Origin of the sequence: Kitasatospora sp. NPDC005748, assembly GCF_040630735.1 — a bacterium.
Taxonomy (GTDB): Bacteria; Actinomycetota; Actinomycetes; order Streptomycetales; family Streptomycetaceae; genus Kitasatospora.
The window spans coordinates 1-56,864 of the sequence record NZ_JBEXYD010000002.1; the positions used below are offsets into that span (position 1 = coordinate 1).

The 56,864-nt window shown below is 74.1% G+C and carries 47 protein-coding genes, 1 tRNA gene and 1 pseudogene (1 of these 49 running past the window's edge); 23 read left to right on the top strand and 26 right to left on the bottom strand.

What is annotated here, in order from left to right; all coding sequences use genetic code 11:
• Positions 1–169: 169 nt before the first annotated feature.
• The 8 genes from pyrE to ABZ495_RS01470 form a co-directional block, all read right to left on the bottom strand.
• Positions 170–706, bottom strand: a complete 537-nt coding sequence (gene pyrE / locus ABZ495_RS01435; RefSeq protein ID WP_329488728.1) for an orotate phosphoribosyltransferase — start codon at positions 704–706, stop codon at positions 170–172.
• 30 nt (positions 707–736) lie between these two features.
• On the bottom strand, positions 737–1,951 hold the full coding sequence (locus ABZ495_RS01440) for an SRPBCC domain-containing protein (protein WP_359833899.1): 1,215 nt from the start codon (positions 1,949–1,951) through the stop codon (positions 737–739).
• 174 nt (positions 1,952–2,125) lie between these two features.
• Entirely contained in the window at positions 2,126–3,646 is a 1,521-nt protein-coding gene (locus ABZ495_RS01445) for a polyamine aminopropyltransferase (RefSeq protein ID WP_359804174.1), read from the bottom strand.
• 256 nt (positions 3,647–3,902) lie between these two features.
• Complete coding sequence (locus tag ABZ495_RS01450; protein WP_359804036.1) at positions 3,903–4,430, bottom strand: DUF2617 family protein; 528 nt, start codon at positions 4,428–4,430, stop codon at positions 3,903–3,905.
• Between the two features lie 464 nt (positions 4,431–4,894).
• Positions 4,895–6,055: a pyridoxal phosphate-dependent aminotransferase gene (locus tag ABZ495_RS01455; RefSeq protein WP_359804037.1), complete on the bottom strand. Its 1,161-nt coding sequence runs from the start codon at positions 6,053–6,055 to the stop codon at positions 4,895–4,897.
• 118 nt (positions 6,056–6,173) lie between these two features.
• Positions 6,174–6,737 carry a YbjN domain-containing protein gene (locus ABZ495_RS01460; protein ID WP_329488724.1) on the bottom strand — a complete coding sequence of 188 codons (564 nt, stop codon included), beginning with the start codon at positions 6,735–6,737 and terminating at the stop codon, positions 6,174–6,176.
• A gap of 226 nt (positions 6,738–6,963) precedes the next feature.
• Positions 6,964–9,570: an ATP-dependent chaperone ClpB gene (clpB, locus tag ABZ495_RS01465; RefSeq protein ID WP_359834184.1), complete on the bottom strand. Its 2,607-nt coding sequence runs from the start codon at positions 9,568–9,570 to the stop codon at positions 6,964–6,966.
• A gap of 106 nt (positions 9,571–9,676) precedes the next feature.
• Positions 9,677–10,669 carry a LysR family transcriptional regulator gene (locus tag ABZ495_RS01470; protein WP_359804038.1) on the bottom strand — a complete coding sequence of 331 codons (993 nt, stop codon included), beginning with the start codon at positions 10,667–10,669 and terminating at the stop codon, positions 9,677–9,679.
• Positions 10,670–10,739: 70 nt separating this feature from the next.
• Here ABZ495_RS01470 and ABZ495_RS01475 point away from each other — a divergent pair, with 70 nt between their 5' ends.
• The 3 genes from ABZ495_RS01475 to ABZ495_RS01485 all read left to right on the top strand — a co-directional run bounded on the left by ABZ495_RS01475 (position 10,740) and on the right by ABZ495_RS01485 (position 14,521).
• Positions 10,740–11,840 carry a TDT family transporter gene (locus ABZ495_RS01475; protein ID WP_352288451.1) on the top strand — a complete coding sequence of 367 codons (1,101 nt, stop codon included), beginning with the start codon at positions 10,740–10,742 and terminating at the stop codon, positions 11,838–11,840.
• A 682-nt stretch (positions 11,841–12,522) separates the two neighbouring features.
• Entirely contained in the window at positions 12,523–13,512 is a 990-nt protein-coding gene (locus ABZ495_RS01480) for a LuxR C-terminal-related transcriptional regulator (RefSeq protein WP_329488720.1), read from the top strand.
• On the top strand, positions 13,505–14,521 hold the full coding sequence (locus tag ABZ495_RS01485; protein WP_359833900.1) for a LuxR family transcriptional regulator: 1,017 nt from the start codon (positions 13,505–13,507) through the stop codon (positions 14,519–14,521). The genes ABZ495_RS01480 and ABZ495_RS01485 overlap by 8 nt, the downstream gene beginning before the upstream one ends.
• 7 nt (positions 14,522–14,528) lie before the next feature.
• Here ABZ495_RS01485 and ABZ495_RS01490 read toward each other — a convergent pair whose 3' ends face one another.
• Positions 14,529–15,155, bottom strand: coding sequence for a hypothetical protein (locus ABZ495_RS01490; protein WP_329488718.1), 627 nt, complete (start codon positions 15,153–15,155; stop codon positions 14,529–14,531).
• A 357-nt stretch (positions 15,156–15,512) separates the two neighbouring features.
• On the opposite strand from ABZ495_RS01490, the gene ABZ495_RS01495 reads away from it, so the two are divergent.
• The gene (locus tag ABZ495_RS01495) at positions 15,513–15,671 is read left to right on the top strand and encodes a hypothetical protein (RefSeq protein ID WP_352288445.1); all 159 of its coding nucleotides are present in this window, start codon (positions 15,513–15,515) and stop codon (positions 15,669–15,671) included.
• A 73-nt stretch (positions 15,672–15,744) separates the two neighbouring features.
• Here ABZ495_RS01495 and ABZ495_RS01500 read toward each other — a convergent pair whose 3' ends face one another.
• The 5 genes from ABZ495_RS01500 to dnaK all read right to left on the bottom strand — a co-directional run bounded on the left by ABZ495_RS01500 (position 15,745) and on the right by dnaK (position 21,227).
• The gene (locus tag ABZ495_RS01500) at positions 15,745–16,734 is read right to left on the bottom strand and encodes a helix-turn-helix domain-containing protein (protein ID WP_359804040.1); all 990 of its coding nucleotides are present in this window, start codon (positions 16,732–16,734) and stop codon (positions 15,745–15,747) included.
• Positions 16,735–16,946: 212 nt separating this feature from the next.
• Positions 16,947–17,453, bottom strand: coding sequence for a helix-turn-helix domain-containing protein (locus tag ABZ495_RS01505; RefSeq protein ID WP_329488715.1), 507 nt, complete (start codon positions 17,451–17,453; stop codon positions 16,947–16,949).
• A 7-nt stretch (positions 17,454–17,460) separates the two neighbouring features.
• A complete protein-coding gene (gene dnaJ / locus ABZ495_RS01510; RefSeq protein WP_329488714.1) occupies positions 17,461–18,609 on the bottom strand; it encodes a molecular chaperone DnaJ in 1,149 nt (382 codons plus the stop codon).
• A 165-nt stretch (positions 18,610–18,774) separates the two neighbouring features.
• Positions 18,775–19,392, bottom strand: a complete 618-nt coding sequence (gene grpE / locus ABZ495_RS01515) for a nucleotide exchange factor GrpE (RefSeq protein ID WP_359833902.1) — start codon at positions 19,390–19,392, stop codon at positions 18,775–18,777.
• Positions 19,389–21,227, bottom strand: coding sequence for a molecular chaperone DnaK (gene dnaK / locus ABZ495_RS01520; RefSeq protein ID WP_329488712.1), 1,839 nt, complete (start codon positions 21,225–21,227; stop codon positions 19,389–19,391). Before dnaK ends, grpE begins: the two co-directional genes overlap by 4 nt.
• 292 nt (positions 21,228–21,519) lie before the next feature.
• Here dnaK and ABZ495_RS01525 point away from each other — a divergent pair, with 292 nt between their 5' ends.
• The 4 genes and pseudogenes from ABZ495_RS01525 to ABZ495_RS01540 all read left to right on the top strand — a co-directional run bounded on the left by ABZ495_RS01525 (position 21,520) and on the right by ABZ495_RS01540 (position 27,550).
• Positions 21,520–23,745, top strand: coding sequence for a heterodisulfide reductase-related iron-sulfur binding cluster (locus ABZ495_RS01525; RefSeq protein WP_359833904.1), 2,226 nt, complete (start codon positions 21,520–21,522; stop codon positions 23,743–23,745).
• A 403-nt stretch (positions 23,746–24,148) separates the two neighbouring features.
• A pseudogene (locus ABZ495_RS01530) lies at positions 24,149–25,222 on the top strand (NDP-sugar synthase); the annotation flags it as partial.
• A gap of 196 nt (positions 25,223–25,418) precedes the next feature.
• Positions 25,419–26,432, top strand: a complete 1,014-nt coding sequence (locus ABZ495_RS01535) for a YIP1 family protein (RefSeq protein ID WP_359833906.1) — start codon at positions 25,419–25,421, stop codon at positions 26,430–26,432.
• A gap of 227 nt (positions 26,433–26,659) precedes the next feature.
• Complete coding sequence (locus ABZ495_RS01540; protein ID WP_359833909.1) at positions 26,660–27,550, top strand: metal-dependent hydrolase; 891 nt, start codon at positions 26,660–26,662, stop codon at positions 27,548–27,550.
• 93 nt (positions 27,551–27,643) lie between these two features.
• Here the strand turns inward: ABZ495_RS01540 and dcd are convergent, their stop codons facing one another.
• The gene (dcd, locus tag ABZ495_RS01545) at positions 27,644–28,219 is read right to left on the bottom strand and encodes a dCTP deaminase (RefSeq protein ID WP_329488708.1); all 576 of its coding nucleotides are present in this window, start codon (positions 28,217–28,219) and stop codon (positions 27,644–27,646) included.
• 71 nt (positions 28,220–28,290) lie between these two features.
• Positions 28,291–28,512 (bottom strand): hypothetical protein, encoded by a 222-nt coding sequence (locus ABZ495_RS01550; protein ID WP_329488707.1) that lies wholly within the window; start codon positions 28,510–28,512, stop codon positions 28,291–28,293.
• A 279-nt stretch (positions 28,513–28,791) separates the two neighbouring features.
• On the opposite strand from ABZ495_RS01550, the gene ABZ495_RS01555 reads away from it, so the two are divergent.
• Both ABZ495_RS01555 and ABZ495_RS01560 read left to right on the top strand, forming a co-directional pair.
• Positions 28,792–28,862, top strand: a tRNA-Gly gene (locus tag ABZ495_RS01555).
• 193 nt (positions 28,863–29,055) lie between these two features.
• Positions 29,056–31,101, top strand: a complete 2,046-nt coding sequence (locus ABZ495_RS01560) for a histidine kinase (protein WP_359833911.1) — start codon at positions 29,056–29,058, stop codon at positions 31,099–31,101.
• A 69-nt stretch (positions 31,102–31,170) separates the two neighbouring features.
• On the opposite strand, the gene ABZ495_RS01565 is transcribed toward ABZ495_RS01560, so the two are convergent.
• Complete coding sequence (locus tag ABZ495_RS01565; protein WP_359833913.1) at positions 31,171–31,779, bottom strand: response regulator transcription factor; 609 nt, start codon at positions 31,777–31,779, stop codon at positions 31,171–31,173.
• 85 nt (positions 31,780–31,864) lie between these two features.
• Between ABZ495_RS01565 and ABZ495_RS01570 the strand changes: the two genes are divergently transcribed.
• Together ABZ495_RS01570 and ABZ495_RS01575 are read left to right on the top strand one after the other, a co-directional pair.
• Positions 31,865–32,599 carry an ABC transporter ATP-binding protein gene (locus ABZ495_RS01570; RefSeq protein WP_352288389.1) on the top strand — a complete coding sequence of 245 codons (735 nt, stop codon included), beginning with the start codon at positions 31,865–31,867 and terminating at the stop codon, positions 32,597–32,599.
• On the top strand, positions 32,596–35,106 hold the full coding sequence (locus tag ABZ495_RS01575) for an FtsX-like permease family protein (RefSeq protein ID WP_359833914.1): 2,511 nt from the start codon (positions 32,596–32,598) through the stop codon (positions 35,104–35,106). The genes ABZ495_RS01570 and ABZ495_RS01575 overlap by 4 nt, the downstream gene beginning before the upstream one ends.
• Before the next feature lie 128 nt (positions 35,107–35,234).
• Here ABZ495_RS01575 and ABZ495_RS01580 read toward each other — a convergent pair whose 3' ends face one another.
• From ABZ495_RS01580 to ABZ495_RS01590, 3 genes are all read right to left on the bottom strand, one after another.
• The gene (locus ABZ495_RS01580) at positions 35,235–36,362 is read right to left on the bottom strand and encodes a nucleotide disphospho-sugar-binding domain-containing protein (protein WP_359804047.1); all 1,128 of its coding nucleotides are present in this window, start codon (positions 36,360–36,362) and stop codon (positions 35,235–35,237) included.
• Between the two features lie 207 nt (positions 36,363–36,569).
• The gene (sigJ, locus tag ABZ495_RS01585; protein WP_359833916.1) at positions 36,570–37,457 is read right to left on the bottom strand and encodes an RNA polymerase sigma factor SigJ; all 888 of its coding nucleotides are present in this window, start codon (positions 37,455–37,457) and stop codon (positions 36,570–36,572) included.
• Positions 37,458–37,560: 103 nt separating this feature from the next.
• Positions 37,561–38,253, bottom strand: a complete 693-nt coding sequence (locus ABZ495_RS01590) for an NAD(P)-binding oxidoreductase (RefSeq protein WP_359804048.1) — start codon at positions 38,251–38,253, stop codon at positions 37,561–37,563.
• A gap of 358 nt (positions 38,254–38,611) precedes the next feature.
• Between ABZ495_RS01590 and ABZ495_RS01595 the strand changes: the two genes are divergently transcribed.
• Positions 38,612–39,184, top strand: a complete 573-nt coding sequence (locus ABZ495_RS01595) for a hypothetical protein (protein WP_359804049.1) — start codon at positions 38,612–38,614, stop codon at positions 39,182–39,184.
• 566 nt (positions 39,185–39,750) lie between these two features.
• Here the strand turns inward: ABZ495_RS01595 and ABZ495_RS01600 are convergent.
• Together ABZ495_RS01600 and ABZ495_RS01605 are read right to left on the bottom strand one after the other, a co-directional pair.
• Positions 39,751–40,395: a response regulator transcription factor gene (locus ABZ495_RS01600; RefSeq protein ID WP_359833918.1), complete on the bottom strand. Its 645-nt coding sequence runs from the start codon at positions 40,393–40,395 to the stop codon at positions 39,751–39,753.
• Positions 40,392–41,591 (bottom strand): sensor histidine kinase, encoded by a 1,200-nt coding sequence (locus ABZ495_RS01605; RefSeq protein ID WP_359834186.1) that lies wholly within the window; start codon positions 41,589–41,591, stop codon positions 40,392–40,394. The genes ABZ495_RS01600 and ABZ495_RS01605 overlap by 4 nt, the downstream gene beginning before the upstream one ends.
• A 476-nt stretch (positions 41,592–42,067) precedes the next feature.
• Here ABZ495_RS01605 and ABZ495_RS01610 point away from each other — a divergent pair, with 476 nt between their 5' ends.
• The 7 genes from ABZ495_RS01610 (at position 42,068) to ABZ495_RS01640 (ending at position 48,437) form a co-directional block, all read left to right on the top strand.
• Entirely contained in the window at positions 42,068–42,628 is a 561-nt protein-coding gene (locus tag ABZ495_RS01610) for a heme-binding protein (protein ID WP_329488688.1), read from the top strand.
• Between the two features lie 233 nt (positions 42,629–42,861).
• Positions 42,862–43,278, top strand: a complete 417-nt coding sequence (locus ABZ495_RS01615) for a PPOX class F420-dependent oxidoreductase (protein ID WP_329492168.1) — start codon at positions 42,862–42,864, stop codon at positions 43,276–43,278.
• A gap of 43 nt (positions 43,279–43,321) precedes the next feature.
• Positions 43,322–43,735, top strand: a complete 414-nt coding sequence (locus ABZ495_RS01620; protein WP_329488687.1) for a hypothetical protein — start codon at positions 43,322–43,324, stop codon at positions 43,733–43,735.
• Between the two features lie 168 nt (positions 43,736–43,903).
• Complete coding sequence (locus ABZ495_RS01625) at positions 43,904–44,788, top strand: NAD(P)-dependent oxidoreductase (RefSeq protein WP_359804051.1); 885 nt, start codon at positions 43,904–43,906, stop codon at positions 44,786–44,788.
• A 69-nt stretch (positions 44,789–44,857) separates the two neighbouring features.
• On the top strand, positions 44,858–45,436 hold the full coding sequence (locus ABZ495_RS01630) for an NAD(P)H-dependent oxidoreductase (RefSeq protein ID WP_329488685.1): 579 nt from the start codon (positions 44,858–44,860) through the stop codon (positions 45,434–45,436).
• Between the two features lie 386 nt (positions 45,437–45,822).
• Complete coding sequence (locus ABZ495_RS01635; RefSeq protein ID WP_359833920.1) at positions 45,823–47,031, top strand: LPXTG cell wall anchor domain-containing protein; 1,209 nt, start codon at positions 45,823–45,825, stop codon at positions 47,029–47,031.
• A 242-nt stretch (positions 47,032–47,273) separates the two neighbouring features.
• Entirely contained in the window at positions 47,274–48,437 is a 1,164-nt protein-coding gene (locus tag ABZ495_RS01640; protein WP_359834188.1) for a hypothetical protein, read from the top strand.
• A 33-nt stretch (positions 48,438–48,470) separates the two neighbouring features.
• On the opposite strand, the gene ABZ495_RS01645 is transcribed toward ABZ495_RS01640, so the two are convergent.
• Positions 48,471–49,229: an aquaporin gene (locus ABZ495_RS01645; RefSeq protein ID WP_359833922.1), complete on the bottom strand. Its 759-nt coding sequence runs from the start codon at positions 49,227–49,229 to the stop codon at positions 48,471–48,473.
• A 288-nt stretch (positions 49,230–49,517) separates the two neighbouring features.
• Here ABZ495_RS01645 and ABZ495_RS01650 point away from each other — a divergent pair, with 288 nt between their 5' ends.
• Entirely contained in the window at positions 49,518–50,294 is a 777-nt protein-coding gene (locus ABZ495_RS01650; RefSeq protein ID WP_352290416.1) for a MerR family transcriptional regulator, read from the top strand.
• A gap of 61 nt (positions 50,295–50,355) precedes the next feature.
• Here the strand turns inward: ABZ495_RS01650 and ABZ495_RS01655 are convergent, their stop codons facing one another.
• A complete protein-coding gene (locus ABZ495_RS01655) occupies positions 50,356–51,393 on the bottom strand; it encodes a helix-turn-helix domain-containing protein (protein ID WP_359804055.1) in 1,038 nt (345 codons plus the stop codon).
• Between the two features lie 248 nt (positions 51,394–51,641).
• On the opposite strand from ABZ495_RS01655, the gene ABZ495_RS01660 reads away from it, so the two are divergent.
• On the top strand, positions 51,642–52,343 hold the full coding sequence (locus ABZ495_RS01660) for a SigE family RNA polymerase sigma factor (protein ID WP_359833924.1): 702 nt from the start codon (positions 51,642–51,644) through the stop codon (positions 52,341–52,343).
• Positions 52,340–53,791, top strand: a complete 1,452-nt coding sequence (locus tag ABZ495_RS01665; protein WP_359833925.1) for a hypothetical protein — start codon at positions 52,340–52,342, stop codon at positions 53,789–53,791. The genes ABZ495_RS01660 and ABZ495_RS01665 overlap by 4 nt, the downstream gene beginning before the upstream one ends.
• Before the next feature lie 60 nt (positions 53,792–53,851).
• On the opposite strand, the gene ABZ495_RS01670 is transcribed toward ABZ495_RS01665, so the two are convergent.
• Both ABZ495_RS01670 and ABZ495_RS01675 read right to left on the bottom strand, forming a co-directional pair.
• Positions 53,852–55,351, bottom strand: a complete 1,500-nt coding sequence (locus tag ABZ495_RS01670; RefSeq protein ID WP_329488678.1) for an aminopeptidase P family protein — start codon at positions 55,349–55,351, stop codon at positions 53,852–53,854.
• A gap of 182 nt (positions 55,352–55,533) precedes the next feature.
• Positions 55,534–56,864, bottom strand: the 3' portion of a protein-coding gene (locus tag ABZ495_RS01675) for a PP2C family protein-serine/threonine phosphatase (protein ID WP_359833927.1). It continues 172 nt past the right edge of the window; 1,331 of the gene's 1,503 nt are visible here — the last part of the coding sequence; its start codon lies beyond the right edge, outside the window — the gene reads right to left on this strand; the stop codon is at positions 55,534–55,536.

Below are 56,864 nucleotides of genomic sequence, written 5' to 3' on the forward strand. Positions count from 1 at the left end.
TCCGGATCTTCGGCGGCGCCCTGGGCGAGGCCCACGCGCAGAAGATCCACAAGATCATGGACATGGCCATCGCGGCCGGTGCCCCGCTGGTCTCGTTCACGTGAAACAGGACCCGGCCCCGGCCGTTTCCGCTGTGCTGCCGTTCCGCCGGGCTACCGGCGCGCGCGGGTCAGAGGCCCAGGTCGGCCAGGTCGTACGCGGTCACGTACGGCAGGCCGGTGGCCTCGACCGCGGCGGCGCCGCCCCGCTCCACGATCACCGCGACGCCGACCACCTCGGCACCCGCCTCGCGCAGCGCCTCGACGGCGGTCAGCACCGACCCGCCGGTGGTGGAGGTGTCCTCGACGGCCAGCACCCGGCGGCCCTTGACCTCGGGGCCCTCGATCCGGCGCTGCAGACCGTGCGCCTTGCCCGCCTTGCGGACCACGAACGCGTCCAGCTCGCGGCCGCGTGCGGCGGCGGCGTGCAGCATCGCGGCGGCCACCGGGTCGGCGCCGAGCGTCAGGCCGCCGACGGCGTCGTACTCCAGGTGCTCGGTCGCGTCCAGCATCACCCGGCCCACCAGCGGGGCGGCCTGGGCGTCCAGCGTGATCCGGCGCAGGTCGACGTAGTAGTCGGCCTCCTTGCCGGAGGAAAGGGTGACCTTGCCGTGCACGACGGCCTTGTCCTTGATCTGTGCCAGCAGGGCGTCGCGGTCGTTGCTCATGAGCGTTCAGTCTAGGGCTTGTCCGGCCTTCTAGCGTCGGCGCAGGGCCCTGGCCAGGACCACGGCGCCGCCGATCAGGGCCACGCCGCCGCCGATCATCCACGGCACCGCGCTGCGGCCGCCCGGTCCCGGCACCACGATGCCGCCGGCCTCGCCGCCCCAGCGGGACGCCGCCCGGGCCCGCGCGCTGCGGGCCGGCAGGGCGGGGGCGTACGGGCCGCGCGGCGGGGCGTGGTCGACCTCCTCGGCGGAGCGGCCGACGATGCTGCGGCGGACCGGGCCGCCGAGCACCGGCTCCTGCTCGTAGCCGAAGGGCAGGTCGGCGGGGAGCTCGGTGCCGGTGCCGTCCCCGGCCTCGGCGGCGGGGCCGTCGACGTCGGCGGCCTCCTCACGGTCGTCCTCCTCGCGGTCGCCGCCGATCGGGAGGCCGAAGCGCTCGGCGTCGGCGTCGGAGAAGGCGATGAGGTCGGAGAGGTCGTCGTCGAGGTCGTCGCCGGGGTTGTCCTGGTGGTCGTCCAGGAAGAGCACGGTGGCGGTGGGCTCCTCGTCGTCCTCCGCCACGTCCTCGTCCTCGACGTCGGTGTCCGCCTCGTCCTCGGCCTCTGCCTCGACGTCGGTGTCCTCGGCGGTGGCCGCCTCCCCGGCGTCCTCGGCTTCCGCCTCGACGTCCGTCTCGACCTCGGCGTCCGCCGCCTCCACGGCGGTTTCCACCTCGGCTTCCGCCTCCACCTCGACGTCCCGCGCCTCGACCTCGGCGTCTGCCGCCTCCGCGTCGACGTCCGCCTCCGCCGCCGCCTCCGCGTCGGGGGAGGCGAGGGCGGCGGCGAAGCGGTCGAGCAGGCGGCGGCCGGCGCCGGCGAGGGTCTCGCCGTCGAACTCGGTGAGCCGGCCGGTGGCGCTCAGGTCGCCGACGAAGCGGACCAGCGTGGTCCCGGCCGCGGTGCCGTCGGCGGTGGCGACCCGGAGGGTGGCGGTGGCCTCGCCGCTGCCGCGCACCTCCTCGCCCTCGGCGAACACGGTGAGGACGCCCTCGCGGCCCTCGATCAGTGACAGCACGCCCTTGTAGGTGATGGTGGAGGTGCCGATCCGCAGCTTCAGCCGGCCGCCGATCTCATCGGCGGACCCGCTGCCGACGGCGGCCGGCTCGGTGCTCAGCCCGGGGACGCAACGGGCCAGCAGAGCCGGATCCTGCAGGGCCTGCCGGACCAGTTCGGCCGGCATCGGGACGACAACCTCATGCTCCATGTCACGGAGCCTACCGACCGAACCCGCGGTGGTCCGCGCAGTGGCCCCTACCTGCCGTCGGGACGTCCCCGACCGGCCGCACCCGGCCCTCCGCCGACCGCTCGTGGCCGCCCTCCGCCCGATTCCGTCCGCTCCGCCCCGCCCGGTTCCGCCCGCTTCACCCCGGGCGGTCCGTCAGCGCGGCCCCAGCAGGGTCAGCGCGGCCGGCGGGCGGGCCGGGCGGAGGGCGGTCAGGTCGGCGGCGGCGGCCCGCAGGGCGTCCGCGGTGAACGCGCGCGGCGGCGGGGCGTCCGGGGCGAGGGTGAGCGGGGGCTGGGCGGCGGCGGCCAGCAGGAAGGCCTGGCTGTCCGGCGAGCCGGGCCGGCAGCTCGCGGCGGGGCCGCCCCGGACGGCGTACGGGACGGTCCGCAGCCCGGCGGCCCGCAGGCCGGACTCGACCTGCCAGAGGCCGTTCGGCTCGTCGTCCGCCCGGACGGCGAGCCGCCCGCCGGGCGCGAGCAGCCGGGTGGCGAGGCCGTAGAACTCCTGCGAGTGGAACTTCACCGTCCCGCTGTCGGCGGGGCCGGGCAGATCGGCGAGCACCACGTCGAAGGACGCCTCGCCCGGGTGCACGCCGCGCAGCCACTCCAGCGGGTCCGCGGTGGCGGTCCGCACCCGGGGGTCGTCCAGGGAGTGGCCGGAGAGCGCGGCCAGGCCCGGGTCGGTCCTGGCCAGCCGGGCGAGGGCCGGGTCGGCGTCGACCACCAGCACCGAGCGGACGCCGCCGTGCCGCAGCACCTCCCGCGCGGCGAGGCCGTCACCGCCGCCGAGCAGCAGCACCCGGGCGTCCGGCCCGGCCGCCATCGCGGGGTGGACCAGGGCCTCGCTGCCCCGGTACTCGTCCGGACCGCAGACCGCGAGCCGCCCGTCCAGGTACAGCCGCAGCGGGCCCTCGGCGGGGCCGGTGAGCACGATCTCCTGGGACCGGGTGTGGGCGGCGTACCGGACCTGCCCGCCGTACAGGGCCTGCCGGGCGGCGCGTTCGATCGCGCCGGACCAGACGGCGGCCGCGGCGAGCAGGGCGAGCACGAGGGCGCAGCCGCCCCAGAGCAGCAGCCGGGTGCGGGGCGGGGGCTCCTCGCGGAACAGCCAGAGCACCACCGCGGCCCCGGCGACGGCGTTGACGGCGCCGGTGACCAGGGCGCCGGTGCCGGGGCCGAAGAGCGGCAGGATCAGGAACGGGAAGGCGAGGCCGCCGATCAGCGCGCCCACGTAGTCGGCGGCGAAGAGGTCGGCCGCGGCCCGCCCGGCGTCCTCCCGGCGGATCCGCTGGACGAGCGTCATCAGCAGCGGGATCTCGGCGCCGATCAGGACCCCGATCAGACAGGTCAGGGCGATCATCGCGGCCTGGTACCGGCCGATCCAGGCCCAGCAGGAGTACAGGGCGAGGACGGAGAGCCCGCCGGTGAGCGCGAGCGCGCACTCGACCAGCGCGAAGGCCGTGGCCGGGCGGCGGGTGAACCGTTTGGCGAGCAGCGAGCCCAGCCCCATCGCGAACACCATGACGGAGAGCACGACGGAGGTTTGGGTGACCGAGTCCCCGAGCAGATAGCTGCCCAGCGCGACGAGTTCGAGCTCGTAGACGAGTCCGCAGGCGGCGCAGACGAACGCCGCCAGCAGGACGGTGAGCCGGGAGAGCGAGGGGTGGGCGCGCAGCCGGGCCCTGCGGCGGGCGGGCAGAGGGGTCAGGCTCCGCCCGGGCCGGGGTGGGCTGCCGTTGTCGAGGTCGAGTCCCGGCTGTGCGGGTGGACCGGCCGGATGGTTGATCACGAACAAACGCTAGGCGACGTCCGGTACGGATGGCTGCGTCCATTCGACGGACAGTGCGATACGACAGGTTGACGAATCGTTCCTGCGTGCGAATGGAGGCCGAGGTGCGGACCTATGACCCCATCGGGATCGGCGGCCGTGCTCACCGGGTCACCACCAGGGAGGACCGCGTACAGACCAGCTGGCCCTCCTGCGGGTAGGCGTGCCAGGTGCGCCAGAGCAGCCGGTCCGCGGCGCCCTGGGTGACCAGTGCGGTGAACGCGCTCGGGTCGCCCGGGAAGACGCCGGCCAGGCCGCGGGGGTGGCCCTCGACCAGGGCCAGCAACTCCTGGGCGCGAGCGGCGAAGTCGTGCGGCGGCAGCGCCTCGATCCGGGCCGCGAACTCGTACTCCCAGCCGTCCACCTGTTTGGCCACCCGGGCCGGCAGTGGGGTCCGGCGGCCGGGTAGGCAGGCGACGGTCTCCAGGCATCTGCCGGGCCCGGCGGCGATCACCACCTGGTGCGAGGCGCCCAGCAGCCGCAGCTGGAGGGTGCCGGGCGGCCCGGGGCGCCCGGCGTTGGCGAGTCTCAGGTCGCGGACTGCGAGAGCGGGCAGCGGGTCGCCGCCCAGGCACCAGGCCAGGTCACCGGCGCGGGTGTCCGTGTAGGAGGTCTGCAGTGTGGTGAGCATGCTCGGCTCCGCGTTTCAGCTCCGTGCGCGCCCGCCGTGCAGCAGCGAGTAGGCCTGGGCAAAGGCGAGGCTGTTCGTGGCTGTGCGGTCCAGGGCGCGGCCGACCGTGGAAGGAAGGATTCCGGCTGGAGATTCAGCAGCAGAGAAGCATGAATACGCCGGGTCCGTCGGTGATTTACCCAACTTTGTCAAGCATTCACCGCTTCGAGCACCCCGGCTTCCCCGCTCTGATCGAGCCGGTGTGCGACTGTGCACAGCGCGCGCTCCTCAGCCCCGGTTCGCGCGCCGTGCGCGCTGCTCGCACGCCACTCACGACGCGCGCACGCCCCGGTCCCCACCGCGCCCGGCGCACGGGGCACACGAAGGACCGGGGCGGGCCCGGCAAACCTCGGACGGGGTCAATCGTCGCCCCCGGCGGATCAATTGACTATTCGTCAGGACGTGCGACGCGTCCCATCCGATGGTCAGAGCCGACCGAGTCGACTGACCGCCTCCTCCAGGACCTCGTCCTGCTTGCAGAAGGTGAAGCGGACCAGCGAGCGGCCGGCCTCGGTGTCGTCGTAGAAGACGACGTTGGGGATCGCGACGACGCCGCAGCGCTCGGGCAGGGCACGGCAGAACTCGATGCCGTCCTTCTCGCCCAGCGGGGTGATGTCGGTGGTGATGAAGTAGGTGCCCTCCGGTCGGAACACCCGGAACCCGGCCGCGCTCAGCCCGTCGGCGAGCAGGTCCCGCTTGCGCAGCAGATCGGCGCGGAACCCGTCGAAGTAGTCGTCGGGCAGCCGCAGGGCGTCGGCGACGGCGTACTGGAAGGGACCGGCACTGACGTAGGTCAGGTACTGCTTCGCGGTGCGGACGGCGGCGACCAGGGGCGCCGAGCCGGTGACCCAGCCGACCTTCCAGCCGGTGAAGGAGAAGGTCTTGCCGGCCGAGGAGATCGACACGGTGCGCTCGCGCATGCCCGGGAGCGCGGCGATCGGGTGGTGGGCGCCGCTGAACACCAGGTGCTCGTAGACCTCGTCGGTGACCACCAGCAGGTCGTGCTCGACGGCGAGGGCGGCGATCGCGGCCAGTTCGTCGGTGGAGAGCACCAGGCCGGTGGGGTTGTGCGGGGAGTTGAGCAGCAGCAGCCGGGTGCGCGGGGTGACCAGCGCGCGCAGTCGCTCCAGGTCGGGGCGGAAGTCCGGGGCACGCAGGGTGAGCGGGACGCGGACGGCGCCGGCCATGGCGATGCAGGCGGCGTAGGAGTCGTAGAAGGGTTCGAGGGCGATCACCTCGTCGCCCGGCTCCAGCAGCGCCAGCAGGGCGGCGGCGATCGCCTCGGTGGCCCCGGCGGTGACGAGCACCTCGGTGTCCGGGTCGTAGGCGAGGCCGCGGAAGCGCTGCTGGTGCTCGGCGATCGCGCTCCGCAGCTCGGGGATGCCGGGGCCGGGCGGGTACTGGTTGCCCCGGCCCGCGAGGACGGCGTCGGCGGCGGCCCGGGCGATCTCGGCCGGTCCGTCGGTGTCCGGGAACCCCTGGCCGAGGTTGATGGAGCCGGTGGCGGTGGCGAGGGCGGACATCTCGGCGAAGATCGTCGTGCCCATCCCGGCCAGCCGTCGGTTCAGCAGCGGCCTCGTACCCATTGCGGCTCCTCACGCCTCGTCGTCGGCCCCATCCTGGGGCAGCGGGTGGCCGGGGACAAGAACGGCCCGCCACCGGGGGTACCGGAGCGGGCCGTGCCGCGGAGCGGTGGCGGGAGGATCAGGCCTCGTTGGTGCCCTCGGGGGCCTCGCCCTCGCCCTCCTCGCCCTCGATCTCCTTCTGCAGGCCGAGGCGCTCGACGATCCACTGCTCGAAGCCGACGGCGGCCTGGGTCCAGTTGGCGGTGGTGGTGACGAAGTAGTCCAGGTTCACGCCGGTGCCGACGATCATCTGGGCCTCGCCGATCAGGCGGACCACGCCGTCCTCGTGCGTGTGGGTGTAGACCTTGGGCCAGAGGGTCTCGCGGTTCCACTCGTCGATGAGGTCGAGGATCTCGGCCTTGTCCTCCAGCGGGTAGGCGCGGTCGTAGAACGCGCGGACCGCGAAGAGCTCCTTCTGCTCGCCGCGGAACATGTAGTAGACGCGGAAGCCCTCCCAGGGGGCGGTGAGGTCGCCCTCCTCGTCCACGACGTGCTTGAGCTGCATCTGGTCCAGCAGCTGGGTCACCAGGGCCTGGTCCGGGACGACGATCGGCGGCGGGCCGGCCGGCCGACCTCCCTGGCCGCCGGGCTGGCCGCCCTGCGGCACGCCGAACGACGGGATGGACGACGGGTCGATGCTCATGGGGGTCCTCTTCCTCAGTGCACGTGGTGGCCGGCGATGAGAGGCCGCCCTTCCACCTCCCATCCTGCCTCATCCCGGGCCTGCCTCACAGGGGCGCCCGGGCGGCGGGCGGGCACCTGTGGATCTTGCCGGGGCCCCCGGTCGGGGCCGTGGCCACCGAGGGTGAGTGCGGCGCCGGGCCGCCCCCTCGGGGAGAGGGGCGGCCCGGTCCGGGGGCTGCGCAGCGCTACTTCTCCAGCGGGCCGCGGGCCCGGACGGCGAGGTGGTCGCCCTCCTCGGCCCGTTCGACCAGGACGGTGTCGCCGTCGTGCACCTGGCCCGACAGGATGGCCCGGGCGAGCTGGTCGCCGATCGCGGACTGCACCAGGCGGCGCAGCGGCCGGGCGCCGTACGCGGGGTCGTAGCCGGTGAGCGCCAGCCAGTCCCGGGCCGCCTCGTCGACGTGGAGGGTGAGCCGGCGCTCGCCCAGCCGGGCGGCCAGCCGGGCGACCTGGAGGTCGACGATCCGGCTCAGCTCGGCGGTGCCCAGCGGCTCGAAGACCACGATGTCGTCGAGGCGGTTGAGGAACTCGGGCTTGAACGCGGCCCGCACCGAGTCCAGCACCAGCCGCTTCTTCATCTCCTCCGGGGTGGCCGGGTCCACGAGGAACTGGCTGCCCAGGTTGGAGGTGAGGATCAGGATCGCGTTGCGGAAGTCGACCGTGCGGCCCTGGCCGTCGGTGAGCCGGCCGTCGTCCAGCACCTGGAGCAGGACGTCGAAGACCTCGGGGTGGGCCTTCTCCACCTCGTCCAGCAGCACCACGCTGTAGGGGCGGCGGCGGACCGCCTCGGTGAGCTGGCCGCCCTCCTCGTAGCCGACGTACCCGGGCGGGGCGCCGACCAGGCGGGAGACGGAGTGCTTCTCGCCGTACTCGCTCATGTCGATCCGGACCATCGCCCGCTCGTCGTCGAAGAGGAAGTCGGCCAGGGCCTTGGCGAGTTCGGTCTTGCCGACGCCGGTGGGGCCGAGGAACAGGAAGGAGCCGGTCGGCCGGTCCGGGTCGGCGATGCCGGAGCGGGTGCGCCGCACCGCGTCCGAGACGGCCTGGACGGCCTCCGCCTGGCCGATCAGGCGTCGGCCCAACTCGTCCTCCATGCGCAGGAGTTTGGAGCTCTCGCCCTCCAGCAGCCGGCCGGCCGGGATGCCCGTCCAGGAGGCGACCACATCGGCGATGTCGTCCGGGCCGACCTCCTCCTTGACCATGGAGGAGGTGGCGTCCCGCTCCTCGGCGCCCTCCTGCGCCTCGGTCAACTCCTGCTCGGCGGCCGGGATCTCGGCGTACATCAGCTTGGAGGCGCGCTCGAAGTCGCCGTCCCGCTGGGCCCGGTCGAGGGCGCCGTGCAGGTCGTCGAGCCGCTCCTTCAGCTCGCCGACCCGGTTGAGGCTCTTCTTCTCCTGCTCCCACCGGGCGGTGAGCACGCTCAACTGCTCGTTCTTGTCGGCGAGATCGCGCCGGAGCCGGGTCAGCCGGTCGACCGAGGCCGGGTCGGACTCCTTCTCCAGGGCCAGCTCCTCCATCCGCAGCCGGTCGACGGCGCGCTGGAGCTCGTCGATCTCGACGGGGGAGGAGTCGATCTCCATCCGGAGCCGGGAGGCCGCCTCGTCGACCAGGTCGATCGCCTTGTCGGGCAGGAAGCGCGAGGTGATGTAGCGGTTGGACAGGGTGGCGGCGGCGACCAGGGCGGCGTCCGAGATCTGCACCTTGTGGTGCGCCTCGTACCGGCCCTTGAGGCCGCGCAGGATGGCGATCGAGTCCTCCACGCTGGGCTCGCCGACCAGCACCTGCTGGAACCGGCGCTCCAGGGCCGGGTCCTTCTCGATCCGCTCGCGGTACTCGTCCAGCGTGGTGGCGCCGACCATCCGCAGCTCGCCGCGGGCCAGCATCGGCTTGAGCATGTTGCCCGCGTCCATCGCGGAGTCCCCGCCGGCGCCCGCGCCGACCATGGTGTGCAGCTCGTCGATGAAGGTGACGACCTGGCCGTCGCTCTGCTTGATGTCGTTCAGGACGGCCTTCAGCCGCTCCTCGAACTCGCCGCGGTACTTGGCGCCGGCGACCATCGCGCCGAGGTCCAGCGCGACCAGCCGCTTGCCGCGCAGCGACTCCGGCACGTCACCGGCCACGATGCGCTGGGCCAGGCCCTCGACCACGGCGGTCTTGCCGACACCGGGCTCGCCGATCAGCACCGGGTTGTTCTTGGTGCGCCGGGAGAGCACCTGGACGACCCGGCGGATCTCCTGGTCGCGCCCGATGACCGGGTCGAGCTTGCCGTCCCGGGCGGCCTGGGTGAGGTCGGTGCCGTACTTCTCCAGGGCCTTGTAGGTGCCCTCCGGGTCGGGGGAGGTGACCCGGCCGCTGCCGCGGACGTCCTTGAACGCGGCGAGCAGGGCCTTCGCGGTGGCGCCCCGCTGGGCGAGCAGGTCGGCGACCGCGCCGCCCTCGGCGGCCAGGCCGACCATCAGGTGCTCGGTGGAGACGTACTGGTCGTCCAGGTCCTCGGCGCGCTTGCCGGCCTCGGTGAGCACGGCCAGCGTGTCGCGGGCCAGCTGGGGTGCGGCGACGGTGGAGCCCATCGCGCGGGGCAGTCCGGTCAGCAGCCGGCGGGCCTCGGTGTCGATCCGGGTCGCGTCCGCGCCGACCGCCTTGAGCAGCGGCCCGGCGATGCCCTCGGGCTGCTCCAGCAGGGCGATCAGGATGTGCACCGGCTTGACGTCCGGATTCCCCGCGGCGCCGGCCTGCCGGATCGCGGCGGACAGGGCGTCCTGCGTCTTGGTGGTGAACTTGCTGGCGTCCACTGCTGGGGTGTCCTCCTCGCTGATGGCGAACTGCTTCGTACGGGCGGCGGCCCCCCGGCCACCGGCCCTGCTGAGTACAGCATGCACTAAGTTGAGTCTATTCCGCTCAACCTTCGGATGAACGCTTGGGGTGCCCGGAGACGGTGTACCGGTCGAGCCGCGGCGCGGGCTGCCAGCCGCTGCGGACCGACGGCCCGGTCCGCCGGGTCAGTACCAGCAGCTCCCGGGCCGGCCCGCCCGGCCGGTGGCCGGCCGGCCAGACCGCGCGCAGCGGCCGCCGCAGGTCCAGCCCCTCGGCCAGCGGCACGGCCACCAGCCGCCGGGTCGCCAGCTCCTCCGTCACCGCCAGCTCGCTCAGGCAGACCGGTCCGGCGCCGGTCATCGCCGCCGCCTTCAGCGCGGTCGACGAGGCCAGCTCCAGCCGCGGCTTGGCGGCGCCGCCGAACGGCGCCAGCGCCATCTCCAGGACCTCCCGGGTGCCCGACCCGGGCTCGCGCAGCACCAGCGGGGTGGCGGCCAGCTCGGGGCCGGTCACCGGGGAGCGGCGGCGCGCCCAGGGGTGGCCGGGCGCCACCACGACCACCAGCCGGTCGGCGGCCACCACCGCGCCGGCCAGCCCCGGCGGGGTGGACGGGCCCTCGACGAAGCCGAGGTCGGCCTCGCCGGCCAGCACGTGCCCGGCGACGTCGGAGGAGTTGGCCGTCCGCAGGATCACCGCCGTGCCCGGGCTGCTGTCGTGCAGCGCCAGCAGCCAGCCCGGCATCAGGTACTCGGCGACGGTCAGGCTGGCCACCACCACCAGCCGGGCGTCCCGCCGCTCGCGCAGCGCGTCGATCCCGGCGTCCAGCGCCTGCGCCGCCTCGACCACGTGCCGGGCCCACTCGACCACCAGCAGCCCGGCCTTGGTCGGCCGGGAGCCGCGCGGGGAGCGCTCCAGCAGGGGGACGCCGATCTGTCGCTCCATGCCCTTGATCCGGGCGCTCGCCGTCGGCTGGCTCACGCCCAGCTCGGCCGCCGCCCGGCCGACGCTGCCCAGTCGTGCCACCGTGAGGAGCAGTTCCAGGGCGCCGAGCTCGGGGACGTGCGGGGAGAGAGCCATAGACTCAGGCTATGCCCTCATAGGTCGGTGGGCGCTACCGGTGGCCGGAGGCGGACGGCACGGTGGTTCCATGGCCATCCTCACCGGCGTCCGACCGCTCACCCGCACCGCCCGCTTCGACCTCGCCCAGCTCGGTCCCAACTGGTACGCGGTGGTGATGGGCACCGCGATCGTCGGCAACGGCGCGGCCGCGCTGCCCGTCCGGCTGCCGGGGCTGATCGGGTTCGGCGAGCTGATGTGGGCGCTCGGGGCGGTCGCGCTGCTGGTGCTCGTCCCCGCGCGGGTGGTCCACCTCCTCCGGTACCGCGCCGAGGCCCGCGCCCACCTGCTGGACAACCCGGCCACCGCGGTCTTCTACGGGTGCCCGCCGATCGCCATGCTCTCGGTCGGCCTGGGCACCCTCACCCTCGGCTCGCGGGTGATCGGCACCGGCCCGGCCGTCGCGCTGGACGCGGCGCTCTGGGGCATCGGCACGCTCTATGCCCTGGCGGTCGCGGCCGGCGTCCCGTACCTGATGATCACCCGGCACGCCGTCTCCCCGCTGGAGGCCAACCCGACCTGGCTGCTGCCGGTGGTCGCGCCGCTGGTCGCCTCCGCGACCGGCCCCGCCCTCGTCCCGCACCTGCCGGCCGGCACCGCGCAGCAGAGCCTGCTGTACGGCTGCTGCGCGCTGTTCGGGGTCGGGCTGCTGGCCATCCTGGCGCTGCTGCCGGTGGTGCTCACCGGGCTGGTGCACAGCAAGCTGTCCGCCCTGGTGCTCACCCCGTCGCTCTTCCTGGTGCTCGGCCCGCTCGGCCAGTCCACCACGGCCGTCCACCAACTCGCCGACGCCGCACGCCCGGTGGCGCCGCAGCTGGCACCGGTGGCGCTCGCCCTCGCCGAGCTCTACGGGGTCGCGGTGCTCGGGGTCGCGATGCTCTGGCTGGTCATCGCCACCGCGGCCAACCTGCGGGCCCGCCGGGCCGGGATGCCCTTCACGATGACCTGGTGGGCCTACACCTTCCCGGTCGGCACCTGCGTCACCGGCGCCTCCGCGCTCGCCCGGCACACCGGTTTCGCCGGGTTCACCGGCCTCGCGGCCGGGCTCTTCGTCCTGCTGGCCGCCGCCTGGGCCGTGGCGGCCGGCGGCACCGCGGCCGGGCTGGCCGGCGGCAGGCTGCTGGCCCGCTAGCAGAGCCGTCACGGTAGCGGCAAGAGCGGTCACGACAAGTGACCGGAGGGCGGAGGGGGATTCTGTGAAGGGATCGTGCAGGATCAGCGAAGGCTGCCCGATGGGGCAGCCCGGATTCGGATCGCCCCGCTCCGCAGCCGACTGAACGGACGGTCGCCGCCCGCCCCGCCATCGCGCTGACCTGGCCTTCCTTCCCCGGCCCTGGTGGGCTGCCCGGGGGCCGCCACGGATTCACGGTGCAGGTTCCTGCAATTGCGAAAACATGCAGTCGGGCGGCACTTGTTCACCGGCCGTCACGCTGTGATGGTGGAGACACGCCAAGCCGTCCGGGCGATCGCAGCCCGATGGTGGTGACTTGCTCTTCGATACTGGATGCGAGAGGTACGTCCGTACCTGCATGTCGGGGGGAAGAGCGCCGGCCGGGACGCCATGTGTGGTGATGGTCCCCGGGACCGGAACCGGCGAGGCGTTGCTGCTCCGCCTCGCCGGGAGCGCCCTGGGATTGGCGTGCTACCGGCGACCCCCGGGAAACCCGTGTGCGACGGCACCCGGTCCCCGGGGGTCCGCCGGTCGGCAGTACCGTGATCGCGTGCGGCGCGCGGTACCGCGACCAGATCGACCCGTGCGGGGGGCACGCGCGGCACAGGCAGATCCGAGACCCATCCGGCAGGGAGTGTTCGAGGTGACGGCGGATCCGACGGCCGCCCCGGGCACCAGCGCGCCGGGCGGTGAGCCCGACGAGGCGGCCCGGCAGCTCTACCTGGCCGTCCTCGCCCGTGGCGGCCGCGTCCCCGCCGCCGACGTCCCCGAGTCCGACCGGGCCGCGCTGCGGCTCCTGGTCGACATCGGCCTGCTGATGCCCAACCCGATGGACGCCTGCTACACCGCCGTCAGCCCGCGCTCGGTCAGCGACCGGCTCGGCGCCGAACTGCGCAGCGAGGCCACCCGGCTGCTGGTCCGCGCCGAGAACCTGCCCGGCGCGCTGGACACCCTCACCCGGGCGTACGACGCGATGCCCCGCCCGCCCGAGCGCTCCGGCGGCGCCGTCTACATCGAGGGCCACGTCCACATCCGCCAGCGCATCTCCCAACTGGTCGCCGACTGCCGGACGGAGGTCCTCACCGCCCAGCCGGGCCACCGCCCGGCCGACGCCCTGAAGATCGCGCTCCTCCAGGACCTCCGGCTGCTGCAGCGCGGCTGCTCGCTGCGCACCGTCTACCAGCCGGTCGCGGTCTCCGACCCGGCCGCGCTCGCCTACGCGGACGAGGTCACCCGGCACGGCTCGCAGATCCGGATCCTGGACGAGCCGTTCCAGCGCCTGTTCGTCTTCGACCGCTCGGTCGCGGTGATCTCCGCCAACGAGGACCACAGCACCGCAGCCTTCATCTCCGACCCGGCCGCGATCGCCTTCCTGGTCGGCGCCTTCGAACGCGACTGGGCCCGGGCCGACCCCACCGACTGGGCCGGCACCCTCGCCCGGGGCGTCGCGCAGGAGGCCCCCGACCGGGTCGGCCGGCTGCTCGCCAAGGGCCTCACCCAGCGCACCGTCGCCACCCGGCTGGGCCTCAGCGAGCGCACCGTGGCCGCGCACATCTCCCGGCTGCGCGAGCGCCACGGCGCGCAGACCCTGTTCCAGCTCGGCTGGCTGATGCGGGGCGGCCGCGATGACTGAGGCCGCGATGACCGACGCCGCGATGACCGACGCCGCGATGACCGAGGCCCCGCTGCCGGACGCCGACGCCCGCGAGCTGTACCGGACCATCCTGCGCGAGGGCGGCCGGCTGCCGATCGCCGAGGTGAGCGCCCAGGACGCCCGGTCGGTCCGGCAGCTGACCGACGTCGGGCTGCTCACACCGCGCTACGCGGACGGCGTGTACAGCGTGGTGAACCCGCGTGCCGTCGGGGAGCGGATCGGGGCCGGGCTGCGCGAGGAGGGGGCGCGCCTGCTGGCCCGGGCGGCGCTCGTCCCGGAGCTGATCGACGACCTGACGAAGGCCTACGACGCCGCGCCCGGCCGGGAGGACCGCACCGGCGGCGCCCGGCGGATCACCGGCATGGGGCAGATCCGCCACCTGATCTCACAGCTCGCCGACGAGCACCACCGCGAGGCCTGGGCGGCCCAGCCCGGCGGAGCCCGGCCGGCCGCCCACATGCGGGACGCGCTGGAGCACACCCGCCGCTACCTCGCCCGCGGCGGCACCATGCGCACGATCTACGAGGCGAGCGCCCGCCTCGACGCGCCGACGGTCGAGTACGCGGCGGCGTCGGCCCGGCTCGGCAGCCCGATCCGCACCCTGGCCGCGCCGTTCAGGCGGGTGCTGATCTTCGACCGCAGGGTGGCGCTGATCCCGGCCGCGCCGGACAACACCAGCGCGGCCCTGGTGGAGGACTCCGCGACGGTCGCCTTCCTGGTGGACGTGTTCGAGCAGCAGTGGCGCCAGGCGGAGGGGGTGAACTGGTCGGCGCTGGCCGCCGGCGCCACCGAGCCGGCGGTGCACGACCAGATCGGCCGGCTGCTGTCGCAGGGGCTGACGCAGCGGACGATCGCCGGCCGGCTGGGGCTGAGCGAGCGGACGGTGGCCGGTCACATCTCGCGCCTGCGCGAGCTCTACGACGCGGAGACGCTCTTCCAGCTCGGCTGGCAGATGCGGGGAGCCCGGCCGGGGGAGTCCGATGGGTGAGCCGGGGTCAGCCGGTCGCCGCGCCGGTCGGCCAGTAGCCGGTCGGACCGACCACCGGGGGCTGCTGGCGCGGGATGCTGAACTGGTCGCCGGGGGCGGTCCAGAAACCCTCGCGCAGCGAGAGCGCCATGCCGGCCCAGTCGAGGGCGGTCTCCACGGTGTGGTGGAGGGCCTCCTGCGACCAGGTGTCGTCGAAGACCAGCGGCAGCACCGGGGCGACCTGCTCGATGGTGGCGATCAGCGGGTTGTGCGTGATCGCCTCGTCCACCAGCAGGACGATCGGCTTGCGCAGCGCCGACGCCCAGCCCAGCTCCAGGCTCACACCGGCGGAGAGCGGCGCACCGACGTAGGCGAAGACCAGGTCGGCGGACTGCAGCGCCCGGAAGTCCGACGGCACCCGGGGCTCGGGGGCCCGGCCGGCGATCGTCCAGGCGTCACTGTGGTGGGCGCTGTACACGGCGGCACCGCTGCGCAGGAGCGTGGTGCGAAGTGTCGTCAGCCGCGTCCGGCTGGCCAGGGTCACCACGCTGTCCGCCGGGCCGGTCAACCGCATCAGCGGCGCGGCCAGGAACACACGTGCACGCCGGCCCTCGGGGGCCTGGCTGTCGTGGTGACGCAGGTAGGGCTCGGTCATGTCGACTCCGGGGGAAGGCCGACCGGATTGGGGGACGGTGCCGGCAGGCGTTGAGAGTAGTTGCTGCTTCAGGTGGATCCAGTGCCCTGTGGTGATGAAGAATTGACCGTACAGCAACAGGTTTTTGACCTGGTGCTGGACCATCGGGGGCGAACTGATCGTCTATCAGTGGTCACGCTCGCGTCCAGGTTTCTGCCCTGTCATCTGGCTGCCTGGCAGGGAGATGACGCCGCCGGGGGACAACGGGGAGGTGACACCACAACTCGGCGTGCGGCATCATGTGGACTCCAGTGCTATTAGTTCGGCTAGAGCAACTTTCGGAAAGGGAGTGGGCTGGTGTCCCGTATGTCCAGGCTTGTGCGCAAGGTCGTGCTTCCGATTGCCATCGCGGCCGGAGCTTTGGCCGGTGTCTGCGTCCTGTCAAACGGTACGCAGCCGCAGGTGGACGCAGGTGCCGGGGATTCCCGCGCCAAGGCCGCCGTTTACCTCGTCGCCAATGACATGAACTGGGGCTGACCGCTCCCTGTCATAGCGGACGTTCGAGTGCCGAAAGGCTCCAGGCGCGGGCGCCCGCCGCCGTTCGGGGCCCTCACTCCGGCCGGTGCTGCGCGGCCCGGCCGAGGACGTAGCCCAGCTGGAACAGGGAATCGACGTTGTAGTCCTCCCGCATCTCGGCGATATGTCGCGCCAGCGTGCGCTCGCTGATGCCGAGTCTGCGGGCGATGACCCGATGGTTCGTACCGGAAAGAAGCAGGTCGATGATCGTCTGGCGCAGCCGGGAGACCACCTGCTGCGGGACGGTGGTGTCGCCGTCGAACTCCAGCGCCCGGCCCCAGTTCCGCTCGAATACCTCTTCCACGAGATATTTGATGACCGCCGGATCGTGGATGAAAGCGGCCAGGTCGTCATCGCCCACCGGAATTACCGCGAGCCGCCGGTCGACAATGATGAGGCGGGCATAGGGCTCGTCCAGGGTGCGAAACTGATAACCCTCCTTCGCCAGCCGGGACACGTATTCGCGGGTGGGCTGGTGGTATCGGGTGCTCGCGTTGTAGATCGTGCGCATCGAAGCGCCCTGCTGCAGGCTCTTGAGGTCCCGTTCCATTCCCGCGGCGAGCAGCTCGGGCGGGCGGGGGCCGCCCGGCTGCATGGCGAGGCCCTCGGTCATCCCGGTGGCCATGCATTGCTGGAGGCGCTGATTGATGAGCGCTTTGCCCTGGACGTATTCGATGGGGCCGCCCGACTGGTCGGGGCTGTGAAAGGCGTCGGCCAATTCGCTGAGATCGGCCGGCAGGGCGACCGCGCGGGCCAGCAGGTCGAGGGCCTGGCGCTGCCAGGCGGAGCTCAGGCTGAAGGAGAGCTGGGCCGGGTCGACCGCGATGAGCGAGCCGGGTTCGTCACTGTCCGGAATGAGCAGACCGAGGTCCATGAGCTCGCGGAGCGCGGCGGTCTCGCCCGGGCCGGCGCCGATTGTCAGCCGGCCGTTGCCGTGGACGGTCCTGAGATAGAGCGAGCGGGCGTCGGCAGACAGTATTCGCGATCCGCCACCTGCGGGACCGGGCTGCTCTCGCCCACTCATCTTCGGCTCCCTGTCGTCGACCGGACAAGTAGTCAACGTTCTAAAGTCGGTTGTACCAGGCATCCTAGGTCGCGGTCACGGCCGGTAAGGACTGCCACCGACAGCTCTGCCTGCCAGGGGCACGCTCCGGTCCAGCACTCTCTCACAGACGACCGAGCCGCCGGCACCCCCCGATCAGGAGGGAGCCGGCGGCGGGTGCCGTGGTGGCGGGGTTACCGCTTGGGGCGCCAGACGACCAGTGCGCTGGACTGGCTCGGCGGCTGGTAGGGGACGAGATCCCGCCGGTAGGAGGCGTGGACGGCGGCCTCGCGCTGCTGGAGCGCGGAGGCGGCGCCTTCGAGCGAGTCGACCAGCTCGGTGATCCGCGACTGCAGTGCGGTGACCTGGTTCTCCAGCTCGATGATCCGCTTGATGCCGGCGAGGTTGATGCCCTCGTCCTGGGACAGCCGCTGCACCTCGCGCAGCTGCTGGATGTCGCGGCTGGAATAGCGGCGGCCGCGGCCCGCGGTGCGGTCGGGACAGACCAGGCCGAGCCGGTCGTACTGGCGCAGGGTCTGCGGGTGCAGGCCGGAGAGCTCGGCGGCGACCGAGATCACGTAGACCGGGGTGTCCTCGGTGAGGACGTAGTGCGGCGGCGGTGCCGCACGGCGGGCACGCGGGGCGCCGCCGGGCAGGCCTTCGCCGATGCCGGGCCCGATCGGGCCGCTGTCGGGGGTCATCTGGTCGTCACGCTCCCTTCGCCGCCTTGAAGAGGGCGGCTCGCGGGTCGTCGGAGGCGGTGGCCTCGCGGTACTGCTCCAGGGCCGTCAGCGCGTCGCCGGTGACGTGCTGGGGCACCACGACCTCCACGGTGACCAGGAGGTCGCCCCGGGTGCCGTCCTTGCGGGTGGCGCCCTTGCCGCGGGCCCGCAGGGTGAGGCCGTTGGCACTGCCCGGGGGCAGCCTGAGCTTCACCGAGGGGCCGTTGAGCGTCGGCACCTCGATGGTGCCGCCCAGAGCGGCTTCGGGGAAGGTCACCGGCACGGTCACCGTCAGGTTGTCGGCCTTGCGCCCGAAGACCGGGTGCGCGTCGACGTGCACGGTGACGTAGAGGTCGCCGGACTGGCCGCCGCGCTCGCCCTGGGCGCCCTTGCCCTTCAGCCGGATGCGCTGGGCGTCCTGGACGCCGGCCGGGATCCGGACCTGCATGGTGCGGGCCGAACTGGCCCGGCCGCTGCCGTGGCAGTCGGCGCACGGGTCGTCGACGATCATGCCGCGGCCGCGGCAGTCCCGGCACGGCTCGGACAGCGCGAAGGCGCCCTGGCCCCGGCTGACGGTGCCGGCGCCGACGCAGGTCGGGCAGACCCGCGGGGTGGTGCCGGCCTTGGCGCCGGTGCCGCTGCAGGTGCGGCAGGCGGCCTGGCTGGTCATCCGCAGCGGGACGGTCGCGCCGTCCACCGCCTCCTCGAAGGAGAGCGTCACCTCGGTCTCGACGTCCGCGCCGCGCCGCGGCTGGGCCTGCCGGCCGCCGCGGTTGAACAGGCCGCCGAAGACGTCGCCGATCCCGCCGCCGCCGGCGCCGCCGCCCTGGCTGCCGCTGAAGAGGTCGCCGAAGTCGAAGCTGTAGCTCCCCCCGCCCGGGCCGCCGGAGCGGAAGCCGCCGTTGGCGAAGAGCGTGCGCGCCTCGTCGTACTCCTTGCGGCGCTTCTCGTCCGACAGGACGTCATAGGCCTCGGAGATGTCCTTGAAGCGCTCTTCGGCCTTGGCGTCGCCCGTGTTCGCATCGGGGTGGAACTCGCGCGCCAGCTTGCGGTACGTCTTCTTGATCTCGGTGGCGGAGGCGTCCTTGGGCAGGCCGAGGACCTTGTAGTAGTCCTTCTCCACTCGTTCGCTCATGGCTGCCGCCACCTCCCGGAGTCAACAGGTAGGGATCCGGCGCGGGTGGGCCCGCCGGCCACGGATCCACCGGACTCCCCGCCGCGGGGAACCGGGTCAACGGATACGGCGCTGCGGAGCCGGCCGCCGTACTGGCCGGCGTACGACTCCGCAGCGCACGGGGTGTCAGCTGTCCGCGCCACCGTCAGCCTTGTCCGACTCCGCGGACTTCGCCGACTCGGCGTCCGGCGCGGAGGTGGTCTGGGTGCCCGGCTGGGGCTCCGCGACCGCCACCATCGCCGGGCGGATGATCCGCTCGCCGATCCGGTAGCCGGGCTGGAGGATCTGGACGCAGGTGTCCTCGGTGACGTCCGAGGAGTAGCTGTGCATCAGCGCCTCGTGCATGGTCGGGTCGAAGGGCTCGCCCTCCTTGCCGAACTGCTGGAGGCCCAGCTTGGCCACGACCGTCTCCAGCGACTCGGCGACGGACTTGAAGCCGCCCGTCACCTCGCCGTGCTCGCGGGCCCGGCCGATGTCGTCCAGCACCGGGATCAGGGACTCCAGGATGTTGGAGACCGCGATCTCGCGGACCGTCAGACGGTCCCGCTCGACCCGCTTGCGGTAGTTCTGGTACTCGGCCTGAAGGCGCTGGAGGTCGGCGGTCCGCTCGGCGAGCTGCTTGGCAGCGGCGTCGCCCGCGGCACCGGTGGTGTCACCGGCTGCCGCGGCCTCCTCGGCGGCCTCGATCACGGCCTCCTCGGCGGAGTCGTCGCCGGGCTCAGCACCCTGCGGCTTCTCCGTCATGCCGCACCGCCCTTGGGCTTCTCGTCGTCCACGATCTCGGCGTCGACGACGTCGTCGTCCTTGGCGCCGGCGGCGTCACCGGCCGGCGCGGCACCGGCGGCGTCGGCGTTGGCGTAGAGCGCCTGGCCGAGCTTCTGGGCGGTGGTGGAGACCTTCTCGGAGGCCTCGCGGATGGCCGCGATGTCCTCGCCCTTCAGGGTCTCCTTGAGCTCGCCGATGGCGGTCTCGACCTCGGTCTTGACGTCGGCCGGGAGCTTCTCCGCGTTGTCCGCGATGAACTTCTCGGTCGAGTAGACGAGCTGCTCGGCCTGGTTGCGGGTCTCGACCGACTCGCGGCGCTTGTGGTCCTCCTCCGCGTACTGCTCGGCCTCGCGCATCATGCGCTCGATGTCGTCCTTCGGCAGCGCGGAGCCGCCGGTGACGGTCATCTTCTGCTCCTTGCCGGTGCCGAGGTCCTTGGCACCGACGTGCATGATGCCGTTGGCGTCGATGTCGAAGGTGACCTCGATCTGGGGCAGGCCGCGGGGGGCCGGCGGGAGACCGGTCAGCTCGAACATGCCGAGCTTCTTGTTGTACGCGGCGATCTCGCGTTCGCCCTGGTAGACCTGGATCTGCACGGACGGCTGGTTGTCCTCGGCCGTGGTGAAGATCTCCGAGCGCTTGGTCGGGATCGTGGTGTTGCGCTCGATCAGCTTGGTCATGATGCCGCCCTTGGTCTCGATGCCGAGGGACAGCGGGGTGACGTCGAGCAGCAGGACATCCTTGACCTCGCCCTTGAGGACACCGGCCTGGAGCGCGGCGCCGATCGCGACGACCTCGTCCGGGTTGACGCCCTTGTTGGCGTCCTTGCCGCCGGTCAGCTCGCGGACGAGCTCGGCGACGGCGGGCATCCGGGTCGAGCCGCCGACCAGGACCACGTGGTCGATCTCGGACAGCGCGATGCCGGCGTCCTTGATGACGTTGTGGAACGGGACCTTGCAGCGCTCCAGCAGGTCGGAGGTGAGCTGCTGGAACTGGGCGCGGGTGAGCTTCTCGTCCAGGTGCAGCGGGCCCTCGGCGGAGGCCGTGATGTAGGGCAGGTTGATCGAGGTCTCGGAGGACGAGGACAGCTCGATCTTGGCCTTCTCGGCGGCCTCGCGCAGACGCTGGAGGGCCATCTTGTCCTTGGACAGGTCCACGCCGTGGCCGGCCTGGAAGACCTTGACCAGGTGGTCGACGACCTTCTGGTCCCAGTCGTCACCACCGAGGTGGTTGTCACCGTTGGTGGCCTTCACCTCGACGACCCCGTCGCCGATCTCCAGCAGGGACACGTCGAAGGTGCCGCCGCCGAGGTCGAAGACCAGAATGGTCTGGTCGTCCTTGTCCAGGCCGTAGGCCAGGGCGGCCGCGGTGGGCTCGTTGACGATGCGCAGGACGTTGAGGCCCGCGATCTCACCGGCCTCCTTGGTCGCCTGGCGCTCCGAGTCGGAGAAGTAGGCCGGGACGGTGATGACGGCGTCGGTGACCGTCTCGCCCAGGTAGGCCTCGGCGTCCCGCTTCAGCTTCTGCAGCACGAAGGCGCTGATCTGCTGGGGGTTGAAGTCCTTGCCGTCCAGGTTGATCTTCCACCCGGTGCCCATGTGGCGCTTGACCGAGCGGATGGTCCGGTCGACGTTGGTGACCGCCTGGCGCTTGGCGACCTCGCCGACCAGCACCTCGCCGTTCTTGGCGAAGGCCACGACGGACGGCGTGGTCCGCGCACCCTCGGCGTTCGTGATGACGGTGGGTTCGCCACCCTCAAGGACGCTGACGACCGAGTTCGTCGTACCGAGGTCGATGCCGACCGCGCGTGCCATCGTTGGTACCTCCACGGAAGAGTTGAGCTTTACAGGCTCAAGGATGCACGACTCGGCGGAGGGCGTCAACAGCTATGAGTCCCAGCGGCTCAACTTTGCTGAGCCGAAAATCGCGCCGACCCGCCGGAAGGCGTGGTGCGCCGGGCTCGCGTGACTGCCGCCATACCTTGAGCATCTTCTGGAGGAGTGTTGACGGGCGGTAATGTCCGGGCCGTCGGCCCGGCAAGTTACCGACGAGTACACTCGCACGCGTAGAAACCCTCACCAGGAAGCCGCAGGAGACGGAGAGCCGATGCAGCTAGCAGCGATCGTCATCTCGCTGGTCACGTTTGTGATCGGCACCGCGCTCGCCGCCCGTGCGGCGATGTACATCTTCAAGGTGGTGCGGACGGGTCAGTCCGACCCCACCAGATTCGGCGTGCCCGCCCAGCGGGTGAAGACCGTGGCGGTCGAGTTCGTCGGCCACACCAGGATGAACCGCTGGGGCGTCGTCGGCATCGCGCACTGGTTCGTCGCGGTGGGCTTCTTCACCCTCGGCCTCACCCTGCTGACCGCCTTCTTCCAGCTGTTCGACGCCGAGTTCGTGCTGCCGGTGCTCGGCGGCTGGCTGCCGTACGAGCTCTTCACCGAGCTGGTCGGCACGCTGACCACGCTGGGCATCGCGACCCTGATCGTGATCCGGCTGCTCAGCCTGCCGTCGCGGTCCGGCCGCAAGTCCCGGTTCGCCGGCTCGATCGCCTGGCAGGCCTTCTACGTCGAGTACACGATCCTCGGCATCGGCCTCTGCATCATGATCCTGCGCGGCCTGGAGGGCGCGCTGGAGAACGTCGGCTCGTACGAGGCGAAGTACCTGGTCTCCTACCCGCTGGTGCTGGCCTTCAAGGGCCTGGCGCACGGCACGCTGGAGAACCTGATCTACCTCTTCGCGATGCTGAAGATCTGCATCTCCTTCGCGTGGGCGATCACCATCGGCATCAACCCCTCGATGGGCGTGGCCTGGCACCGCTTCCTCGCCTTCTTCAACATCTACTTCAAGCGCGAGGAGGACGGCGGCACCGCGCTCGGCGCCCTGCGGCCGATGACCAGCGGCGGCGCCCCGATCGACTTCGAGGACCCGGCCGACGACGCCGTCTTCGGCGTCTCCCAGGTCGAGCACTTCTCCTGGAAGGGCATCCTCGACTTCTCCACCTGCACCGAGTGCGGCCGCTGCCAGTCGCAGTGCCCCGCCTGGAACACCGGCAAGCCGCTCTCGCCCAAGCTGCTGATCATGAGCCTGCGCGAGCACGCCTTCGCCAAGGCGCCGTACCTGCTCGCCGGCGGCGGCAAGGACATGGAGGGCGAGGAGCGCGCCACCGCCGAGCAGCTGGCCGGCGTGCCCGCCGAGGCGCTCGCCGAGGCCGAGCGCCCGCTGATCGGCACCGCCGAGGAGGGCGGGGTCATCGACCCCGACGTGCTCTGGTCCTGCACCACCTGCGGCGCCTGCGTCGAGCAGTGCCCGGTGGACATCGAGCACGTCGACCACATCGTCGACATGCGCCGCTACCAGGTGATGATCGAGAGCTCCTTCCCGACCGAGGCCGGGACGATGCTCAAGAACCTGGAGAACAAGGGCAACCCGTGGGGCATGGCCACCAAGGCCCGCCTGGACTGGGTCAAGGAGCTGAAGAAGGAGACCGGCATCGAGGTGCCGGTGATCGGTGAGGACATCGACCCCGCCGAGGTCGAGTACCTCTACTGGGTCGGCTGCGCCGGCGCCCTGGAGGACCGCGCCAAGAAGACCACCAAGGCCTTCGCGGAGCTGCTGCACACCGCCGGCGTGCAGTTCGCGATCCTCGGCAAGGAGGAGTCCTGCACCGGTGACTCCGCCCGCCGCCTGGGCAACGAGTTCCTCTTCCAGATGCTCGGCGCGCAGAACGTCGAGACCCTGAACGCGGCGCTGGAGGACGCTCCGAAGAAGCGGATCGTCGCCACCTGCCCGCACTGCTTCAACACCATCGCCAACGAGTACCCGCAGCTGGGCGGCCACTTCGAGGTCATCCACCACACCCAGCTGCTGCAGCACCTGATCGACGAGGGCAAGCTCGTCCCGGTGAACCCGGTCGAGGGCCTGATCACCTACCACGACCCCTGCTACCTGGGCCGGCACAACAAGGTCTACAGCCCGCCGCGCGAGATCATGGACAAGGTCCCCGGTCTGCGCCAGCAGGAGATGCACCGCCACAAGGAGCGCGGCTTCTGCTGCGGCGCCGGTGGCGCGCGGATGTGGATGGAGGAGCGCATCGGCAAGCGGATCAACACCGAGCGCGTGGACGAGGCGCTGTCGCTCAACCCCGACATCGTCTCCACCGCCTGCCCGTTCTGCCTGGTGATGCTCTCCGACTCGGTCAACGGGAAGAAGAACGAGGGCGCGGCCAAGGAGCACCTGAAGGTGGTCGACGTCGCCCAGCTGCTGCTCGACTCGGTGAAGGCACTGCCGCCGGCCGAGCCGGCGGAGGCGGCGGAGACCGTCGACGCCTGACCGGTGACGCCTGACCGGTGACGGTCGGCCCGGTGCCTCCGGCCCGAGGGCGGTCGGCCCGGGCCACGACCACCCGGCTGTTCGACAGTTCTGCTACAACTGCCCGGCCCGGTGGGTGCGACGAGCGCCCGCCGGGCCGGGCTTTTCGCCGGGCTCCGGTGCGGCTCGCACCCGGTCTTCCACCGGACTTGGCGCGGCGTTCTCCGGAGCGCCGCGCGGTGGGCGGGACGCCAACCGCCCGCCCGCCCGACCGGGCCCGGGTCGGAAGGAAATACAGTAGGCGCCGGACCGGCCCTGTGCCGGTCGACCCGTGCCGGCCGTCCGGACGGGTTTCCAGACCACTGACGGAGGTATCGGCCCGCCGGGCCGGGCCGCGGAGACCACAAGGGGAACAGCGCAGACCATGACCGAGGCGATCATGCTGGTCGGTGGTAAGGGCACGCGACTGCGTCCGCTGACCACCCACACCCCCAAGCCCATGCTGCCCGTGGCGGGCGTCCCGTTCATCGCGCACCAGCTGGCCCGCGCGGCCGCGGCCGGGGTGACCCGCGTGGTGCTCGCCACCTCCTACCTGGCCGAGGTCTTCGAGGACCACTTCCAGGACGGGACGCCGTACGGCATCGAGCTGGTCTACCTGACCGAGCGGGAGCCGCTCGGCACCGGTGGCGCGATCCGCAACGCGGCCTCCGGGCTGACCTGCGGCCCCGACGAGCCGGTCCTGATCTTCAACGGGGACATCCTGTCCGGCGTCGACATCGCGGCCCTGCGCGACGGCCACGTGGCCGCCGGGGCCGACGTCACGCTGCACCTCACCCGGGTCGAGGACCCGCGCGCCTTCGGGCTCGTCCCGACCGACGAGGACGGGCGGGTGCTGGAGTTCCTGGAGAAGCCGGAGACGCCCGAGCAGATCGTCACCGACCAGATCAACGCCGGCTGCTACGTCTTCACCCGCTCGGTGATCGACCGGATCCCGGCCGGGCGCGAGGTCTCCGTCGAGCGCGAGACCTTCCCCGAGCTGCTGGCCACCGGCGCGCTGCTGCGCGGTGTGGTCGACACCTCGTACTGGCTGGACCTCGGGACGCCGGCGGCCTTCGTCCGCGGCTCGGCCGACCTGGTCCTCGGCAAGGTCGACTCCCCGGCCGTCCCCGGCCCCACCGGTGACGCCCTGCTGCTGCCCGGTGCCACCGTGCACCCCGGCGCCGTGCTGAGCGGCGGGACCGTGGTGTCCGCGGGCGCGGTGATCGAGGCCGGCGCGATCGTCGAGGGCAGCGTGATCCTGCCCGGCGCGTCCATCGGCCCGGACACCCTGGTCAAGGACTCGATCGTGGGCGCGTACGCGACCGTCGGCGACCGGACGGCGCTGGACGGCGCGGTGATCGGCGACGGCGCGATCGTCGAGTCGGACAACGAGCTGCCGAACGGCATCCGGGTCGCCTGCGGCACGCTGCTGCCGGTCGGCGCCGTCCGCACCTCGGCCGGCCCGGGCGGCTGCCCGGCCGGTGCCTCGGCGGCCGCGGCGGTGCACGCGCCGGCCGTGAGCGCGCAGCGGTAGGACCCGCCCGACACGGCGCCCCGGGCCCCGCCCCGGGCGCCGTCGTCACAGGCTCGCTGCAAACCGGCTCCGGCTCGGTGCCCGACCGACACGGAGTCGGCCGGACGGGTACCTTCGGAGCGTGGCTGGTAATCGATACGACAGCGGTCAGGGCGCCGACCCCCGTGGCGGGTGGTCGGCTCCTCCCCCCTCGGTGGGGGCGCCCGGGGGGTACGGGCAGGCGGACGGTCCGGAGTACTTCACCGCTCCGCACCGGGGGACGGCACCGCGGCCGGGGGCGTCGTCCCCCGGCGGGCACGGCGGTCCCCAGGCCGGCGGGTACGACCCGTACGCGGCCGACCAGCCCGGGCACACCCGGGCCTTCCCGACCGGCGGCGACCCGTACGCGGGCGAGCCGTACCCGCAGCAGGGGTACCCGGCGGAGTACGGGCAGCAGCCGTACCCGCAGGGGTACGAGCAGGGCTACGAGCAGGGTTATGGCCAGGGCTACGACCAAGGGCCCGACCAGGCCTACGGCCACGGCCAGGACGGTCAGCCGGACAACGTCGCGGTGTACCGGGCCGGCGGCCAGGCCGCCCCGCACGCCACCGGCCCGCGCCCGCGCTGGCGCGAGCTGCTGATCGGGATCTTCCGCAACCCGACGGCCACCTTCGACCGCACCCGCGACCACCAGGTCTGGCTGCCCGCGCTCACCGTCTCGCTGCTGTACGGCGCGCTGGCCGTGCTGGGCATCGGCCTGACCCACGACGACGTGGTCAACTCGACCTTCACCAGCGCGCTCACCGCGATGGTCGTCGCCGCGATCGGCTTCACCGTGGCCGGCGCCACGCTCGGCGCGGTCACCTACGCGCTGGCCCGCCAGTTCGGCGGGGACGGCCCGTGGAAGTCGACGGTCGGCCTCGCCGTGCTGATCGGCTGGACGACGGATGCGCCCCGGCTGCTGCTGGCGCTCGTGCTGCCGTCCGACAACCTCGTCGTCCAGGTCGTCGGCTGGGCCACCTGGCTGTTCTGCGCCGTCCTGCTGACCACGATGGTCCGCCGGGTGCACGACCTGCCGTGGGGCAAGGCGGCCGGCGCCGCCGCGCTCCAGCTGCTGGCGCTGCTGGTGCTGATCAAGCTGCCCACCCTGGGCTGATCAGTCTCCTGTCCACCCTGGCTGTCCCCCTGGGCCGGTCGGCCTGTCCGCTCCGGGGCTGGTCGGCCTGCCCGTCCCGGGGCCGGTCGGCCTGTCCGTTCCCGGCCGAGGAACCGGGGAAGGCGCGGCGCGGGCCCGGGGGAGAATGGTCGACGGGCCCCGCCTGCGGGGCCCGTTCCGCTTCCACCACCCTCACGTCCACCACCCTCACGCGCACGGAGCCAGGCATGACCCTCCCCACCACCCACGTCAGCTTCCCGGCCGGGGCGGTGACCGGCGAGTCCCCGGTGCTCGCGGTGCACCCGCTGGACGGCGGCCGCCACGCGGTCGTCACCGCGGCGACGCCGTTCCACCCGCTCGACCACACCTGGCCCGACCAGCCGGCCGACCTCGGCACCCTGACCGTGGACGGCACCGAACTGGCCGTCGTCGACTGCCTGACCGGTGCGGTGGGCCCGGACGGCGGCGCGCCGCTGGTCGGCGCCGACATCCCGGTCCGGCGCGGTGACGAGGAGTGGTCCTGGCTGGTCCTGCACGTGGTCGAGGGGGCCCCGGACGGCCTCGTCGGCAAGACCGCGACGCTCGCCGTCGACCCGGGCCGGCGCGCCGCCCTCTGCGCCTCGCACAGCGGCTGCCACCTGCTCGCGCTCGCCCTGAACGCGGCCCTCGCGCCGCGCTGGCGCAAGGACCCGGGCCGCGCCGACGCCTTCGGCAACCCGGACTTCGACAGCCTCGCGATGGCGAGCTCCGTGATGGACACCGAGGCGAGTACCGACACCTACCGGCTCGGCAAGTCGCTGCGCAAGAAGGGCTTCACCGCCGAGGCGACCGACGAGTTCCCGGCCCTCGCCGACGCCCTGCCCGACCTCACCGAGGCGGTCAACCGGCAGCTGGCCGCCTGGGTCGCCGCCGACGCGCCGGTCCGCATCGACGTCCCCGGCCCCGAGCTGACCGCCCGCCGCCAGTGGCACTGCGAGCTGCCCGAGGGCGCCGCGCAGATCTTCTGCGGCGGCACCCACCTGCACCACCTGGGCGAGCTGGCGGCGCTCCGCACCGAGCTGCGGCTCTCCGAGGACGGCAGCGAGCTGGTCGCCGTCACCCGCCCCGAGCGGGTCTGAGCACCACCGGGAACGCCGCGGGCGGCCACCCCCCCCGACGGAGGGGTGGCCGCCCGCTGTGCGTGCGCTCGGTGTGCTTGGGACCGTCCGGGCTCAGATGTCCGTGCGGTGGAAGTTCAGGTAGGACCGGGACGGCGTCGGGCCGCGCTGGCCCTGGTAGCGCGAGCCGTACCGCGCCGAGCCGTACGGGTGCTCCGACGGCGAGGAGAGGCGGAACAGGCAGAGCTGCCCGATCTTCATCCCCGGGTAGAGCTTGATCGGCAGCGTCGCGACGTTCGACAGCTCCAGCGTGACGTGCCCGCTGAAGCCGGGGTCGATGAAGCCGGCCGTGGAGTGCGTCAGCAGGCCGAGCCGGCCCAGGCTGGACTTGCCCTCCAGCCGCGAGGCCACGTCGTCCGGCAGCGAGATGACCTCGTAGGTCGACGCCAGCACGAACTCGCCGGGGTGCAGGATGAACGCGTCGTCGCCCTCCGGCTCGACCAGCCGGGTCAGGTCCGGCTGCTCCTCGGAGGGATCGATGTGGGGATACCGGTGGTTCTCGAACACCCGGAAGAAGCGGTCCAGTCGCACATCGATACTGGACGGCTGGATCATCGCGGGGTCGAACGGGTCGATCACGACCCGGCCCTTGTCGATCTCGGCCCGAATGTCCTTGTCAGAGAGCAGCACGCTCCGAGGTTACGTGCACGACGGGGCCCCGGACGAATCGTCCGGGGCCCCGTCCGTCCTGGTACCCGCCCTCAGGCGAGGAACTCCGCGGCCTCCAGCCGCATCGCCCGGGCCAGTTGCGGCGCGGACAGCTCCCGTACGTCGGCCAGCACCGAACTGCGCATCCGCCCGCACTGCGGGCAGCGGATCAGCCGCCCGGGCCCCAGCCGGCCCGGCCCGAGGTTCTGCATCGGGAACGTGGTGGTGCTGAACAGGTGCCCCTCGGCACAACGAACGACGGCGCGCTGCTCCATCGGTCCCCTTCCCATCCTTACCCCGGTACTCACCCGTACTCATCGCACCCCGAACGGCCGAGCCTTCGGGACAGCGTCACATTAGGGGATGTTCCGGACATTCCACAGGATGGCTCGCCGCCCCGGAACCCACCCGCCGGAGCACTCTCACGCGGCCCACACAGTACGCCTCCACCCCCGCCCCGGGCGGCTCCGCCACGACCCCGGGCCACCTGTGCAACGGGCGTCACGGATGGGGTACAGTGGGCGCAGATCGAGCGGTCTCTGACGGCTCATCAGGCGGGCGTAGTTTAATGGTAGAACATGAGCTTCCCAAGCTTATAGCGCGAGTTCGATTCTCGTCGCCCGCTCTTCATGGCGAAACCGCAGGTCTTCGGATCTGCGGTTTCGCTGTTTTTCGGGGCGGATTCGGGGTGGGGCCAGAGCTGCCGGCTTGATCGGGTTCCGCGTAGCATGCGCCGGGTGGCGGGGGTGGATGTGGGGGCGCGGGCGGGGTGGCCGGCGCGGGGGCTGGTGGGGGCGGCGGCTGCCGCGGTGGCTTCGGTGCACCTGTTGAAGGGGCTGGCGCGGGTTCCGGGGGCGCCGGGGGCCGGGGTGGCCGTGGTCGTGGCGTGCGTCGTGCTGGTGGTGGTGCAGCTGCGGCACAGTTCGTCGGCGGTGCGGCGGGTGCTGGGGGTGGTGCCGCCGGGGGTCGGGACGGCGGTGGAGCTGGCCGTCGGGTATGTCGCGGTGCTGGGGTTCGGGGTGTCGGTCGGGTTGCTCTGTCTCCCGGCCGCCTCGTTGCTGCTGGAACGGCGCCGGGTGCTGGTGCCGCTGTTCGGCGCCTCCGCGGCCCTGATCGAGCTGGTGCGGTCGGGCAGTGTGCGGGACGCCGTCGACATGACGCTCATCGTCGCGATCGGCGGCGTGATGCTGTACGCCGTCACCACGCTCGCGCTGTTCGCGGCGCGGGTGCACGCGGCCCGGCTCGCGCTGGCGGCGGCCGCGGTGACCGCCGAGCGGCTGCGGATCGCGACCGGGCTGCGGAGCGGGCTCGCCGAGGGGTTGAAGGAGGTCCGCGATCTGGCGCTCCGGGACGATCCGGGCGTCCTGGCGGACCTCATCGGCGCGGCGCGGCGGACCTTGGCGGCGACCCGGGCCACGGCGGCGGAGCTGCGCAGCCTGTCGCTGGCCCCCGAGGCGGCGAGCGCCCGGGCGCTGCTGGCGTCCGCGGGCATCGCCGCGGACCTGCGGGTCGGGCACTCGGAGCCGCTCGGGCCGGCCGGGACGGTGCTGGCGGCGGTGCTGCGTGAGGCGGTCACGGCGGTGGTGCGGGTCGGTGACGCGCGGCGGTGCGAGATCGTCACCGGGGAGCGGGCCGGGCAGGTGGTGCTGCGGGTGGTCAGTGACGGCGTGCCGACGGCCGCGCTCGGCGCCGATCTGCTCGACGGCCTCGCCGACCGGGTCCGCGAGGTCGGCGGTCGGCTGACGGCCGGTCTGGAGCCGGACGGGCGCTTCGCCGTCGAGGCGGCGGTCGCGGCCACGCCCGCGCCGGCGGAGGCGGCCGACCCGCCCGAGCTGCGGACCGTGCTCGGCCTGTACCTCCTCGTCCTGGGCACCTTCTTCGTCAAGGCCGTGCTGCTCGTCCCGGTGCCGCTGCTCGCGCTCGGGGCACCCTGCCTGCTGGTCTTCTGCCTGCTCCAGATCCGCTTCGCGACCCGGGACTCGCCGCGCCACGCCCGGCTCGTGCTGCTCGCCTCGGCGGTGATCGCCCTCGCTCCGCTGCCCTGGTCCGGGCGGAACTGGATCGGCGCGGTCGGCATCCTCGCGGGTGCGCTGCTGTTCGCCCTCCCGCTCCGGGCCGGCGCGGCCCTCGCCGTCGCGGCGGCGGTGGCCGGCGGTGTGCTCACCGGCGGCGGGCCGGTGCCCGTGCTGCTCGCCGCCGTCGACGCCCTGATCACCTGCGTCGTGGTCTACGGCGTCCTGCGGCTGGCCCGGCTGGTGCGGGAGCTCCAGCGGGCGGGGGCGGGGCTGACCCGCGCCGCGGTGGTGACCGAGCGCCTGCGCGCCGCCCGTGACCTGCACGACCTGCTCGGCCACGGACTGACCGCGATCCTGCTCAAGGCCGAGCTGGCCCGGCGGCTGGCGGCCACGGACCCCGACCGCGGCCGGGCCGAGCTGCGGGACATCGTCCGGCTGGCCGAACGCGGCGAGACCGAACTGCGGACGGTGGTGAGCGACAGCCCCCGGTTGTCCTTCGAGGCCGAACTCGCCTCGGCCGCCGGGGTACTGGAGGCGGCGGCGATCACGGTGGAGGTCGACGACGTCCCGGTGCCGCCGGCGGCCGGCGCCGTGCTGAGCGTGGTCCTCCGGGAGGCGGTCACCAACATCCTGCGGCACAGCGCCGCCCGCCACGCGCGCATCGCCACCTCGGTGGCCGGGGAAGCGGTGCGGCTGGAGGTGGAGAACGACGGGGCGCCGGACGGCGTCAGCGCGCCCGGCTCCGGGATCGGCGGGCTGACCGTCCGCCTCGCCGCGATCGGCGGCACCCTGGCGGCCGGTCCGGACGACGGCTGGTACCTGCTGCGCGCCGAGGTGCCCGCGGGCTGAGGCCGGTGCTGCGTGGGGCGGTCACCGCGGGCTGACGCCCGGAGCGCCGGGGGCGGGCGGGCGCGGCGGCTACAGCCAGCCCGCCTCACGCGCGATGCGTACCGCGTCGGTCCGGTTGCGGGCGTTGAGCTTGCCGACGACCGCCGTCAGCACATTGCGGACCGTCCCCGTCGACAGGTGCAGCCGCGCCGCGATCTCCGGGGGCTCGGCGCCCTCGGCCAGCTCCCGCAGCACGTCGTTCTCCCGCGGGGTCAGCGGGTTGTCCGCGAGGTCCCAGGCCGCGACGGCGAGCCCCCGGTCGAGCACCCGGCCGCCGCCGGCCACCTGCCGGATCGCCGCCACCAGCTCCTCCGGCGGGGCGGTCTTCAGCAGGAAGCCGTCGACCTTGGCGTCCAGGGCGCGGCGGAGCAGTCCGGGGCGGCCGTTCGAAGTGAGCATCAGGGTTCGGCAGGTCGGCACCTTCTCCTTCAGTGCCGCGGCTGCCTGGAGACCGTCGGTGCGCCCGGGCATCTCGATGTCGAGCACCGCGACGTCGGGCAGGGCGACGAGGGCGCGCGGCACCACGTCGTCGGCCGAGCCGGCCTGGGCGACGACCTCCAGGTCGGGCTCCAGCTCCAGCAGTGCCACCAGCGCGCCGCGCACCACGTGCTGGTCCTCCGCCAGCAGGAGTCTGATCATGCGACGACCCTACCCGTGACGATGTCACGGGTCGCTCGTGATCCGGTCCCTGGGCCGGGAGTTCGCGGCTCGGCAGGCTGGAGGCATGAGCGAAGCGATCACGTTGGAAGCTGTGAGCAAGGTGTACGGCAAGGGGCGGGGGGCGGTCGCCGCGCTGCGCGAGGTGACGGTGCGGCTGCCCAAGGGCGGCTTCACCGCGGTGATGGGGCCCTCCGGTTCGGGCAAGAGCACGTTCCTGCACTGCGCGGCCGGGCTGGACCGGCCGAGCTCCGGGACGGTCCGGCTGGGGGACACCGACCTGTCGCGGCTCAGCGAGACCAAGCTGACCGAACTGCGCCGGGAGCGCGCGGGGTTCGTGTTCCAGTCGTTCAACCTCGTGCCGTCGCTGACCGTCGAGCAGAACATCACGCTGCCGCTGCGCCTGGCGGGCCGCCGTGCCGACGCCGCCAGGCTGGCCGCGCTGGTCGGGCGGGTGGGGCTGCGGGAGCGGACCGGACACCGCCCGGGCCAGCTCTCCGGCGGCCAGCAGCAGCGCGTCGCCATCGCCCGGGCGCTGATCTCGGACCCCGAGGTGCTCTTCGCCGACGAGCCCACCGGCGCCCTGGACACCATGACCGCCCGCGAAGTCCTGACCCTGCTCCGGCAGACCGTCGAGGAGCTCGGCCAGACCATCGTCATGGTCACCCACGACCCGGTCGCCGCCTCCTACGCCGACGAGGTGCTCTTCCTGGCCGACGGCCGGGTCGCCGACACGATGTCCGCGCCGACCGCCGCCAAGGTCGCCGACCGCATGATCCGCCTGGGAGCGTGGAACCGATGATGTTCAGCTTCGCCGTAGCCACCCTCCGGCACCGCAAGGCCGGATTCGCCGGGGCCTTCGTCGCCCTGTTCTGCGCCGCCGCGCTGGTCTGCGGCTGCGGGACGCTGCTGGCCACCGGGCTGCTCGGCGGCGTCCGGCCGGAGCGCTACGCGGCCGCGCCGATCGTGGTCGCCGGGGACCAGAACGTCCACCAGGTCCAGAACAAGGGCAAGGGGAAGGTCAAGGAGAAGGCCAAGCCGATCGCCGGCCGGGCCTGGGTGCCCGCCGCGCTCGCCGACCGGATCGCGGCGCTGCCCTCGGTGCGGTCCGTCAGCACCGAGGTGACGTTCCCGGTGCTGCTGCCCGGCGGCCCCACGGCGAACTCCTGGGGCCACGGCTGGGAGTCCGCGCCGCTGGCCGGCCTGACCCTGGCCTCGGGGGCCGCGCCGTCGGCCGCCGACGAGGTCGTGCTGGACGCCGGCACGGCCGCCCGGACCCACCTCGCCGTCGGCTCCACCGTGCGGGCCCGCACCGCCGGGGAGACGCTGACCGTGCGGGTCGTCGGCGTCACCGCCCAGGTCTTCGACGCCCAGGCCGGGGTGTTCTTCGCCCCCGAGCGGGCCCGGCAGCTGGCCGGCCACGACGGCCTGTTCAGTGCGATCGGCGTGTTCCCGGCGGCGCCGTCGGCCGCCACCGACGTCGCGGCCCTGCTCCGGAGCACCCAGGCCGGTAGCACTACCGCCACCGCCGTCACCGGTACGCAGGTCGCCCCGGTCGCCCTCGCCCGGACCGGCGACGACCGCGGACCGGTGGAGTTCCCCGACGCCGCCAACGCCCAGGTCCGACTGGTCAGCATGGGCGGTGTGCTGGGCGGCACCTCCCTGCTGGTCGCCCTGCTGGTCGTGGTCGGCACCTTCGGCCTCTCGATCCAGCAGCGCCAGCGCGAGATCGCGGTGCTGCGCGCCGTCGCCGCGACCGGTCGACAGGTCCGCAAAATGATCGGCGGCGAGGCGCTCGCGGTGGGGCTGGCCGCCGGGGTGCTGGGCGCCGCCGCCGGCCTGCCGCTGGGCAGTTGGCTCCGGGACCGGTTCGTCGCCCTGGACGTGATCCCCGCGAACCTCCCCGTGGTGCTCTCTCCGTTCCCCGCGATCGCCGCCGCCGGCGCCACCCTGCTGGCCGGCTGGGGCGCCGCCCGGATCTCGGCCCGGCGGGCCACCGCGATCAAGCCGGTGGAGGCCCTCGGCGAGGCCGAGATCAAGCCGCCCCGGCCGGGCTGGGCGCGGATCGTCCTCGGCGTCGTCGCGGCCGCGGGCTCCGTCGTGCTCACCGCCGTGCTCACCGTGCTGCACTCGGACCAGGCCTCCACCCCGGCCTGCTTCGTCGCCGTCCTGCTCTGGTGCACGGCGCTGTCCCTGCTCGGCCCGCTGGCGGCCCGGGCCGGGGTCGCGGTGCTGGGCCTGCCGCTGCGGGCTTCCCGGGTCGGCGGCTACCTCGCCGCCCACAACCTGCGGGCCGCCGCGCACCGGCTGGCCTCGGTGGTCACGCCGCTGACCCTGCTGGTCGCGATGGCCTGCACCATCCTGTTCACCCAGACCACCGTGGACGGCGCTGCGGGTGCGCAGCGCGACCGCGGCAGCGTCGCCGACTTCGTGGTCGGGCCGCGCGTCCCCGCCTCCGCCGCCGCCTCGGTCGCCGCCGTCCCCGGCGTGCGGACGGTGACCCGGGTGCTGCACACCCAGGTCCGCGACGGCCTGACCAGGCGCAGCGTGCAGGCGGTCACGCCCGAGCGGCTGACCGACACCCTGGACCTCGCGGTGACCGCGGGCGATCTCGGCGCGCTGGCGGACGGCACGGCGGCGGCCGCGGACGGGCTGGGCTACCGGCTCGGCCAGCGGGTCCGGCTCACCCTCGCCGACGGCACCCCGGCCGAGGTCACCGTCGTCGCCCTGTACGCCCGGGGCCTGGGCTTCGGCGACCTGACGCTGGCGCACGGCCCGGTCGCCGCGCACGTCGACGTCCCGCTCGACGACAACCTGCTGGTCCGGGGGGAGGGGGTCTCCCGGGAGGCGCTGGCCTCGGCGCTGCGGGCCGAGCCCGGCACCGGCGTCCTGGACCGCGCCGCCGCGCAGTCCGCGGGCAACCGGGTGAGCGCCCAGATCGGCTACGTCACGCTCGGCCTGATCATCGCCTTCGTGGCGATCGCCGTCCTCAACACCCTCGCGATGAGCATCACCGACCGCCGCCAGGAGTTCACCGCGCTGCGGCTGATCGGGACCACCCGCCGCCAGGTCCGCCGGATGCTCGGCTGGGAGACCGCGGCCTCCGTCGTGATCGCCACCGTGCTCGGACTCGGGATCGCCTTCGCGGTGCTCACCACCTACGCCCGGGGCATCACCCGGGGGACGGCCGGAGTCGCCGTGCCGGTGGGGCAGCTCGTGATCGTCGTCGCCGGCGCGGCCGCGCTCGCCGCGGTGGGCACCTGGCTCCCGGCCCGGGTCGCGCTGCGGGCCGGGGAACGGGCGGCCTGAGCGGGGCGGCGGCGAGTGGTCGGCCCGAGCGGACGCCCGGTACGGCGGGACCTCCGCGGACGCCCGGGGACGCCGCAGCCGCAGGTCACCCGACCTGCGGCTGCGGCGTCCCCGCGGGGTGGGCCGGGTCAGCGCGGGGCGGCGGCGAGGGCCTCGATGTCGGGGACGAGGGCGGCCGGGGTGGGGAGGGCCTCGTTGTCGGCCCGGAGGCGGGCGGCGGCCTCGCGCAGCGCCGGCTCCTCGACGAGGCGGGTGAGCAGGGCGGTGTCGACGTCGGCCGAGGCCGAGCGCAGGGCGGCCCCGGTGGCGGTGAGGATGTCGGCGACGGCGAAGTTGTCGGCGCCCTGGGGGAGGAGCAGCTGGGGCACGCCGGCCTGCAGACCGGTGAGCGTGCTGCCGGAGCCGCCGTGGTGGACCACGGCGTCGCAGACGCGCAGCAGCTCCGCGAGCGGGACCCAGGGCAGCGGGCGGACGTTGGCCGGGAGCGGACCGAGGTGGCTGAGGTCGGCCTCGCCGACGGCGAGCAGGAACTCGGCGTCGACCCCGGCGGCGGCCTCGATCAGCCGGCTGATGGCGTGCACGCCGTCCATCTCGGCGACCACGGTGCCCAGGGTGACGGCGACCCGCGGCCGGGTGCCGCGGCGCAGCAGGTCGCCGGGGACGACACCGCCGCCGTTGTAGGGGAGGTAGCGCATCCGCAGGCCGCCCCCGTCGCCGCCGAGCGAGGCCGGGACGATGTCCAGCGGGGTGGTCTCGGCGGGGCCGGCCACGCCGTGCGCCTCGTAGACATCGGTGAAGTGGGTGGCCAGCCGACCGGCCAGGTCGAGGCCGGAGGTGAGGCCGAAGTTCTGGAGCGCCGCCGGGATCTTGAGCTTGGCCGCGACCAGCTGGGCGGAGGCCAGGCAGGAGTCGTGGATCAGCAGGTCGGGCTCCCACGCGCCGGCGACGGCGAGCAGGTCGTCCACGGTGGAGCGGGAGGCGTGGGCGAAGGCGGCGGCCGCCATGTCGAAGATCTGGTCCTGGTCCAGGTCCGGCCTGGAGTACCGGGCCTCCTCGCCGGTGGCCTCCTCGAAGGCCTCCCGGAGTGGCCGGCCGTCGCCGATCTCGGCTATCGGGAAGCCGGCCTGCCGGAGCTGGTCCATCGGCTTCGGGCTGGCGAACAGGACCTCGTGTCCGGCTGCGCGCAGGGCCTGCGCGGTCGGCACCATCGGGAAGAGGTGGCTGGGCGCGGCCGGGCCGGTGAAGAGTATGCGCACGATCGTCTCCTGGTCGTTCATTCGGGTCGAACGGGGCTGGCGGTACGCGTGGGCCCGCTCTCTCCGTGAACTGACGACCGATCAGTTCCTGTTCCCGGCAGGATCGATTATCGGACGTTCTGTCACGGGTCTTGCGGGCGACGGTGAAGTGTGCTGCTGCTTGTCCAGCTGCTGCTCCTGCTCCTGCTCTTCCTCCGACGGCCCCGCTCAGAGCGGCGGGACGGGGAGGTCGCGAAGGCGGTCGGGGTCGGCGAGCAGGTTGATCTCGGTGATGCGGTCGTTCACGACGGTCAGCGCCAGGACGGAGAAGAGCCGCCCGTCGGGGGCGGTGACCAGGCCGAGCGCGCCGTTGATCAGGGCCGGGCGGGCGAAGGGTGCCAGGCCGCGGAAGAGCAGCGCCTGCCGGGCGACGGCGGGCGCGCCGTGGACGAGGTGCTGGATGCCGGGGAAGCCGCCGGCCCCGGTGGCGCCGACGTCGGCGCGCAGGGTGACGTCCGGGTCGAGCAGGGCGACCAGGGCGTCGAAGTCACCGCTGCGGGAGGCCGCGAGGAAGGCGTCGACGACGACCCGCTGGCGGGTGAGGTCGGTCTCCGGGGCGGCCGCGCCCCGGACCCGGCGGCGGGCCCGGCTGGCGAGCTGGCGGGTGGCGGCCGGGGTGCGGTCGACGATCGGGGCGAGCTCCTCGAACGGCACCGCGAACATGTCGTGCAGGACGAAGGCGAGCCGTTCGGCCGGCGGCAGGGTGTCCAGCACCACCAGCATGGCCAGGCCCACCGAGTCGGCCAGCAGCGCGGCCTGTTCGGGGTCGGCGGTGTCCGCGCGAGTGATCACCGGGTCGGGCACATGGGTGTCCAGCGGGGCCTCGCGCCGGGCGGTGCGGGAGCGGAGCAGGTCCAGGCAGACCCGGCCGACGACGGTGGTCAGCCAGCCGGGCAGGTTGTCGACGCGGGAGGCATCGGAGCGGCTGAGCCGGAACCAGGTCTCCTGGACGGCGTCCTCGGCCTCGCTCAGGGAGCCGAGCATCCGGTAGGCCACCGACCGCAGATGGGGGCGGTGCTGCTCGAACCGCCGGGCCAGGGAGTCGTTGTCGTTCATCGGGCGCGCCGTCGCAATCCGTCGTGGGCCCCGCCGGCCGGAGCGGTCGGCGGAGTTCGGCCGGGGGTCTGACGATGGGTCGGGAACAGGGGTGGGGCCCCGGTCAGTCGGCGATGCCGACGGTCCGGTGGACCGAATCGGGCCGGTCGACCAGGCCGAGCATGCAGTGGGCGACATCGGCGCGGGCGACCGACAGGCCGCGGCGGAGGTTGCGCCCGTACGCCGTCCGGTAGTCCCGGGTGAGCGGCCGGTCGGTGAGCCGGGGCGGGCGGACGATCGTCCAGTCCAGCCCGCCGGCGCGGATCTCGTCCTCCATCCGGGCCAGGTCGGCGTAGTGCGTGCGCAGGGCCGCCCGGGTGAGCGGGGCGGCGAGGTGGCGCATGAAGAAGCCGTCGCCCGGGTCGTGCCGGGGCGGCCGCGGGCGGGCGGGGGAGGGGACGGCGCCGATCGGGGCCGCGCTGACCACGATCAGGCGCCGGGCGCCCACCTCGCGCATCGCGGTGATGACCGCCCGGGTGCCGCGCCAGGCGACACCGGCCTCGGCGCTGGAGCGGGCGCCGAGGCCGGAGAGGACGGCGTCCGAGCCGGCGACCGCGGACTGCAGTTCGGCCGGGTCGGCGACGGCCAGATCGGCGCGGACGACCCGGACGCCGGCCGGGGCGCGGCCGCTCCCGGCCGGGTCGGCCAGCCTGGCCGGGGTGCGGACCACGACGGTGACGTCGTGGCCGGCCGCGACGGCCTGGGTGAGCAGGTGTCGTCCGATGCCGCCGGTGGCGGCGAGGATGGTGAGCTTCATCTGCGGCTGCCTCCTGTCTGTGAGGGGTGGCGTTCGTTCGCGACACCCTCTGAGCGGATCGGCCGCCGGGAATGTGACGAGGGCGGCCGTGAATGTGACGCAGGTCACTGCCAGGTCGCGCGGCGGCGAGGAAGGTGCGGACCGTGGGGGTGAAGGCCTCGGAGTGCTCGAAGACCACGAGGTGTCCGGTGTCGGTTCGGCGCGGCCGGGCGGGGCGGTCGACCGGGCCGGTCCGGCGTGTCGGGCGGGGCGGGGAACTGTGCCGGTTCGGCGCGCCGTCCACGGAGTGACGCAATCCCTTCCCGGGCCGAGCACCGGGAGAAGCGCGGAGGGCCCGGTGCAGTCAGGTGGAACCGAAGTGAACGTCGAGAACCCGGCCGGTCCCCGGTGCCCGGAGCCCGCCGGGCCGTTCGCGCGGCCCGCGCGGACGGTCGTGGACCAGGTGGCCGCCGGCGAACGCTGTGAGTGGCTGCTGCAGCGGACGCTGGACGCCGTCCGGCCGGCGCTGTCCTGGCGGTGCGCCGCACCCCGTGCGGGTGCGCGGCTGCCGCCGCCGGGCTCCGGACCGGCCGACGGCGGCGTCCAGTGGTACGTCGGCCGCGGCCGGGACATCGTCACGATCATCTCGGGCGCCCGGCGGGGCGAGTTACCGGCCATGGTGGAGGCGGGGTGGCGGCGGCGCGGCTGGACCATCACCTCGGTGAACGCCTGTCGCGAGTTGCCCGGAGTCGCCGCGGTCACGCCGGACGGCTACCGGCTGGCGCTGGAGTTCGGTGCCCTGGGCGAGGCCCGGCTGACCGCGACCTCGCCGGGGGTGGCCCGTTCGGAGCCGGTGCGGGGCGCGCCCGGCGGTCCCGAAGGCCCTTACGCGGTAGGCGGATCGGCGGCACTGCCGGAGATCCGCTGTCCGTTCTGGAGCGCCCTGGGCTGACCTGGGCCGGTGGGTGTTGAGAAGGCGCGGAGCGAGTCCCCCCGGACTCGCTCCGCGCCTTCTCCGCACACGGCATCGGCGCGCCGTACCCCCCGACTCTCCGGTCCCCCGCCGCACCCCCCTGGCAGCCACCCTCCGGCGAGGATGGTTCGCACAGACCCCGGCGAGGCCCCACCACCGGAGGCGTCGTTGATCTCCACGCTAACAAACCGAGTGGTTGGTTTGTCAATAGAGAGTTCCACGAAACATCCACATTCCGGCGGGCGTGTTCGGGCGGCCCGAGGGCGGGCCGAGGGCGGCCCGAGGGTGGGACGCAGGCGGGCGGCGCGCCGTCAGCGGCCGGGTGCCGGGGCGTGCCGACTCCGGCGCGGGTGCTCCGGGTGCGTGAGGAAACGGTGTCGGAGGAGGGTGGCCACAGGTCTCCGGCCTCACCCGTCCGGGCGAACGGCGGATCCGGGGCGAGGCTCCCGGGGGCCCGGAATCCGACACTCGGGGGCGAGGCTCCCGGGGGCGCGGAATCCGACACTCCGGGGCGGGACGGGCACGCAGCGGCACCGGACGGACGCTCAGCGCAGCAGCCGGCGCTCCTTGGCCACGGCCACCGCGCCGGCCCTGTTGTCCACGCCCAACTTGTCGTAGATCCGGCCCAGATGGGTCTTCACGGTGGCTTCGCTGATGAACAGCGCCCGGGCGATCTCCCGGTTGCCGAGCCCCTGTCCGAGCTGGGCCAGGATCTCCTGCTCACGTTCGGTCAACTGCGGTACGGGGGCCCGCATCTGAGCCATCACCCGGGTGGCGACCGGCGGTGACAGCACGGTCCGGCCGCGCGCGGCCGCGTGCACCGCCGCGAACAGCTCCTCGGGCCGCTCGGCCTTCAGCAGGTAGCCGGTGGCGCCCGCCCCGATCGCCCGGGTGATGTCGGCGTCGGTGTCGTAGGTGGTGAGGACCAGGACGTGCGGCGCGCCCGGTGCGGCGGTGATCCGCCGGGTGGCCTCGACGCCGTCGATGCCCTCGCCGAGCTGGAGGTCCATCAGCACGACCTGCGGCGCCAGCGCACCGGCCAGGGCGACCGCCTCCTCGCCGGTGCTCGCCTCGCCGACCACCTCGATGTCACCGGCGCTGGCCAGCAGCGCCAGCAGGCCGGCCCGGACCACGGCGTGGTCGTCGCAGACCAGCAGCCGCACCGGCGGGGTCGACGGGGCGGTGCTCATCGGGGCTCCAGGGGGGTTCGTCGTGGCTCCAGCGGGATCGCGGCGGAGACGACGGTGCCCTCGCCGGGGGTGCTCTCGACGGTCAGCGTGCCACCGAGCTGGCGCAGCCGCGCCCGCATCGCTGGCAGACCGTGCCCGCGCCCGCCGCTGCCGGGCTCCGGCGCGCCGGAGCCGCCGCCCGGCCGGGCGGGCCGGAACCCCCGGCCGTCGTCGGCGACGTCCAGGACGGCCTGGTCGCCGAGGAAGGACAGGGTCAGCGCGGCGGCCGAGGCCCCGGCGTGCTCCCGGACGTTGGCCAGCGCGCCCTGGGCGATCCGCAGCAGCGCGGACTGCGCGGCGGCGGGCAGTGGCACCGGGGCGCCGTCCAGGTGGAACCGGACCGGCAGCCCGCTCTCGGCGGACTCCCGCTCGGCGAGCGAGCGCAGCGCCTGGTCGAGGGTGCGCCCGTCGGCGAGCTCGGCGGGCGCGAGGTCGTGGACGAAGCGGCGGGCCTCGGCGAGGTTGCGGGCCGCCACCTCGGCGGCGGTCCGGACATGGGCGCGGGCGGTCGCCGGATCGGCCTCCCAGGTGCGGTCGGCGGCCTGCAGCAGCATCTGCTGGCTGGAGAGCCCCTGCGCCAGGGTGTCGTGGATCTCCATGGCCAGCCGTTCGCGCTCGGCCAGGGTGCCCTCCCGGCGCTCGGTGGCGGCGAGTTCGCGCCGGGTGCGGACGAGGTCCGCGATCAGCGCCCGCTGCCGCTCGGCCTGCCGTTCCATGTACAGGAAGACGGCGGTGGCGAGCGCCGCCACGGCCGGCGGCAGCAGCACCAGGTTGGCGTCCACCCCGCCCGGGAGCCGGACCTCGCCGATCACCACCAGCAGGGTGAGCGCGGCCACCAGCGGGATCGCCGCCCGGGCGGGCAGCGTGCGCAGGGCGGTGTAGACCAGCGGGACGGCGCACCAGGCGAAGCTCGGCGCGACCAGTACCAGGACGACCCAGAGGGCGACCACCAGGGCCAGCGGCCAGAGCCTGCGCCGGCGCCCGGGGGCGGGCGGGCGGCGGTGGGCCAGCCAGGAGCCGACCGGCTGGGCGACGGCCAGGGCGAGGCCGAGGCCGATCACCCAGGGGATGCGGGGGTTGCCGGGGTGGTGGCTGAGGTAGCGGCCGAGCGAGGTGGCGAGCAGCAGCAGGAAGGCGGAGTCGAGCAGGACGGCCAGCCGGCCGTCGTCCGGATTGTCGGCCCCGGGGCCGGAAAGGTTCGCCGGGCCGGAAAGGTCCGCCGGGGCGGGCGGGCTCGCCGGTCCGGGCGGGACCGCCGGGTCGGGGGCTGCCGCCGGGCCCGCGGGGGCCGGGGCGGTGGCACCGGTGGCCGGTTCGCCGCCGGCGGGACGGTCCTGCGGCACGGGGCGGCTCCTTCCACTCTGCGGTCGCCCCTCTGCGGGCGGCTCTCTGCGGTCGGCACTCCGGCCCACCACGCTGACCTGGTCCGATCCCTCGATGGTGACCCGTCCGACCGGGCCGCGCATCAGCCGATCGGTTGACGGGACCGTCCTCCATCCTGCGCGCGAGCGGCCGCCGGACCGTCGATGTGCCCGGGGCCCGGCGGCCGGAGGATCGGTACCGAAGCCGCCGAGCCCGACCTGGCCCCCAGATCCCGGCCGTGGCACCGACCGATCCGACGAGGAGCCCGACCATGAAGAAGACCTCCCTGCGTACCCGTGTGCTGACCGGTACCGTCGCCGCCGCCGCGCTGGCCGCCGCCACCGTCGGCGCCGTCTCGGCCAGTGCGGACACCACCGAGGCCCCGGCCGCCGCCGCCGCGGTGAAGGCCGACACCCAGAACAAGAACCTCACCCAGACCACCGGCCTGACCATCGAGGCCGCCACCAAGGCCGCCCAGGCCACCCTGGACGCGGCCACCAAGGCCGGCCAGCACGTCACGGTCGCGGTGGTGGACCGCGACGGCATCACCCGGGTGCTGCTCAAGGGTGACGGCGCCGGCCCGCAGTCGCCGGAGTCCGCCGAGCGCAAGGCGTTCACGGCGGTCTCCTGGAACGCGCCGACCTCCGAGCTGGCCAAGCGGCTGGCGCAGGCGCCGAACCTCAAGGACATCCCGGGCACGCTGTTCCTGGCCGGCGGCGCCCCGGTGCAGGCCAAGGGCGCGCCGATCGCGGGCATCGGCGTCGCGGGCGCGCCCAGCGGCGACCTGGACGAGCAGTTCGCCCAGGCGGGCGTCGCGGCGCTCGGCAAGTAGCGCCCGGCGGGCGCGCGGGCGCCCGACGCGACGCGACGCGGTGCACCGGAGCGGACCCCCGACCGCTCCGGTGCGCCGGCATGCCCGCGCGCCGCTGCCCGCCGCTGCGCCGCCGCCCGCCCGCCCGCGCCCAGCGCATCCGCCCCGGTCACCCGGTCACCCCGGGAGCCCGGTCACCCCGGGAACCCGGTGCGCCGGAGCGCCGCAGCGGCCAGGATGGGCGCATGCCTCACATGACCGAGACCGAGTGGCGCGCCTTCCTCGCCGCCGGCACCCGTACCGCCAAGATCGCCACCACCCGGGCCGACGGCCGCCCGCACGTCGCGCCGGTCTGGTTCCTGCTGGACGGCGACGAGATCGTGTTCAACACCGGCGCCGGCACGGTGAAGGGCCGCACGCTGGCCCGCGACGGCCGGGTGATGCTCTGCGTGGACGACGACCGGCCGCCCTTCTCCTACGCCCTCGTCCAGGGCACCGCCCGGCTGAGCGACGATCTGCCCGAGGTGCGCGACTGGGCCACCCGGATCGCCGCCCGGTACATGGGCGAGGAACTCGCCGAGCAGTACGGCGCCCGTAACGGCGTCCCCGGCGAGCTGCTCGTACGGGTGAAGATCGAGAAGGTCACCGCAGAACACGGGGTGGCCCACTGAAAAGCCTGTGCCGCTGTCAGTGGGGCGTGGCAGGCTTCCCGCTATGACGGCGTGGACCCTCAACGACATCGAACGTGCGATCCGCTCCTCCTGGGGTGTCGACACCTGTGCGCCCGAGGACCTGGCCCACTGGCATCCCGACAATCCCGCCCGCGGCCAGTGCGGGGTCACCGCGATGGTCCTGCACGACCTGCTCGGCGGCGAGCTCATGATGGGCGAGGTGCACGTCGGCGGTGTCCGGACGGACCTGCACTGGTGGAACCGGTTCGCGACCGGCTTCGAGATCGACCTCACCCGCGAGCAGTTCGGCCCCGACGAGCGGGTCGGCCCCGGCCGGCCGGTCGCCCGCCCGCAGCGCCCGGGCCGGCTCCAGGCCCAGTACGAACTGCTGCGCCACCGGGTCGTCGCCGAACTGGAGTCGGGCCGGGCCCGGCTGCCGGAGCACGCGTGCGCCTGAGCACGGCCGGGGCGGCGGGCTGACGTACAGTCGGGGCGGCATGGATCGTGGTCCGACGGCTCCGTCGGACCGGCCCGCCCGCTTCGACGTGCCCGGTTCGCCGTACCGGTGGCTCCGGCCCGGCGGTCCGTGGCGCGGTCCGCCGGGCGGCGACGACGGGAGTGGGCGATGGCAGTGACGACGGTCGGCTTCGTGGGGCTCGGCGCGATGGGGCAGGGCATGGCCGCCAGCCTGCTGCGGGCCGGGTACCGGGTGCGGGTCTGGAACCGCTCGCCCGGGCCGGTGGCCGCGCTGGTCGACCGGGGCGCCGAGGCGGCCGACGGGCCGACCGGTGCGTTCGCCGCCGAGGCGGTGGTCTCCATGCTCGCCGACGACGCCGCGTTCGAGCGGCTGCTGCTCGATCCGGCCCTGCTGGCCGGCGCCCGGGCCACCCTGCACGTCAACATGGCCACGGTCTCGGTGGCGCTCGCGGAGCGGGCCGAGGCCCTGCACGCCGAGCACGGCATCGGCTACGTCGCCGCGCCGGTCCTCGGCCGGCCCCCCGTGGCGGCGGCCGGCGAGCTGAACATCCTGGCCGCCGGGGCCCCGGAGGCGCTCGCCCTGGCCGAACCGCTGCTCGCCGCGATGGGGCGGCGGACGTGGCACTTCGGCGAGCACCCGCGCCAGGCCAACACCGCCAAGATCAGCGCCAACTTCCTGCTGGCCTGCGCGATCGAGTCGATGGCCGAGGCGTGCAGCCTGGCCGAGGCCAACGGCGTCCGCCCGACCGATCTGGTCGAGATGCTCACCGCCACGCTCTTCCCCGGGCCGGTCTACTCCGGTTACGGGGCGATGGTCGCCGAGCGCCGGTACGAACCGGCCGGTTTCAAGCTGCCGCTGGGTCTCAAGGACGTCGATCTCGCGTTGACCGCCGGCGCCGCGGCGCACGTGCCGCTGCCCTTCGGCAGCGTGCTGCGGGACGCCTTCCTCGACGCCCTGGCGCACGGTGACGGCGAGAAGGACTGGGCGGCCGTCGCGGCCGTCGCCCGCCGCCGGGCGGGCCTGCCGGAGTAGTCGCCGCCGGGCCCGTCGGAGGGCTGTCGTACGCTCGGGCCTTCTGTCGCCATCCGCACGGGGGTCCTGATGTCCGAGCACACCGCCGGCGCCGCTGCGCCGCGTTCGTTCCTCTTCCTGAACGCCAGTTCGCGCCCGGACGGCAACTCCGAACAGCTGGCCCGGCTGGCCGCGGGGGCGAGTCTGCCGCCCGGTGCCGAGCAGCGGTGGCTGCGGCTGAGCGAGCACCCGCTGCCCCCCTTCGAGGACCGCCGGCACAGTGAGGACGGCGGCTTCCCCGAGCCGGCCGGCCACGAACGCACCCTGTTGGACGCCACCCTGGCCGCGACCGACCTGGTCTTCGTCGCCCCGGTGTACTGGTACTCGCTGCCGACCAGCGCCAAGCTCTACCTCGACCACTGGTCCGCCTGGCTGCGGGCGCCCGGGGCGGACTTCCGCGCCCGGCTCTCCGGCGGCACCATCTGGGCCGTCACCGCCCTGGCCACCGAGCCGGACAAGGCGGACCCGCTGATCGCCACCCTGCGGCTCTGCGCCGACTACATGGGCATGCGCTGGGGCGGCGCGCTGCTCGGCAACGGCACCCGGCCGGGCGACGTGCTGAACGACGAGCGGGCGCTGGTCGCCGCCAAGTCCTTCTTCGCGGGCTGACGCCCACCCACCGGCCGGCCCTCTCCGACGAGGGCGGGGAGGCCCGGCCGGCCGGCCTCGGCGGCGGTCCGTGGGAGCATGGCCGCCCGACGGCGGTTTCCCGCCAGTGCGGCGCCGTCGGACGCGGTGTTCCGGACGTGTACCGGTCACCCTGCGGTCATCTGACGGTATGGCACAAAAGCCTTACCGAGTGACGGAGTTGGGCCAATCGGACAGTATCCGGTCAGGGTGGTGCACGAAGGGTGGCACCCGCCTTACGATCTGGCTGGATCTTTCGGTAGTCTCCGTCGGACTTTCAGCTTCGTGGGGGGACCACAGTTCGGACAACCCAGTCCTTCCGCGCTCCCGGGCCACGCCCGGACTCATCCGTGAGGTCTTCCTTGCCCATGTCCATACGTCGCAGCTTCGCCCTCGCCGGCGCCGCCGCCCTCGCCTCTTCGATGGTGCTGGCCGGTGCCCAGGGCGCCGTCGCCGTCGGCACCACCGGCTCCCCGTCCGCCACCGCGGCACCGCAGGCCGATAAGTCCTCGCGCCAGAGCCTGGACCTCTCCGTGCGCGGGGTGCCGGACACCTTCATCGCGGGCGGCGACGCCCGGGAGTTCACCTTCCGGATCGACAACTCGACCCGGCACGACTTCGTGTTCTACCCGCTGCTCAAGTTCAAGAACCGCGCGGGCAGCCTGGAGGCCGGCGACCTCAAGGTCGAGTACCAGCTGCCCGGCGGCGCCTGGCTGCCCGGCTCGGTCGCCCCCGGCGGCGGGGACTCCGACGACGACGCGGTGCTCATCCTGCTCGGCGGGGCCGACTCCGACGACGCGATGCTCGCGGTGAACCGCGGCAAGGACGTCTCCATCAAGGTCCGCGCCTCGTTCACCAAGGACGCCCCGCTCGGCAAGGCCGGCGTGGTGCCGGTCGTCTTCTCCGAGCAGCTCGACGACCAGTCCCACGAGCCCGTCGGCAACGGCCACTTCAGCTGCGACGGCATCACCGGCGCCGGCTTCACCATCAAGGCCGGGGGCGGCAAGCCGAGCCCGACCGCCAGCCAGACCACCGGCAAGCCGACCGGCAGCCCGTCGCCCAGCCACACGCCGAGCCAGTCGCCGAGCCACTCGCCCAGCCACTCGCCCTCGGCCACCGCCACCGCGACGCCCACCACAACCGCCACGGCCACGCCCACCGCGACCGCCACGGCCACGCCCACCGCGACCGCCACGGCGACGCCCACCGCGACCGCCACGGCGACGCCCACCGCCACCACCTCGGCGTCGACCAGCCCGTCGGCGTCGACCAGCCCGTCGTCCTCGGCGAGCGCGCAGCCGACCGGTGCGACCACCTCCGCCCCGTCCACCGGCGGCACCGGCGCCCAGGAGCCGATCGACTTCCCGGTGACCGTGCCGACCGTGACGCCGCCGAAGCTCACCCCGGCCGCCGTCGCCAAGGCCAAGAACGCGGCCGACAACGCCGACAAGGCACTGGCCCAGACCGGTGGCGGTGACGACACCACCGGCATCGCCATCGCCGGTGGCGCCGTCCTCGCGGTCGGCGCCGGCACCCTCGTGCTGCTCCGCCGCCGCAAGGCCGCCCAGCAGGGCTGATCCCGGCCCGGGCCGAGCCCGGGCATCCGGCCCACCGGGCCCCGGCACCGCCGGGACCGCCCGGCCCGGCCGACGGCCGCGCCCCGCGGGTGTCCTGCCACGGACACCCGCGGGGCGCGGCCGCTTCCGTCGGGTCACATAGGATGACCGGCCGAAGGGGGGCTCGGCGCGGGAGAGGTAGAGGGGTGCGGGGAGCACGGTCGGCACGGTCCACCACCGACTACGAGGCCGCCACCGGCCGGATCGCCGGTCTTCCGGTGCGCAGACACCACGTCCTGCTGGTCGCCTGGACGGTCCTCTGGTTCCTGCTGGTCGAGCCCAGCGGCGGCTTCTCCTGGCACTACCTGCGTCAGGGCGAGGAGCTGCTCTTCAGCGGCCAGACCGACGGCGGGCTCGCGCTCTACGCCCACCACCCCGAACTGCAGATCGGTCCGGTCAGCCTGGCCGTCGCCCGGCTCTTCAGCCCGTTCCCCGCGCACACCGGCCAGCTGGTGGCCGAGGCCGCGATGTCCGGGCTCGGCCTGGTGATGCTCGTCCTGGTCGGCCGCACCGCCGCCTGGTACTACCTGGGCACCGGCACCAACCACCGTCGGCTGCAGCAGCGGCTGCTGGTCGCCGGGCTGGCGTTCATCCCGATGTGGGTGGAGGTCTCGGTCCGCTTCGCACACCTGGACGACGTGCTGGCGCTCTTCTTCACCACCCTCGCCGCGCACGCGCTCAGCCGGGGCCGGGCTGTCCAGGTCGCCGTCTACCTGGCGCTGGCGGTGGACTCCAAGCCCTGGGCGCTGGCCTTCGCCCCGCTGATCCTGGCGCTGCCCAGGCCGGCCTGGCTGCGCACGGCGCTGTGGTTCGCCGGGCTGGTGGCCGTCGCCTGGCTGCCGTTCTACCTGGGCGACCTGGACACGGTGGCGGCCGCCAAGTTCACCATCCCCAACCAGCCGGCCTCGGCGCTGCGGTGGTTCGGGGTGACCGACCCGACCACGCCGTGGTGGGACCGGCCGCTGCAGTTCGGCCTGGGCCTCGCGCTGGGCAGCATCGCGGTGTGGCGCGGCCGGTGGCCGGCCGTCGTCCTGCTGGGCGCGGACGCCCGGATCCTGTTCGACCCCAGCGTCTACACCTACTACACGGCCTCGATCCTGCTCGGCACCCTGCTCTGGGACGCGGTCGGCCAGCAGCGGCTGGTGCCGTGGTGGAGCTGGATCGCGCTGGCCGCGCTGTACGGCGGCACGCTGCTGATCCCCTCCGACTCGGCGCGCGGCTTCGTCCGGCTGGCCTTCGTGGTGCTGTCGGCCGCGTACGTGCTGCTCTGGCCCACCCGGCGGGGCCGCCGGCCGCGCCCCGGGGGAGACACCGGGGGCAGGGCCGCCCGGCGCCGCGAGCGCGTGCCCGCGGGGGCCGCGGGCTGAACGGCGGTGGGTGCTCGGGCGCCGGCCGGCGGTTCAGCCGGTCGCGGCGGACCGGCCCGCGACGAGCTCCCGCGCGTCGTCCGGCACGGACCGGCTCCGGACCGGTCCGGAGCGGGTGAACAGCACCGCGCCCAGCGCCAGCGCGGCCCCCGCCCCGGCCAGTTGGGCGAGCACGAAGCCGGGGACGGAGCCGGGCGCGATCCCGGTGTAGCTGTCGGTCAGCGCCCGCCCCAGGGTCACCGCCGGATTGGCGAACCCACCGGAGGAGGTGGCCCAGCAGGCCGCCGCGACCCAGAGACCGACCGCCGCGGGCACCAGGCGGCCGCGTCCGCTGCCGCTCAGCCCGGCGACCACCAGCAGCAGCGTCCCGGTGGCCACCGCCTCGCCGAGCCAGAGCGCTCCGCCGTCCCGGCCGTGTCCGGAGGGCTCGATGAACGGCCGCCCGAACATCGCGTTGGCGAGGCCAGTCCCGGCGACCGCGCCGGCCAGCTGCGCGGCGGCGTACCCGCCGAATTCGGGCAGCGTCGGCCCGCTGCCGTCGCGCCGGCCGGCCCACCACGCGCCGGCCGTCACCAGCGGGTTGAAGTGCCCGCCGGAGAGCGGGCCGAACAGCTCGATCAGGACGGCCAGGGCCAGCGCGGAGGCACCGACGTTGGCCAGGAACCGGACCCCGCCGTCCTGGCTCAGCGCGGCGGCCTGGATGCCCGAGCCGACCACGACGGCGGCCAGCGCGGCCGTACCGACCGCCTCCGCGGCCAGCCGTCGTATGAGGGGCGCAGCGGTGGTGGTCATGGCGCCATGCTGGCGGCTGCCGTCCGGCCCGGCAATAGGCGGCTTCGTCCAAGCCGGGGCCCGTCCGGGGCCGTCCGCTCGGAGACTCGCACGGGGCCGACGGCCCCCGGGGCGGACCGGGCCGGGCGGGGCGGGCGGGGCGCGACGTGACCGGACGGGCGTGGCAGGACGGGACGGACCGGGCGGGGCGGGCGTCGCGGCGCGGGCCGCCCCCGCGCCGGAGACTGGGCTTGACCCTCACGCAACGGGAGGCGGGAGAGTCGTGGCCAACGAGAAGGGAGCGCCCGGATGAGCGGCGGCTACTCGGTCGGTGCCGTGGCGAAGATCGCCAAGGTCACCGTCCGCACCCTGCACCACTACGACGAGATCGGACTGCTCGCCCCGCAGGGGCGTACCCCGGCCGGCTACCGCCGGTACCAGGACACCGACCTCGACCGGCTGCAGCAGATCCTGTTCTACCGCGAACTCGGGTTCCCCCTGGAAGAGATCGCGGCCATCCTGGACGACCACTCGGTGAGCCCGAGCGAGCACCTGCGGCGCCAGCACCGACTGCTGACCGACCGCATCAGCCACCTCCAGGACCTGGCCGCGGCCGTCGAACACGCCATGGAGGCACAGAAGATGGGAATCCAGCTGACCCCGGAGGAGAAGTTCGAGGTCTTCGGCGAGTCCTACCGGGAGGAGTGGGAGGCCGAGGCCGAGCAGCGCTGGGGCGACACCGACGCCTGGGCGCAGTCCCAGCGCCGCACCGGTGGTTACGACAAGGGCGACTGGCAGCGGATCAAGGCCGAGACGGACGCGCTCAACGCCCGTCTGGTGGCGGCCTTCACCGCCGGCGAACCGGCCGATGGCGGTCCGGCCATGGACCTCGCCGAGGTCCACCGGCAGCACATCTGCGACAACTTCTACGACTGCACCTTCGAGATCCACCGCGGTATCGCCGGGATGTACGTCGCGGACCCGCGGTTCACCGCCACCTACGAGGAGCTCGCCCCGGGCCTCGCCCAGTGGCTGCACGACGCGATGCTCGCCAACGCGGCCTTCCGCACCGGAGAGCAGGCATAGGGCCGCCGGCCCAGGCCACGCGCAGGCCCGGGCCGTGTCCTGGCCCGGGCCACGCCCGGCTTCAGGCCACGCCGCGTCCGAAGCCGCGCCGGTAGGCGGTCGGGGAGGTGCGCATCACCCGGCCGAAGTGGTGCCGGAAGGTCGCGGCACTCTCGAAGCCGACGGCGGTGGCGATCTCCTCCACCGACCCGTCCGGCGATTCGAGCAGCGGCAGGCTGGCCGCGACGCGCTGGCTGATCACCCAGCGCATCGGGCTGGTGCCGTTGCGGGCGGTGAAGTGCCGCAGGTACGAGCGGTCGGACATCTGGGCGGCCCGGGCCAGCAGGGAGATCGTCAGCGGGGCGGACAGGTGGTCCAGCGCCCACTGCATGGAACGGGCGATCCCGTCGTCCTCCTCGTCGACCGGCCGGACCGCCGCCTCGATGAACTGGGCCTGCCCGCCGTCCCGGTGCGGCGGCACCACGAAGCGGCGGGCCACGCTGTTGGCCACCTTGGCACCGTGGTCCCGGCGGACCAGGTGGAGGCAGAGGTCGATCCCGGCGGCGCTGCCCGCGCTGGTCAGGACGGAGCCGCTGTCCACGTACAGCACGTCCGGATTGACCCGGACCGACGGGTGGCGGCGCTGGAGCAGTTCGGCGTACCGCCAGTGGGTGGTGGCCTCGCGGCCGTCCAGCAGGCCGGCGGCGGCCAGCGCGAAGGCGCCGGAGCAGATCGAGACGATCCGCGCACCGCGCTCGTGCGCCGTTCGCAGCGCGGCGACCAGCCCGGGGGAGACCTCGCCGCTGAAGGCGTTCGGGACTCCGGGGACCACCACGGTGTCGGCGGCGGCGAGGTCGTCCAGGCCGTGATGCGCCGTCAGCGAGAAGCCGCCGACCGACCGCAGCGCGGTGTCCGGCCGGTCGGCGCAGACCTTGAGCCCGTACCAGGGGGCGGCCAGCAGGCCGCTCAGCTCGGGCCGCGCCAGCCCGAACACCTCGACCACCACGCCGAGTTCGAACGGCGTCATGCCGTCGAAGGCGTACACCGCGACATCGTGCACCGGCTCCGGCCGCCGTCCGATCGCGACGGCCACCGGGCCGGTGGTCTGCTGGTCGGCCATGAGGTCCCCTCGGACTGGGCGGCGGTGGCGGGATGCGGGTGAGTGTAGCCGTTCCGGCCAGGTCGAAAACTTCTGCGAAGCCACCTGCAACCTCCGCCCTCCTCGCACGTCCATCACCAGTGGGGGGCGGGTTCTGCCGGCGGTCGAGGCGATGGCAGGATTCCCGCCGATCACGATCTTGATCATGTGTCATGACGGTCCGGTCCACGCCGGGAACCGTCCCTGGGGGAAGCAGAACGCGGATGTCCATGGCCATCGGGCCAATCGTGGGAGGCGGGAGGAGCGGCGGCTTCCTCCGCGCCGGGCTGGTCGGACCGCTCTTCGGCGCACGGGAGGCGGGCGGGGCGGCGGCTCCCCGGGACGCCTCGTCGGACGGCGCCCCGTCGAGCTCCGGGCAGGAGGCGGTGCGGCGCCGGTCGGGGCTGCGGCTGCTGCGCGGCGGGCGCAAGCAGGAGGCGGAGGAACGCCCCACCCTGACCGGCCTCTACCACGCGCACCGGCTGGGCCTGGTGCGGATGGCCGTCCTGCTGGTCGACCACCAGGACCTCGCCGAGGACGTCGTGCAGGAGGCCTTCACCCAGCTCTACCAGCGCCACGGCGAGCAGCTGGACGACCTGGACAACGCCCTCGGATATTTGCGCACCAGCGTGGTCAACGGCGCCCGCTCGATGCTGCGCCGCCGCAAGACCGCCCGCGAGTACGTCCCCCCGCACGAGGCCGACGCTCCCTCGGCCGAGGAGCACGCGGTGCTCAACGACGAGCACCGGCGCGTCCTGGTCGCCCTGCGGGAGCTGACCTCCCGCCAACGCGAGGTGCTGGTGCTGCGCTACTGGTCGGACATGTCCGAAGCACAGATAGCGGAAACCCTGGGGCTCTCCCGGGGCGCAGTGAAGTCCACCGCCAGCCGGGCCTTGGACGCCTTGGAAAAGCATCTGGAGAAGGTTCGATGACCGACAAGCTTCCCCGCCGGACCGGCGGTGACGGTGACGGGCCGGACGACACCCCGATGGAACGGCTGCTCCGCGAGGCGATGAACGCCAGAGCGATGCAGATCACCGCACACGACCTGCGCCCGGCCGCGCCCCCGACCCGGCGGCTGCGCCGGCTCAAGCCCGTCTACCTCGCCGCCGTGCCGCTGTTCGGCCTGGCCGCCGCGATGGCGTTCGGCGTGCTCGGCTTCCGCGGCGACACGGTGGCCGACCGGGGCGGTCCCGGCCCGGCGGCCACCGTCACGGCCTCCGCGAGCCCGAGCCCCAGCGCGGTCCCGACCGTGGAGCCGACCCCCGCCGACACTCCGACGGCGGCCGGCACCGAGACCTCCGCCCCGGCGGCCGACCCCACGGGCACCGGCGAGCCGGCCGTCCCGGGCGGCGCCGCCACCCCGCGCAGCACCCAGAGCAGCACCGCCCCACCCACGACGGCCGCGACCCCGTACACGTTCCGGGGCGTGAAGTTCAAGGTGCCGGCGGGTTGGCGGGTCGTGCCGCCGGACCCGGCGGGGACCAGTCTGTGCGTCCTGAGCCCGGGCGCGCCCACAGGTGCCCAGCCGGGTTGGACCCAGGAGGCCTGTGAGCCCTACGGCGTGCTGATCACCGCGTACAACACCGCCGACGAGGCCGAGCACGCGATCTGGCCGACGGCGTTCGACCTGGACTCCTCGTCCGGCTTCAGCCACCAGCCCAGCTGCCCGGTCTGGGGACACCCCTACGTCCCCACCGGGCCCTACACGAAGATCGGCGAGCCGGCCAAGAGCCGTGACATCGTGGCCGGGCGGGCGATCTCGAAGACGCAGTGGCAGGTGACCTGCAAGCCCGGGGAGGACTTCACGGCCCAGATGTGGGGCCTGAAGGACGATCAGGTGTTCATCACGGCGAACGGTCTCAAGCCGGACTACCAGCCGGGTCTGGTGTCGATCCTCGACACCATCGACCTCAGCGGCCGTCAGGCACCCTCGGTGGCGGGCCAGAACGACATCAGCGTCACCGTGGAGGGTCTCACCACGGGTCAGCAGCTCCCGAACGACGGCACTCCGGTGGAGTTCGTCGTGACCTTCAAGAACACCGGCCGGACCAGCTACGCCCAGGTGGTGCCCCAGCTGGTCGCGGAGTCCTACGCCGGGAGCAAGGGCGCCGTGACCGGCACGCTGGAGCGCGCGAACGGCGCGGGATCGTGGAAGGCCCTGACCATCGCCCCGCCGGCGGCGGGCAAGCCGGTCTTCGACGACGCCGGCCCGCTGGCACCGGGGAACGCCTTCACCATCAGGTACCGGATGAAGCTGACGGCCCAGGACGGCGCCGGGGTCATGCCGGTGACCGTCAGCGCGCTGGTGGCCCCCGAGCAGGGGCCGCCCACCGTCATCGGGACCCGCACCGTCCCGGTCCGGGTGGTCGCCAAGTAGCGCGCGCGCCGCGGGCCCGGCCCCCACCGGGGAGCCGGGCCCGCGGCGTGCCGGTCGGGCTCAGGCCAGCGATGCCATCCACGCCTCGACGTCCTCGGCGCGGCGGGGCAGGCCCGCCGAGAGGTTCTCGTTGCCGTCGGCGGTGACCAGGATGTCGTCCTCGATCCGGACGCCGATGCCCCGGTACTCCTCGGGCACGGTCAGGTCGTCCTGCTGGAAGTACAGGCCGGGCTCGACGGTGAGCACCATGCCGGGCACCAGCAGCGCGTCGACGTGCTCCTCGGTGCGGGAGTGCGCGCAGTCGTGGACGTCCAGGCCGAGCATGTGGCCGGTGCCGTGCAGGGTCCAGCGGCGCTGCAGGCCCAGCTCCAGCACCTTCTCCAGGTCGTACACCGAGGCGTCCAGCAGGCCCCAGGCGAGCAGGCGCTCGGCCAGCACGCGCTGCGAGGCGTCGTGGAAGTCCCGGAACCGGGCGCCGGGCTTCACCGCCGCGATGCCGGCCTCCTGGGCGTCGTACACCGCCTGGTAGATCTTGCGCTGGAGCTCGTTGAACCGGCCGTCGATCGGCAGCGTGCGGGTCACGTCGGCGGTGTAGAGGCTGTGCGTCTCGACGCCGGCGTCCAGCAGCAGCAGCTCGCCCGGGCGGACCTCGCCGTCGTTGCGCACCCAGTGCAGGGTGGTCGCGTGCGGGCCGGCGGCGCAGATGGAGCCGTAGCCGACGTCGTTGCCCTCGACCCGGGCGCGGCGCCAGAAGGTGCCCTCGATCCAGCGCTCGGAGGTGGCGACGGCCTGGCCGAGCTCGCGCACCACGTCGGTGAAGCCGTTGACGGTGGCGGTGCAGGCGGCCCGCAGCTCGCCGATCTCCCACTCGTCCTTGACCAGTCGCAGGCCGCTCAGGAACTCCTTGAGCCCGGCGTCCTTGTCGGCGTCCAGCACCTCGGCGAGCGCGGACTCCAGACCGGCGTCGTAGCCGCGCACGATCCGGGTCGGCACGGCGTCGGCCTTGGCGCGCCCGGCCAGCTCCTCGGCGGCCTTGCGGACGTCGCGGACCGGCAGGCCGAGCAGCTGCTCCTGCTCGGTGAGGCTGTGGCGGCGGCCGACCCACAGCTCGCCGTAGCCGTCCAGCCAGAACTCGCCGTTCTCGCGGTCGGAGCGCGGCAGCAGGTAGAGGCCGAAGTCGTGGCCGGCCGCGCCGGTGGGCTCGGCGACCAGCACCGCGTCCTCGGTCTGGTCACCGGTGAGGTGCACGTACTCGCTGGCGGCGCGGAAGTTGTAGTCGGTGTCGTTGGCCCGGACCCGCAGGGTGCCGGCCGGCACGACCAGGCGCTCGCCGGGGAAGGCGGCGGAGAGCCGGGCGCGGCGCTCGGCGGCGTACGGGGCCTGGGCGACCGGGGTGAGGCCGTGCAGCTCGGTGTCGGCCCAGCCGGACTTCATCGAGGCGGCGAGCTCGTCGGAGACCTCCGAGTACAGGCCGTTCTTGCGGCCCTTGAACTCCTGCGGCTCCTCGCCGCCGGCGGCCTCGGGGTTCTCGGCCACTGCCGGGGTGCGGTCCTCGGTCACGTACGTCGCCTCCTTGCGCGGGTGCCGCCCATGGGGGTCCCCCGGGCGAAGGGCCGGGGGGCGTCGGATCGCGACACACGTGGGCGGCCGTGCGTCCATGGTACGGACGCCCGGCCGCCCGGCCTCCGGCGGCCTCGGCCCGGGAAGCCCCGCCGCGGGGCCGCGGCCACGGGCGCCGCCGGCTACTCGAAGCGCGCGGCCAGCACCATCAGGTCGTCGGTGGCGGGCCCGGCCTCCCGGGTCGCGCAGACGGCCAGCAGGTGGGCGCAGAGCCGGTCCGGGTCGATCCGCACGTCGCGCGGGGCGTCGGCGGCGGCCCGGCGCAGGTTGGCCTGTCCGGCGTGCAGGGTCGGGCCGCAGCGGCGGGCCAGGCCCTCGGTGTAGAGCACCAGGGTGTCGCCGCGCCCGGCGGTCAGCTCGACGCCCGGCGCCTCCCAGCAGGAGAGCATGCCGAGCGGCGCGGAGAGCGAGGTCTCCACGAACTCGGCGCCCTGCCGGGTGACCAGCACCGGCGGGCAGTGCCCGGCCCCGGCCAGGGTGATCCGGCGCTCGTCCGGCTCGATCCAGGCGTAGAGGGCGGTGGCGCTGCGGGCCGGCTCGGTGGTCTTGAGCAGCAGCTCCAGGTCCCCCAGGACGGAGACCGGGTCCTCGCCCTCCAGGACGGCGTAGGCCCGCAGCGCGGCCCGGACCCGGCCCATCGCGGCGGCCGCACCGGGGGCGGAGCAGGGGCCGGCGCCCGGACCGTCGCCGGAGACGCTGCCGACGGTCAGGCCGACGGTGCCGTCCGGCAGCGGGATGGCGTCGTACCAGTCGCTGCCGGCCGAGCGGTCCAGCCCGGCCGGGACGAGTCGGGCGGCCAGCCGCAGGCCGGCGGGCTGCGGGAGGCGGTCCGGGAGCAGGCCGCGGCAGAGCGCCTCGGTGGTGCGCCGGGCCCGGTCCGCTTCGAGTTCCTTGGCCAGCAGCGGGGCGGCGACGTCGCAGTACCGCCGGACGAGCTCGCACTGGCGCTCGGTGGGCTCGGCGGGCTCGTCGTAGAACCAGAGGACGGCGGCCAGCGGGCCGTCCTCCGCGGTGGCGAGCGGCAGCCCGTGGCAGCCGCCGAGGCGGAGGTGGCCGGCGAGCTCGCGCAGCCGGGCACCGATCGCGGGGTCGGTGGCGAGGTCGCGCGACTGCAGCCGGTCGGGCCGGTCGTGCTCGCGCAGCAGCCGGGCGAGCGGGCTCTGCTCGGTGGGCACCGTCTCCAGCGCGCCGAGGCTGGCGCGGTCGAGCCCGTACCCGACCGGCTGGCTGGGGCCGCCGCCGGGCAGCGCGGTGACCAGCAGGGCGCGGTCGGCGCCGAGCAGCGCGGCGCCGGAGGCCAGCACGGCCTCCAGGGTGGCCGTCAGGCCGCGGGCGCGGGCCAGCCGCTCGGAGTGCTCGTGGAGGCTGGTGAAATCGGACAGCCGTCCGGCCAAACGGTCCTGCAGCCCGGCCGGGGGTGCCGGGCGGGCCTCCGGGGCGCCGGGCGGTTCGG

Coding starts and splice junctions, on each gene's coding strand:
- ABZ495_RS01610 (WP_329488688.1), top strand. CDS start 42,068: ATGAAGAAGACCTCCCTGCGTACCCGTGTGCTGACCGGTACCGTCGCC.
- ABZ495_RS01570 (WP_352288389.1), top strand. CDS start 31,865: ATGAGCGAAGCGATCACGTTGGAAGCTGTGAGCAAGGTGTACGGCAAG.
- ABZ495_RS01475 (WP_352288451.1), top strand. CDS start 10,740: ATGGCCATCCTCACCGGCGTCCGACCGCTCACCCGCACCGCCCGCTTC.
- ABZ495_RS01620 (WP_329488687.1), top strand. CDS start 43,322: ATGACGGCGTGGACCCTCAACGACATCGAACGTGCGATCCGCTCCTCC.
- ABZ495_RS01625 (WP_359804051.1), top strand. CDS start 43,904: ATGGCAGTGACGACGGTCGGCTTCGTGGGGCTCGGCGCGATGGGGCAG.
- ABZ495_RS01565 (WP_359833913.1), bottom strand. CDS start 31,779: ATGATCAGACTCCTGCTGGCGGAGGACCAGCACGTGGTGCGCGGCGCG.
- dnaK (WP_329488712.1), bottom strand. CDS start 21,227: ATGGCACGCGCGGTCGGCATCGACCTCGGTACGACGAACTCGGTCGTC.
- ABZ495_RS01655 (WP_359804055.1), bottom strand. CDS start 51,393: ATGGCCGACCAGCAGACCACCGGCCCGGTGGCCGTCGCGATCGGACGG.
- ABZ495_RS01635 (WP_359833920.1), top strand. CDS start 45,823: ATGTCCATACGTCGCAGCTTCGCCCTCGCCGGCGCCGCCGCCCTCGCC.
- ABZ495_RS01525 (WP_359833904.1), top strand. CDS start 21,520: ATGCAGCTAGCAGCGATCGTCATCTCGCTGGTCACGTTTGTGATCGGC.
- ABZ495_RS01600 (WP_359833918.1), bottom strand. CDS start 40,395: ATGAGCACCGCCCCGTCGACCCCGCCGGTGCGGCTGCTGGTCTGCGAC.
- ABZ495_RS01485 (WP_359833900.1), top strand. CDS start 13,505: ATGACTGAGGCCGCGATGACCGACGCCGCGATGACCGACGCCGCGATG.
- ABZ495_RS01650 (WP_352290416.1), top strand. CDS start 49,518: ATGAGCGGCGGCTACTCGGTCGGTGCCGTGGCGAAGATCGCCAAGGTC.
- ABZ495_RS01575 (WP_359833914.1), top strand. CDS start 32,596: ATGATGTTCAGCTTCGCCGTAGCCACCCTCCGGCACCGCAAGGCCGGA.
- pyrE (WP_329488728.1), bottom strand. CDS start 706: ATGAGCAACGACCGCGACGCCCTGCTGGCACAGATCAAGGACAAGGCC.
- ABZ495_RS01450 (WP_359804036.1), bottom strand. CDS start 4,430: ATGCTCACCACACTGCAGACCTCCTACACGGACACCCGCGCCGGTGAC.
- ABZ495_RS01490 (WP_329488718.1), bottom strand. CDS start 15,155: ATGACCGAGCCCTACCTGCGTCACCACGACAGCCAGGCCCCCGAGGGC.
- ABZ495_RS01455 (WP_359804037.1), bottom strand. CDS start 6,055: ATGGGTACGAGGCCGCTGCTGAACCGACGGCTGGCCGGGATGGGCACG.
- sigJ (WP_359833916.1), bottom strand. CDS start 37,457: ATGAACGACAACGACTCCCTGGCCCGGCGGTTCGAGCAGCACCGCCCC.
- ABZ495_RS01590 (WP_359804048.1), bottom strand. CDS start 38,253: ATGAAGCTCACCATCCTCGCCGCCACCGGCGGCATCGGACGACACCTG.
- ABZ495_RS01665 (WP_359833925.1), top strand. CDS start 52,340: ATGACCGACAAGCTTCCCCGCCGGACCGGCGGTGACGGTGACGGGCCG.
- ABZ495_RS01630 (WP_329488685.1), top strand. CDS start 44,858: ATGTCCGAGCACACCGCCGGCGCCGCTGCGCCGCGTTCGTTCCTCTTC.
- ABZ495_RS01615 (WP_329492168.1), top strand. CDS start 42,862: ATGACCGAGACCGAGTGGCGCGCCTTCCTCGCCGCCGGCACCCGTACC.
- ABZ495_RS01440 (WP_359833899.1), bottom strand. CDS start 1,951: ATGGAGCATGAGGTTGTCGTCCCGATGCCGGCCGAACTGGTCCGGCAG.
- dnaJ (WP_329488714.1), bottom strand. CDS start 18,609: ATGAGCGAACGAGTGGAGAAGGACTACTACAAGGTCCTCGGCCTGCCC.
- ABZ495_RS01470 (WP_359804038.1), bottom strand. CDS start 10,669: ATGGCTCTCTCCCCGCACGTCCCCGAGCTCGGCGCCCTGGAACTGCTC.
- ABZ495_RS01540 (WP_359833909.1), top strand. CDS start 26,660: ATGACCCTCCCCACCACCCACGTCAGCTTCCCGGCCGGGGCGGTGACC.
- ABZ495_RS01550 (WP_329488707.1), bottom strand. CDS start 28,512: ATGGAGCAGCGCGCCGTCGTTCGTTGTGCCGAGGGGCACCTGTTCAGC.
- ABZ495_RS01660 (WP_359833924.1), top strand. CDS start 51,642: ATGGCCATCGGGCCAATCGTGGGAGGCGGGAGGAGCGGCGGCTTCCTC.
- ABZ495_RS01460 (WP_329488724.1), bottom strand. CDS start 6,737: ATGAGCATCGACCCGTCGTCCATCCCGTCGTTCGGCGTGCCGCAGGGC.
- grpE (WP_359833902.1), bottom strand. CDS start 19,392: ATGACGGAGAAGCCGCAGGGTGCTGAGCCCGGCGACGACTCCGCCGAG.
- ABZ495_RS01500 (WP_359804040.1), bottom strand. CDS start 16,734: ATGAGTGGGCGAGAGCAGCCCGGTCCCGCAGGTGGCGGATCGCGAATA.
- ABZ495_RS01505 (WP_329488715.1), bottom strand. CDS start 17,453: ATGACCCCCGACAGCGGCCCGATCGGGCCCGGCATCGGCGAAGGCCTG.
- ABZ495_RS01645 (WP_359833922.1), bottom strand. CDS start 49,229: ATGACCACCACCGCTGCGCCCCTCATACGACGGCTGGCCGCGGAGGCG.